General features: G+C 67.6%; 58 protein-coding genes (2 of these 58 only partly in view). 37 read left to right on the plus strand and 21 right to left on the minus strand.

Annotated elements, in window-relative coordinates:
• Nucleotides 1-1,586, minus strand: partial view of an alpha/beta hydrolase gene (locus ACZYYX_RS15300; protein WP_463815362.1) — the 5' portion only. 298 nt of this gene lie to the left of the window's left edge; only the first 1,586 of its 1,884 coding nucleotides appear in the window; it begins with the start codon at nucleotides 1,584-1,586; its stop codon lies beyond the left edge, outside the window.
• 120 nt (nucleotides 1,587-1,706) lie between these two features.
• On the opposite strand from ACZYYX_RS15300, the gene ACZYYX_RS15305 reads away from it, so the two are divergent.
• Genes ACZYYX_RS15305 through ACZYYX_RS15330 form a run of 6 tightly spaced genes read left to right on the plus strand, consistent with a single transcriptional unit; the run spans nucleotide 1,707 to nucleotide 8,083 of the window.
• Nucleotides 1,707-2,516: a CDP-alcohol phosphatidyltransferase family protein gene (locus tag ACZYYX_RS15305; RefSeq protein WP_463815363.1), complete on the plus strand. Its 810-nt coding sequence runs from the start codon at nucleotides 1,707-1,709 to the stop codon at nucleotides 2,514-2,516.
• Nucleotides 2,513-3,130, plus strand: a complete 618-nt coding sequence (locus ACZYYX_RS15310) for a lysophospholipid acyltransferase family protein (protein ID WP_463815364.1) — start codon at nucleotides 2,513-2,515, stop codon at nucleotides 3,128-3,130. Before ACZYYX_RS15305 ends, ACZYYX_RS15310 begins: the two co-directional genes overlap by 4 nt.
• Nucleotides 3,131-3,134: 4 nt before the next feature.
• Nucleotides 3,135-4,043: a phosphatidate cytidylyltransferase gene (locus ACZYYX_RS15315; protein WP_463815365.1), complete on the plus strand. Its 909-nt coding sequence runs from the start codon at nucleotides 3,135-3,137 to the stop codon at nucleotides 4,041-4,043.
• 10 nt (nucleotides 4,044-4,053) lie between these two features.
• Nucleotides 4,054-5,709 (plus strand): ATP-binding cassette domain-containing protein, encoded by a 1,656-nt coding sequence (locus ACZYYX_RS15320; protein ID WP_463815367.1) that lies wholly within the window; start codon nucleotides 4,054-4,056, stop codon nucleotides 5,707-5,709.
• A gap of 38 nt (nucleotides 5,710-5,747) precedes the next feature.
• A complete protein-coding gene (locus ACZYYX_RS15325; protein ID WP_463815368.1) occupies nucleotides 5,748-6,782 on the plus strand; it encodes an aldo/keto reductase in 1,035 nt (344 codons plus the stop codon).
• A 44-nt stretch (nucleotides 6,783-6,826) separates the two neighbouring features.
• Nucleotides 6,827-8,083, plus strand: a complete 1,257-nt coding sequence (locus tag ACZYYX_RS15330; protein ID WP_463815369.1) for an HNH endonuclease signature motif containing protein — start codon at nucleotides 6,827-6,829, stop codon at nucleotides 8,081-8,083.
• Between the two features lie 10 nt (nucleotides 8,084-8,093).
• On the opposite strand, the gene ACZYYX_RS15335 is transcribed toward ACZYYX_RS15330, so the two are convergent.
• Together ACZYYX_RS15335 and ACZYYX_RS15340 are read right to left on the minus strand one after the other, a co-directional pair.
• Nucleotides 8,094-8,981: a phytanoyl-CoA dioxygenase family protein gene (locus tag ACZYYX_RS15335; RefSeq protein WP_463815370.1), complete on the minus strand. Its 888-nt coding sequence runs from the start codon at nucleotides 8,979-8,981 to the stop codon at nucleotides 8,094-8,096.
• A gap of 67 nt (nucleotides 8,982-9,048) precedes the next feature.
• Complete coding sequence (locus ACZYYX_RS15340) at nucleotides 9,049-9,618, minus strand: TetR/AcrR family transcriptional regulator (protein WP_463815372.1); 570 nt, start codon at nucleotides 9,616-9,618, stop codon at nucleotides 9,049-9,051.
• Between the two features lie 186 nt (nucleotides 9,619-9,804).
• On the opposite strand from ACZYYX_RS15340, the gene ACZYYX_RS15345 reads away from it, so the two are divergent.
• The 3 genes from ACZYYX_RS15345 (at nucleotide 9,805) to ACZYYX_RS15355 (ending at nucleotide 13,423) form a co-directional block, all read left to right on the plus strand.
• Nucleotides 9,805-10,239, plus strand: a complete 435-nt coding sequence (locus ACZYYX_RS15345; RefSeq protein ID WP_463815373.1) for an MmpS family transport accessory protein — start codon at nucleotides 9,805-9,807, stop codon at nucleotides 10,237-10,239.
• The gene (locus ACZYYX_RS15350; protein WP_463815374.1) at nucleotides 10,236-13,058 is read left to right on the plus strand and encodes an MMPL/RND family transporter; all 2,823 of its coding nucleotides are present in this window, start codon (nucleotides 10,236-10,238) and stop codon (nucleotides 13,056-13,058) included. Before ACZYYX_RS15345 ends, ACZYYX_RS15350 begins: the two co-directional genes overlap by 4 nt.
• A 161-nt stretch (nucleotides 13,059-13,219) precedes the next feature.
• The gene (locus ACZYYX_RS15355) at nucleotides 13,220-13,423 is read left to right on the plus strand and encodes a hypothetical protein (RefSeq protein WP_463815815.1); all 204 of its coding nucleotides are present in this window, start codon (nucleotides 13,220-13,222) and stop codon (nucleotides 13,421-13,423) included.
• Nucleotides 13,424-13,427: 4 nt separating this feature from the next.
• Here the strand turns inward: ACZYYX_RS15355 and ACZYYX_RS15360 are convergent, their stop codons facing one another.
• Entirely contained in the window at nucleotides 13,428-13,610 is a 183-nt protein-coding gene (locus ACZYYX_RS15360) for a hypothetical protein (RefSeq protein WP_463815375.1), read from the minus strand.
• 56 nt (nucleotides 13,611-13,666) lie between these two features.
• Nucleotides 13,667-14,227, minus strand: coding sequence for a hypothetical protein (locus ACZYYX_RS15365; protein ID WP_463815376.1), 561 nt, complete (start codon nucleotides 14,225-14,227; stop codon nucleotides 13,667-13,669).
• A gap of 121 nt (nucleotides 14,228-14,348) precedes the next feature.
• Here ACZYYX_RS15365 and ACZYYX_RS15370 point away from each other — a divergent pair, with 121 nt between their 5' ends.
• Nucleotides 14,349-15,296 carry an NAD(P)/FAD-dependent oxidoreductase gene (locus tag ACZYYX_RS15370; RefSeq protein ID WP_463815377.1) on the plus strand — a complete coding sequence of 316 codons (948 nt, stop codon included), beginning with the start codon at nucleotides 14,349-14,351 and terminating at the stop codon, nucleotides 15,294-15,296.
• Nucleotides 15,293-16,273, plus strand: a complete 981-nt coding sequence (locus ACZYYX_RS15375; RefSeq protein ID WP_463815378.1) for an MOSC domain-containing protein — start codon at nucleotides 15,293-15,295, stop codon at nucleotides 16,271-16,273. The genes ACZYYX_RS15370 and ACZYYX_RS15375 overlap by 4 nt, the downstream gene beginning before the upstream one ends.
• A gap of 4 nt (nucleotides 16,274-16,277) precedes the next feature.
• On the opposite strand, the gene ACZYYX_RS15380 is transcribed toward ACZYYX_RS15375, so the two are convergent.
• A complete protein-coding gene (locus tag ACZYYX_RS15380; protein ID WP_463815379.1) occupies nucleotides 16,278-17,210 on the minus strand; it encodes a LysR family transcriptional regulator in 933 nt (310 codons plus the stop codon).
• A gap of 103 nt (nucleotides 17,211-17,313) precedes the next feature.
• On the opposite strand from ACZYYX_RS15380, the gene ACZYYX_RS15385 reads away from it, so the two are divergent.
• The 8 genes from ACZYYX_RS15385 to ACZYYX_RS15420 all read left to right on the plus strand — a co-directional run bounded on the left by ACZYYX_RS15385 (nucleotide 17,314) and on the right by ACZYYX_RS15420 (nucleotide 24,105).
• Nucleotides 17,314-18,192, plus strand: coding sequence for an alpha/beta fold hydrolase (locus tag ACZYYX_RS15385; protein WP_463815380.1), 879 nt, complete (start codon nucleotides 17,314-17,316; stop codon nucleotides 18,190-18,192).
• Nucleotides 18,189-18,848 (plus strand): cysteine hydrolase family protein, encoded by a 660-nt coding sequence (locus tag ACZYYX_RS15390; RefSeq protein WP_463815381.1) that lies wholly within the window; start codon nucleotides 18,189-18,191, stop codon nucleotides 18,846-18,848. Before ACZYYX_RS15385 ends, ACZYYX_RS15390 begins: the two co-directional genes overlap by 4 nt.
• 2 nt (nucleotides 18,849-18,850) lie before the next feature.
• Nucleotides 18,851-19,312, plus strand: a complete 462-nt coding sequence (locus tag ACZYYX_RS15395; protein ID WP_463815382.1) for a nuclear transport factor 2 family protein — start codon at nucleotides 18,851-18,853, stop codon at nucleotides 19,310-19,312.
• A complete protein-coding gene (locus ACZYYX_RS15400) occupies nucleotides 19,309-19,935 on the plus strand; it encodes a pyridoxamine 5'-phosphate oxidase family protein (protein WP_463815383.1) in 627 nt (208 codons plus the stop codon). The genes ACZYYX_RS15395 and ACZYYX_RS15400 overlap by 4 nt, the downstream gene beginning before the upstream one ends.
• A gap of 82 nt (nucleotides 19,936-20,017) precedes the next feature.
• Nucleotides 20,018-21,514, plus strand: a complete 1,497-nt coding sequence (locus ACZYYX_RS15405; RefSeq protein WP_463815384.1) for an amino acid ABC transporter substrate-binding protein/permease — start codon at nucleotides 20,018-20,020, stop codon at nucleotides 21,512-21,514.
• Between the two features lie 12 nt (nucleotides 21,515-21,526).
• On the plus strand, nucleotides 21,527-22,297 hold the full coding sequence (locus ACZYYX_RS15410) for an amino acid ABC transporter ATP-binding protein (RefSeq protein ID WP_463815385.1): 771 nt from the start codon (nucleotides 21,527-21,529) through the stop codon (nucleotides 22,295-22,297).
• Nucleotides 22,298-22,348: 51 nt separating this feature from the next.
• Nucleotides 22,349-22,771 (plus strand): nitroreductase family deazaflavin-dependent oxidoreductase, encoded by a 423-nt coding sequence (locus ACZYYX_RS15415; protein WP_463815386.1) that lies wholly within the window; start codon nucleotides 22,349-22,351, stop codon nucleotides 22,769-22,771.
• Between the two features lie 35 nt (nucleotides 22,772-22,806).
• Nucleotides 22,807-24,105, plus strand: coding sequence for a ClC family H(+)/Cl(-) exchange transporter (locus ACZYYX_RS15420; protein ID WP_463815387.1), 1,299 nt, complete (start codon nucleotides 22,807-22,809; stop codon nucleotides 24,103-24,105).
• 9 nt (nucleotides 24,106-24,114) lie between these two features.
• On the opposite strand, the gene ACZYYX_RS15425 is transcribed toward ACZYYX_RS15420, so the two are convergent.
• The gene (locus ACZYYX_RS15425; RefSeq protein ID WP_463815388.1) at nucleotides 24,115-24,258 is read right to left on the minus strand and encodes a hypothetical protein; all 144 of its coding nucleotides are present in this window, start codon (nucleotides 24,256-24,258) and stop codon (nucleotides 24,115-24,117) included.
• A gap of 55 nt (nucleotides 24,259-24,313) precedes the next feature.
• Between ACZYYX_RS15425 and ACZYYX_RS15430 the strand changes: the two genes are divergently transcribed.
• Together ACZYYX_RS15430 and ACZYYX_RS15435 are read left to right on the plus strand one after the other, a co-directional pair.
• Nucleotides 24,314-25,141, plus strand: a complete 828-nt coding sequence (locus tag ACZYYX_RS15430; RefSeq protein WP_463815389.1) for a GNAT family N-acetyltransferase — start codon at nucleotides 24,314-24,316, stop codon at nucleotides 25,139-25,141.
• A 307-nt stretch (nucleotides 25,142-25,448) separates the two neighbouring features.
• Entirely contained in the window at nucleotides 25,449-26,177 is a 729-nt protein-coding gene (locus ACZYYX_RS15435) for a TMEM165/GDT1 family protein (RefSeq protein ID WP_463815391.1), read from the plus strand.
• 323 nt (nucleotides 26,178-26,500) lie between these two features.
• Here the strand turns inward: ACZYYX_RS15435 and ACZYYX_RS15440 are convergent, their stop codons facing one another.
• From ACZYYX_RS15440 to ACZYYX_RS15450, 3 genes are all read right to left on the minus strand, one after another.
• The gene (locus ACZYYX_RS15440) at nucleotides 26,501-26,812 is read right to left on the minus strand and encodes a hypothetical protein (protein WP_463815392.1); all 312 of its coding nucleotides are present in this window, start codon (nucleotides 26,810-26,812) and stop codon (nucleotides 26,501-26,503) included.
• Nucleotides 26,813-26,920: 108 nt separating this feature from the next.
• Entirely contained in the window at nucleotides 26,921-28,009 is a 1,089-nt protein-coding gene (locus tag ACZYYX_RS15445) for a cobalamin B12-binding domain-containing protein (protein ID WP_463815393.1), read from the minus strand.
• A complete protein-coding gene (locus ACZYYX_RS15450) occupies nucleotides 27,997-29,148 on the minus strand; it encodes a PP2C family protein-serine/threonine phosphatase (protein WP_463815394.1) in 1,152 nt (383 codons plus the stop codon). The genes ACZYYX_RS15445 and ACZYYX_RS15450 overlap by 13 nt, the downstream gene beginning before the upstream one ends.
• A gap of 310 nt (nucleotides 29,149-29,458) precedes the next feature.
• On the opposite strand from ACZYYX_RS15450, the gene ACZYYX_RS15455 reads away from it, so the two are divergent.
• The 4 genes from ACZYYX_RS15455 (at nucleotide 29,459) to ACZYYX_RS15470 (ending at nucleotide 32,050) form a co-directional block, all read left to right on the plus strand.
• Entirely contained in the window at nucleotides 29,459-29,797 is a 339-nt protein-coding gene (locus ACZYYX_RS15455; RefSeq protein ID WP_463815395.1) for an STAS domain-containing protein, read from the plus strand.
• Between the two features lie 109 nt (nucleotides 29,798-29,906).
• Nucleotides 29,907-30,143, plus strand: coding sequence for a microaggregate-binding protein 1 (gene mbp1, locus ACZYYX_RS15460; RefSeq protein WP_463815397.1), 237 nt, complete (start codon nucleotides 29,907-29,909; stop codon nucleotides 30,141-30,143).
• A gap of 144 nt (nucleotides 30,144-30,287) precedes the next feature.
• Nucleotides 30,288-30,578, plus strand: coding sequence for an STAS domain-containing protein (locus ACZYYX_RS15465; protein ID WP_463815398.1), 291 nt, complete (start codon nucleotides 30,288-30,290; stop codon nucleotides 30,576-30,578).
• A 395-nt stretch (nucleotides 30,579-30,973) separates the two neighbouring features.
• Entirely contained in the window at nucleotides 30,974-32,050 is a 1,077-nt protein-coding gene (locus tag ACZYYX_RS15470) for a YncE family protein (RefSeq protein WP_463815399.1), read from the plus strand.
• Nucleotides 32,051-32,057: 7 nt separating this feature from the next.
• Here the strand turns inward: ACZYYX_RS15470 and ACZYYX_RS15475 are convergent, their stop codons facing one another.
• A complete protein-coding gene (locus ACZYYX_RS15475) occupies nucleotides 32,058-32,750 on the minus strand; it encodes a response regulator (protein ID WP_463815400.1) in 693 nt (230 codons plus the stop codon).
• Complete coding sequence (locus ACZYYX_RS15480) at nucleotides 32,747-34,306, minus strand: sensor histidine kinase (RefSeq protein ID WP_463815402.1); 1,560 nt, start codon at nucleotides 34,304-34,306, stop codon at nucleotides 32,747-32,749. Before ACZYYX_RS15480 ends, ACZYYX_RS15475 begins: the two co-directional genes overlap by 4 nt.
• Before the next feature lie 108 nt (nucleotides 34,307-34,414).
• Here ACZYYX_RS15480 and ACZYYX_RS15485 point away from each other — a divergent pair, with 108 nt between their 5' ends.
• A complete protein-coding gene (locus ACZYYX_RS15485; protein WP_463815403.1) occupies nucleotides 34,415-35,797 on the plus strand; it encodes a cation:dicarboxylate symporter family transporter in 1,383 nt (460 codons plus the stop codon).
• 124 nt (nucleotides 35,798-35,921) lie between these two features.
• Here the strand turns inward: ACZYYX_RS15485 and ACZYYX_RS15490 are convergent, their stop codons facing one another.
• The gene (locus ACZYYX_RS15490; RefSeq protein WP_463815404.1) at nucleotides 35,922-37,142 is read right to left on the minus strand and encodes a lipid-transfer protein; all 1,221 of its coding nucleotides are present in this window, start codon (nucleotides 37,140-37,142) and stop codon (nucleotides 35,922-35,924) included.
• 88 nt (nucleotides 37,143-37,230) lie between these two features.
• On the opposite strand from ACZYYX_RS15490, the gene ACZYYX_RS15495 reads away from it, so the two are divergent.
• From ACZYYX_RS15495 to ACZYYX_RS15505, 3 genes are read left to right on the plus strand one after another with little or no spacing between them, the layout of a single operon-like run.
• Nucleotides 37,231-38,277 (plus strand): NAD(P)H-dependent amine dehydrogenase family protein, encoded by a 1,047-nt coding sequence (locus ACZYYX_RS15495; RefSeq protein ID WP_463815405.1) that lies wholly within the window; start codon nucleotides 37,231-37,233, stop codon nucleotides 38,275-38,277.
• Nucleotides 38,278-38,288: 11 nt separating this feature from the next.
• Nucleotides 38,289-39,140: a class II glutamine amidotransferase gene (locus ACZYYX_RS15500; RefSeq protein WP_463815406.1), complete on the plus strand. Its 852-nt coding sequence runs from the start codon at nucleotides 38,289-38,291 to the stop codon at nucleotides 39,138-39,140.
• Between the two features lie 15 nt (nucleotides 39,141-39,155).
• Nucleotides 39,156-40,025: a patatin-like phospholipase family protein gene (locus tag ACZYYX_RS15505; RefSeq protein ID WP_463815816.1), complete on the plus strand. Its 870-nt coding sequence runs from the start codon at nucleotides 39,156-39,158 to the stop codon at nucleotides 40,023-40,025.
• Here ACZYYX_RS15505 and ACZYYX_RS15510 read toward each other — a convergent pair.
• Nucleotides 40,014-40,994 carry a patatin-like phospholipase family protein gene (locus ACZYYX_RS15510; protein ID WP_463815407.1) on the minus strand — a complete coding sequence of 327 codons (981 nt, stop codon included), beginning with the start codon at nucleotides 40,992-40,994 and terminating at the stop codon, nucleotides 40,014-40,016. The genes ACZYYX_RS15505 and ACZYYX_RS15510 overlap by 12 nt on opposite strands.
• 18 nt (nucleotides 40,995-41,012) lie before the next feature.
• Here ACZYYX_RS15510 and ACZYYX_RS15515 point away from each other — a divergent pair, with 18 nt between their 5' ends.
• Nucleotides 41,013-41,411, plus strand: coding sequence for a VOC family protein (locus ACZYYX_RS15515; protein ID WP_463815408.1), 399 nt, complete (start codon nucleotides 41,013-41,015; stop codon nucleotides 41,409-41,411).
• Here ACZYYX_RS15515 and ACZYYX_RS15520 read toward each other — a convergent pair.
• Nucleotides 41,408-41,854: a lipoprotein LpqV gene (locus ACZYYX_RS15520; protein ID WP_463815409.1), complete on the minus strand. Its 447-nt coding sequence runs from the start codon at nucleotides 41,852-41,854 to the stop codon at nucleotides 41,408-41,410. The genes ACZYYX_RS15515 and ACZYYX_RS15520 overlap by 4 nt on opposite strands.
• Nucleotides 41,855-42,031: 177 nt before the next feature.
• On the opposite strand from ACZYYX_RS15520, the gene ACZYYX_RS15525 reads away from it, so the two are divergent.
• Together ACZYYX_RS15525 and ACZYYX_RS15530 are read left to right on the plus strand one after the other, a co-directional pair.
• Nucleotides 42,032-42,550, plus strand: a complete 519-nt coding sequence (locus tag ACZYYX_RS15525) for a cysteine dioxygenase (RefSeq protein ID WP_463815410.1) — start codon at nucleotides 42,032-42,034, stop codon at nucleotides 42,548-42,550.
• Nucleotide 42,551: 1 nt separating this feature from the next.
• Entirely contained in the window at nucleotides 42,552-42,923 is a 372-nt protein-coding gene (locus ACZYYX_RS15530) for a rhodanese-like domain-containing protein (RefSeq protein ID WP_463815411.1), read from the plus strand.
• Between the two features lie 5 nt (nucleotides 42,924-42,928).
• Here ACZYYX_RS15530 and ACZYYX_RS15535 read toward each other — a convergent pair whose 3' ends face one another.
• The 3 genes from ACZYYX_RS15535 to ACZYYX_RS15545 are packed head-to-tail and all read right to left on the minus strand — an operon-like array spanning nucleotide 42,929 to nucleotide 46,480.
• Nucleotides 42,929-44,620, minus strand: coding sequence for an alpha/beta hydrolase (locus ACZYYX_RS15535; protein WP_463815412.1), 1,692 nt, complete (start codon nucleotides 44,618-44,620; stop codon nucleotides 42,929-42,931).
• A 22-nt stretch (nucleotides 44,621-44,642) separates the two neighbouring features.
• A complete protein-coding gene (locus tag ACZYYX_RS15540) occupies nucleotides 44,643-45,419 on the minus strand; it encodes an enoyl-CoA hydratase (RefSeq protein WP_463815413.1) in 777 nt (258 codons plus the stop codon).
• 26 nt (nucleotides 45,420-45,445) lie between these two features.
• Complete coding sequence (locus ACZYYX_RS15545) at nucleotides 45,446-46,480, minus strand: enoyl-CoA hydratase/isomerase family protein (RefSeq protein WP_463815414.1); 1,035 nt, start codon at nucleotides 46,478-46,480, stop codon at nucleotides 45,446-45,448.
• Between the two features lie 160 nt (nucleotides 46,481-46,640).
• Here ACZYYX_RS15545 and ACZYYX_RS15550 point away from each other — a divergent pair, with 160 nt between their 5' ends.
• Entirely contained in the window at nucleotides 46,641-47,495 is an 855-nt protein-coding gene (locus ACZYYX_RS15550) for a Bax inhibitor-1/YccA family protein (protein ID WP_463815415.1), read from the plus strand.
• A gap of 142 nt (nucleotides 47,496-47,637) precedes the next feature.
• On the opposite strand, the gene ACZYYX_RS15555 is transcribed toward ACZYYX_RS15550, so the two are convergent.
• The gene (locus tag ACZYYX_RS15555; protein ID WP_463815416.1) at nucleotides 47,638-48,855 is read right to left on the minus strand and encodes an acetyl-CoA C-acetyltransferase; all 1,218 of its coding nucleotides are present in this window, start codon (nucleotides 48,853-48,855) and stop codon (nucleotides 47,638-47,640) included.
• A 39-nt stretch (nucleotides 48,856-48,894) separates the two neighbouring features.
• A complete protein-coding gene (locus ACZYYX_RS15560; RefSeq protein ID WP_463815418.1) occupies nucleotides 48,895-49,869 on the minus strand; it encodes an SGNH/GDSL hydrolase family protein in 975 nt (324 codons plus the stop codon).
• Between the two features lie 193 nt (nucleotides 49,870-50,062).
• On the opposite strand from ACZYYX_RS15560, the gene ACZYYX_RS15565 reads away from it, so the two are divergent.
• The 4 genes from ACZYYX_RS15565 (at nucleotide 50,063) to ACZYYX_RS15580 (ending at nucleotide 54,886) form a co-directional block, all read left to right on the plus strand.
• Nucleotides 50,063-51,130 carry an alpha/beta hydrolase gene (locus ACZYYX_RS15565; RefSeq protein ID WP_463815419.1) on the plus strand — a complete coding sequence of 356 codons (1,068 nt, stop codon included), beginning with the start codon at nucleotides 50,063-50,065 and terminating at the stop codon, nucleotides 51,128-51,130.
• Between the two features lie 29 nt (nucleotides 51,131-51,159).
• Nucleotides 51,160-52,554: a cystathionine beta-synthase gene (locus ACZYYX_RS15570; RefSeq protein WP_463815420.1), complete on the plus strand. Its 1,395-nt coding sequence runs from the start codon at nucleotides 51,160-51,162 to the stop codon at nucleotides 52,552-52,554.
• A gap of 368 nt (nucleotides 52,555-52,922) precedes the next feature.
• On the plus strand, nucleotides 52,923-53,615 hold the full coding sequence (locus ACZYYX_RS15575; RefSeq protein WP_463815421.1) for an RDD family protein: 693 nt from the start codon (nucleotides 52,923-52,925) through the stop codon (nucleotides 53,613-53,615).
• 98 nt (nucleotides 53,616-53,713) lie between these two features.
• Nucleotides 53,714-54,886 (plus strand): cystathionine gamma-synthase, encoded by a 1,173-nt coding sequence (locus ACZYYX_RS15580; protein ID WP_463815422.1) that lies wholly within the window; start codon nucleotides 53,714-53,716, stop codon nucleotides 54,884-54,886.
• Here the strand turns inward: ACZYYX_RS15580 and ACZYYX_RS15585 are convergent.
• A protein-coding gene (locus ACZYYX_RS15585) for a GOLPH3/VPS74 family protein (RefSeq protein WP_463815423.1) crosses the window boundary here: on the minus strand, nucleotides 54,883-55,028 show its end. Its footprint extends 526 nt past the window's final position; the window shows 146 of its 672 coding nt (coding positions 527-672); its start codon lies beyond the right edge, outside the window; it ends in the stop codon at nucleotides 54,883-54,885. The genes ACZYYX_RS15580 and ACZYYX_RS15585 overlap by 4 nt on opposite strands.

Genomic DNA, 55,028 nt, shown 5'->3' on the forward strand with positions numbered 1-55,028 from the left:
CTCACTGACCCGAAGTCCTGCCCCGCAGGATCGGTGCCCAGGCCGGCGGACACACCCATCATGTTGCCCAGTTTGTCGTTGAGCGCGTTCGGCAGTCCCGGCCCGGCTTCGCCGAGCATGCCGACCGGATCGGTCGAGGCGTCCCCGACGTAGACCTGGCCACCGTTGAGGTGGAAGTCGGCGGCGCTGCGGGCGGCGTCGGTGCCCGGGCAGCCGAGCAAGACCGCATCGTTGGCTTGCATCCCGCTGCGCGCGAACGCATCCGCCACCGTCGTCGAGCCGTACGAATGCCCGATGACCGTCGTGTGCTGCGGCACCGACGGGTCGTGGGTGACCCCGAAGCTGTTGACGTCCCAGGCCAGCGCGTCGCCGCCGGTGCGTGCCAGGCCGGGAGTAGCGATGTTGGGATCGGTGAAGCTCTCGGGGGTGTCGTAACCCATCCACGACATCACCGCGGTGGGGCTGTTCGGGTCGGCGGCCCGCGCCTGGTCGTAGAGGTTGCGGGCGTCGTTGTGGCCGTCGGAAAGCCACCCGTCGCGCACACTCGAGCCGGTGCCGGGAACGATGACCGCGGTGTTGGCGGATTTGTCCGGATTGCCGATCGAGACCGCCGCCCGCCCCTTGCCGTCGAAAGCCGTTGGCTCGTATGCCCACAACATCGTCGGGCGGAGGTTGCGGTCCATCCGCTCCTGCGGGCTGATATCGCTGTAGCGGCGATTGTTGCGTTCGTCGCCGTCGATGCCCATCTGGTGCAGCAGACCGTCCTGCGTCTTCTTGGCGTTGTCGTAACGCACGACGTCATCACGTGAGAGTCCGAACCTGCTCGGGTCTGATTTCACGTCGTCGACGGACACGCCGTTCTGTTGGGCGGTGTGCTCGACCCGGTCCAGATCGTCGTCCATCACCGCGACGTTGACCTGATCGCGCACCTCGGCCGGCAGCCCGTTGAGGTTGCCCAGGATCGGCGGATGCTTGGCGATCAGCTCCTGGCGTTGCTGCTCGGTCAGACTGTCCCACCATTGCTTGACGTCCGCGGGAGCGGTGTCCATCGACGGGATCTGTACGTCCTGCCCGCCGACGTTCACGGTCGGGTTGTCCAGATTGGGGCCGTCGGCCTGATCGATCGCGGCCGCCGTGTTCTCGTCGAGATCGGTGAACAGCTGCAAGATCTTCTTGAGCACGGTGCTGCAGTTGGCGGCGATGCTGTCGAGGAACCGGCCCACCAGCCACTGGTGGGGGGTCACCGTGCCGTCATCGGCGACCGAGAAACCCATGTTCTCCAGCGACGAGACCAGGTTCAGCAACGTGTCGCGCAGCGCGCCCATCTGCAGGCCCGCGTTCTGCAGCGCCGACTGCAGATGTTGCAGGCGCATCGCGGTCCGCTCCTGGATCGCGATGTCCTTGAGCCCGCGGGCGATGGCGGCCGCGGCGGCCGCCCCGGTCCAGTGATCCTGCAGATGCGAGAGCGTCTCCCGTTCGCCGGCGATGACGGTCTGGACCTCGGCGTACTGGCTACCCAGCTCGGTGGCCGCATCGACCAGCGTGCCGGGCTGCGTCGCCCTGACCACCGAGATCGATACCGGCATGACCCTCCGCTCGTTGCTGAGACGATGGTGTCACATGGCGGGGAGGGGGTCGGCGCGTGTGCTGACGTACCGAGCGCGGAGTTGGGATCGGTAGCTCGTCGGCCTCGATGTACTCGGCGCATGAGCATCACCTCCATCCGCCGCACCCTGCTCCCCAGGGCGGTCCGCGGCACCCGCTTCACGGGGCTCTACGCGCTGAAGCCGTGGTTCACGGCACGGTTGACCCCGGTCATCGACACCGCGGTCGCTCGACGCATCTCCCCGGACGTGTTCACCGCCGCTGGAGTCGTCGCGGCCGGCGCGGCGGGAACCGCGATCGCCTTCGGCTCCTGGCCGCTGGCTGCGCTCTTCATGGTGCTGCGACTGGCCGGCGCCAATCTCGACGGAGTCGTCGCCCGCGCCCGCGGCGTCAGCAGGCCGTGGGGTTTCGTCGTCAACGAACTCGGTGACCGCACCGCCGACCTGCTCGCGTTCGCCGGCCTCGCAGTATGGGCCGCGCGCCTGCACGGGCCGGAATTCGACTGGTTGTCCTGGCCGGTCCTGCAGGTGCTGCTGGCCGCCCTGGCCGCGACCCTGCCGACCTTCGCCTCGCTGGCCGTGGCGGCCGCCGGACTCACGCGCCGCAACGGCGGCCCGCTCGGCAAGACCGAGCGCTGCCTGTTCCTGGTGCTCGCGACCGCTCTCCCCGTCATCATGCCGATCCTGTTGACGCAACTCGTGAACGGCTCGGTGCTCACCACGATCCTGCGGCTGCGGGCCGCGCACCGAGAGCTCAAAGCCCAGCGTGCCCAGGAACTCGTCGACGCCCAGTTCGACGCCATCACAGCACCCTTCACCGTCGCGCATCGCAGGTTCACCGCGGTGACCCAGCGCATCGCCGTCCCCACCCGCGACGCCGTGACCCGGCCGATGGCGGAGGTCGGCGCATGACCGCTGCAAGCATGCTGCGGCACCGGCTTTGGCGCACGGTGTGCGCTGCTTCGGGCGGGCTCACCGTCACGGGGCAGTGGAGCGTCGAGGGTGGTTGTGTCGTCGTCGCCAACCACGCCTCGCACGCCGACACCGCGGTCCTGGTGGCCGCGCTTCCCGCCCATGCCCGCCCCGTCTTCGGTGCCGCCGCCGACTACTGGTTCGCGGTCCCGTCGCGTCGCGTCGTCGCGACCTCCCTGATCGGCGTATTGCCGGTGCGCCGCACCGGCGACGCCACCTACGACGCGCTACTCGCCGCCGCCGGCCCGGCCCTGCGCGCGGGACGTACCGTCGTCCTCTACCCCGAGGGCACCCGGTCGACCGACGGCACCATCGGCGCATTCCGCTCCGGTGCAGTGCGGTTGGCACGCGATTGCGGCGTGCCGATCGTCCCCGTCGCCATCGCGGGAACCGCGGACGTGCTGCCCAAGGACGGGCACTTCTCCCGCGCGCCGATGCACGTGCGCCTCGGTGCGCCCGTCGACCCCTTCTTCGTCACAGCGGCGCACCTACGCGAGTACGTGCTCGAGTTGCGGGGCGACGTCGTCACCGACCGCTACGCACTGACGGCCTGACGTCATGACGCTCGTTGACCACTACCTGTGGTTCCTGCATCTCGATCGCAGGATGGCGCTCGACATCGATCTCGGCCCCCTGCAGGTGCACCTGTACTCGCGCGCCGTGTTCCTGATGTGGGTGACGGTGGCTGTCCTCGCTGTGGCCGGTGTCGCGGTGATCGTCTCGCGCAGAACGGAATTGGTGCAGAAGTGGCGGACCTGGGTGCTCATCGCCCCCGCGGTCGGGCTGCCCGTCTGGTTCGGGCCCGGCACCACGGCGCTGCTGGCAGCGGCACTGGCTGCTGTCGCCGTCCTCGAGTACGCCCGGCTGGTGAAGTTGGGCCGGGCCGACGCCGCGGTGTTGCTCGCATTGGCCGTGGCGTACCCGCTGGCAGCGTGGCTGCGCCCGTCTCTGCTGTACGTCGCGCCCGTCCTGATGCTGTTGTGCGCGGTGCCGTCGGTCCTGGCCGGCGACGTCGACAACGGTTCGCGCCGAACGGCCTTCGCGGCGTTCGGATCGGTGTGGGTCTGCTGGTCGCTCGCTCATCTGGTGATGGTGTGGCCGGACACCTACCTGCTGTGCCTGGCCGTCGCGGCGACCGACGTCGCCGCCTGGTGCGGCGGAAAGGGATTGCGCCGCATGCGGTGGGCTCGCCTGCCGTTGTCTCCGCTGAGCCCGAACAAGACGGTCGGCGGGATGGTGGGCGCGATCATCGGTGCCTGTCTGATCCTCACGCTGCTCGGCACTGTGACGGTCGGGTTGCTCATGGCGGTCGCGCTCGGCGGGCTCTTCGGCGACCTGCTCGAGTCCATGCTCAAGCGCCAGGCCGGGGTCAAAGACGCCGGTGGCTGGCTGCCCGGATTCGGTGGCCTGCTCGACCGCATCGATTCCCTGCTCGTCGTCCTGCCCCTCGCCTTTGTCCTCGGATGAGAGAACTGCCATGACCGATTGTGTGATGATGCGCCGGGTGACCACCCGCGGCCTCGACGTCCGGGACGTCACCGTTGTCGTAGACGAAACCGTTCTGCTCGAACAGGTTTCGTTGCAGGCTCCGCCCGGAACGCTGACTGCGGTGATCGGCCCGTCCGGTGCGGGGAAGTCGACGCTGGCTGCGGTCATCGCCGGCGCGATGCGACCTACCACCGGCACGGCAGCATTCCACGCCCGCGACGTGCGCGGCCTGCGCAGCGAAATCGGGATGGTGCCGCAGGACGATGTCGTCCACGGCCGCCTCACCGTCGAAGAGGCACTTCGGTTTGCCGCGGAACTGCGCATGCCCGCCGGGGCGGGGGACAGGGCCTGGGCGATCGCAGCGGTGCTCGACGAGCTCGAACTCGTGCCGCACGCGGATACCCGCGTCGAGTCGTTGTCGGGCGGACAGCGCAAGCGTGTGTCGATTGCCATCGAATTGCTCACCGATCCCGGCCTTCTCGTGCTCGACGAACCGACCACCGGTCTCGATCCCGCCCTCGATCGCGCGGTCATGGCGATGCTTCGCCGCCTCGCCGACGCCGGACGTGTCATCGTGGTGGTGACGCACTCACTGGCGTTCCTGGACGTCTGCGACCAGGTGGTGATGCTCGCACCCGGCGGCAAGACAGTGTTCGTCGGACCACCTGGTGAGGTCAATTCCGTTCTGGGCGGGTCGGATTGGGCGGACATCTTCGCTGCCGTCTGCACTGACCCCGACGGCCTGCATCAGCGATTTCTGCAGCGTCACCGTCGACCGGAAGCCGAGACGGTCTGCTTCGACGCGGTGCCGCCGACCTTCAGCGGGCGCCCTGGGCTGTGGCGTCAGACGGCGACGCTCCTGCGCCGCCAGATGGTGTTGCTTCTGGCCAACCGCGGATACCTCGCCTTCCTCGCGGTGCTTCCGTTTCTCGTCGGCCTGCTGCCGCTGACGGTGGCCGGTGACGCCGGATTGGCTGGGGTGCCGGCGCCTGGCGCGCCCCCATTCGAGGCCAAGCACGTGGTCGCGTTGACGAGCTTCGCGGCGATCCTGATGGGCGCGACACTGACCGTGCGCGATCTGGTTGGCGAACGGCGCGTGTATCAGCGCGAACTGTCGGCGGGGCTGTCCGCCTCGGCGTACCTGGCGGCGAAGGCGGTGGTGTTCGGCGCGATCGCCGTACTGCAGTCGGCGGTCCTCGTGGCGATCGTTCTGTCGCCAGGCATGGGCAAGCCGGGTCCGGCGAGTGCGGTCGTTCTGGGCAGCGCCCCAGTGGAGTTCTTCGTCGGCATCGCAGGGACGGCGTGCGTGGCCGTGCTGATGGGACTGGCCATCTCGGCGATCGCACGTACGGGTGATCAGGTGATCGTGCTGCTGGCGATCACGCTGATGGCGCAGCTGGTGCTCGCCGGCGGGTTCATCCCGGTGACAGGCCGGCCGTTGATGGAGGCGCTTGCCTGGTTCGCCCCGGGGCGGTGGGGTTTCGCGGCCACCGCGTCGACGGCGGACCTGACGCGCTTGGTCGCCGGGATCGCCGACGACGCGCATTGGCACCATACGTCGAGCACGTGGTTGACGAACATGGCTGTGCTGCTGGCGCTTGCGGCGACCTTCGCCGGTGTCACGCGGTGGCGACTGCGGCGCTGATGTGAAATAAAGCCCTCGTATCGTGACTTGTGCTCTCCATGGAGCACTTCACCTTCGGCCGCAACAACGGTCTCCGCACCTCGGCGCTTGCGCTCGGTGCGGGGAACTTCGGTACCCGCTGGGGTTATGGCGCGGAAGAACCGGCCGCGCGGGCGATCGTGGATCGCTTCGCCGAGGCCGGCGGCACCTTCATCGACACCGCAGCCACCTACCAGGTCGGCGAGTCGGAAGAGATCTTGGGTCGCATCCTGGCGGGCCGGCGTGATGACTTCACCATCGCCACGAAATTCGCCGTCGGCGGAACTGCTGAGGGCAGCGGTGTCTTGCAGACCGGTAACAACCGCCGAGCGATGGTGCGGTCCGTGGAGAACAGCCTGCGCAGACTCGATACCGAATACATCGATCTGCTCTGGGTTCACTGGCCTGACTTCGTGACACCCATCGAGGAGATCGTGCGTGCCTATGAGGATCTGATCGCGTCCGGGAAGGTGCTCTACGCGGGGCTGTCGAATTTCCCGGCGTGGCTGACGGCCCGAGGCGCCACGCTGGCCGAGGTGCGGGGGTGGGCGCCTATCGCAGCCGTACAGATCGAGTACAGCCTCGTCGAGCGCAGCGCAGACCGCGACAACCTCCCCATGGTCGAGGCACTCGGATTGGGTGCCGCGCTGTGGTCTCCTCTGGGTGGAGGGCTGCTCACCGGCAAGTACCGCAGCGGTGAATCCGGGCGGTTACAGGCCTGGAATCGAGTGGTGCACACCGACGAGGACCCGCGCAAGGCCGCGGTGGTCGACGCGGTGCTCGCTGCGGCCGACGAGTTGGGGGTGCCGGCGGCACGGGTCGCGGTCGCGTGGCTCGTCGAACGGGCGCGGCGGTCGAGTACCGGAATCGTGCCGATCATCGGTCCGCGCACCGTCGAGCAGCTCGACGATTACCTGGCAGCGCTTGATCTCGATCTCGGAACCCGCTACGACAGCCTCGACGACGTCAGTCGCATCAGCCTGGGTCAGCCGCACGAGCAGGACCTCGAGCAGCTGCCGACAGTGCTGGGCGGCAACGAGTTTCGGGTGCGCTGAGTCCGAGGAGCCGAGTTGTCGGTGCCTTGTGGTTCTGTGGGGTCATGTTCCCGAGCAGTTCGTTGGCCATCGATGAGCGGTTGTCGGTGCTCTTCGACGAGCTTGCCGAGCTGACCGGTCAGCGTAACGCGATCGACGGGCGAATCGTGGAGATCTTCGCCGAGGTCGACCGTGATCAGTTGTGGGCGGCGGCCGGCGCGAAATCGACCGCTGGTCTGGCGGCGTGGAAAGCCGCAGTGTCTCCATCGCGGGCGCAGACGATCGCCGCGATTGCGGCCCGCTACGACGAATTCCCGCAGTGTGTCGAGGGTCTGGCACAGGGTCGGTTCTCCGTGGATCAGGTCGGGGTGATCGCCGAACACGGTCTTCCCGGCTCCGACGCCCATTTCGCGACCATGGCCCGATGCGCGACGGTGTCTCAGTTGCGCACCGCGTTGAAGATGCAACCCAAACCCCAGCCTGAACCAGCGCCCGAACCCGATGATGACGGCGAGGAGGCCGCGATAGTCGATCCGGGGCCGCAGCCCACGATCAGCTCGACCTCCGATGAGCAGTACACCTATTGGCAGATCGCGCTGCCCCATGTCGAGGCCGCCGCGTTCGAGGCGGCGCTGGCCTCGCATCGCGATGCACTGATCACCGAGTGGACGGCCGCCGACCCCGACGGGCGGGCGGCGATGCCGACCACCGCGGCGGCGTTTCTGCGGCTGGTCGACGCGAGCTGGGACGCCGAGGCGGCGGCGCGTCCGCACGGGCAGCGCACCACCGTGGTGGTGCACGTCGACGTAGCCAGCCGAGTCGCGAGCCTGCACCTGGGCCCGGTGCTCACCGACGCCGAGCGCCGGTATCTGACCTGCGATGCCACCTGCGAGGTGTGGTTTCACCGCGACGGGCAGGTGATCGGGGCCGGGCGTTCGAGCCGGACGGTGAACCGGCGCCTACGCCGGGCGCTCGAGCATCGCGACCGTGTCTGCGTGGTGCCCGGCTGCGGGGCCACCCGGGCGCTACACGCTCACCACCTCGTGCACTGGGAGGACGGCGGACCCACCGAACTGTGGAATCTCGCGCTGGTCTGCCCGTATCACCATCGGGCCCATCACCGCGGCCTGATCACGATCACCGGACCCGCCGACCACCTCGTCGTCACCGACGCCGCCGGCCACACCCTCACCTCAGCCTCCCTGGCCCGGCCACCCACCCAACCCCCACCGGACGTCGCACCCTGTTCCGGGCCCACCGGCGAACGCGCCAACTGGTGGTGGTACCAGCCCTACGAACCACACCCCACGGACGCGGACTAGAGGACGACGATTACTCGCTGTGCGTGAGCGAGTCGGTGAAGGCCGCGTTCGCCGCGCCGTTGAGTCGGCTGCCGTCGAAGCCGTACTCGACAGCGTCACCGCGGATTGCACGCAGCGGATCCTCGAAGTCCCGGAAGTATCCCATCGCCCAGGCGCCCTCCTGGTAGCCGATGAGCTTCAGCAGATCGTCGTCGAGGGTCCGCGCCACGTCGATGGGCACCGAGAGGAATTGGTTCTCCTCCTGGCGCACCCAGCCGACGCAGTAGTTGACGTTGATCGCGCGCCGAACCCGATCGGAACGGTTCGCGGCCCCGCTGTGCACGATCTTGCCGGTGTAGATCAGCACCGAACCGCGTGTCATCTCGGCCTGCAGGCATTCGTCGTCGCGGTAGTCGGTGGGTTTCTTGTCGCCGACCTGACTGCCGGGAACGATTCGGGTGGCGCCCATTTCGGCGGTGTAGTCCGACAGCGCCCACAGCGTGTTGCACTGCACGTGGTAGTCGTCGGGGAAGGGATAGAAGTCGAACGCGTTCTGGTCGCGGTGCAGTGCTTGCGCCGACTCGCCGGGTTCGATCGAGATCACCTGCGTCAGCATCAGCTGAAAGGCCGACGCGTGGCCGAGGAAGTCGGCGCAGACGCCCATCATCGTGGGGTTCTGGATCAGCGTGCGGCACGCGGGAGACCGCGCGACCAGCGCGCCGGTGCGACGCGTCCGCCGTCCGATCATCGCGTTGTAGCCGAGCGGGGTGGCATCGAGGTAGGGCGCGAGTTCGCGGCCGATGTCGTCCATCAACTCGGTGGGCACAAGGTTGTCGACGATCACGTAGCCGTCGCGACGAAGCAGATCCGACATCTCCTCGGGCGGGGTGGTGGCGGGGACGTGGTTCAGTTCCGGCATGCCCTCGAGTATCGCGATCGCGTGTGTTGAGCTGGTAAAACGGCGTCACGCCGCCGTTACGCCTGGATCAGGGCACGGGTGCCGGCGCGAGAAGGCGGGTCGACAGCTCGACGAGGTTTCGCTGCAGTTCGCCGTCGTCGATGTCGGACATGTCGGGATCTGCGGCGACCCTGCAGACGCCGGAGAGGAACACCCGCAGGGCGATGCGGTCGGCGGCGCATGGTTGCGGTCCCTCGAGCAGCTCCTGCAGGCGGCCGGTGACGACGCTGAATTCTGGTTCGTCACGCACCATTTGGTCGATACCCGGGTCGCCGTAGAACAGGACCGACAACTCACGGTGTCGGACCACCATCTCGATGAGGCCACTGACCAAGACCTCGCGGCGGCGCTGCATATCGGGAAGCACTTCAGCGATCCGGATGACCCGGGCCATGTCGTCGATCGACGGCCGCAGGACTTCCAGAGCGATGTCTTCCTTCGAGCGGAACTGGTAGTAGACGGCCGCTTTGCTCACGCCGATACGGTCCGCGATCATCTGCAGCGACGTTCCGTGGACGCCGTGCTCGGCGAACAGCGCCAGAGCGGCGTCGAGTACCCGCTGTCGGGCCAGGCCGCGTGGTGCCGTCGGTCGTGCCATCCGTTCACCCTCTCCGTCCCGCCGCGAGACGCGCCTCACAATAAACGCCCAGCTTACCCGCGCTCCCTCTTCGTCCTATACCGATCACTCAATTAGAGCTAGCCGATCGGCTTGCTGAAATTATTCAGTACATCTATGTTTGCCTGGCCGACACACATGGTGTCGCGCGGCGCATAAGGGGCGTGCATGGTCGGGATCTTGAAGCGGGCCTGGATACCACTCGTCATCGTGGCGGTGATCGCGATAGCAGCGACCGTGGTGTACCGCATGCACGGGTTCTTCGGATCGAACAACGAGACGACCCGGCCCGGGGCCGGTCTGGCCCAGGATGCCGAACCGTTCAACCCGAAGGCTGTCACCTACGAGATCACCGGCGACTCAGGTGCTGTCGCGACCATCAACTACCTCGACCTTGACGCCAATCCGCACCGCGTCGACGATGCTCCGCTGCCGTGGTCGATCACGTTGAAGACCACGAAGCCGTCGGCCGCCGCCACGATCATCGCCCAGGGCGACGGTGCCTCGATCAGCTGCAAGATCCTGGTGGACAACGAAGTCCGAGACCAACAGACCTACGACGGCGTGAAAGCCCAGACATCCTGCCTGGTGAAGTCACTGTGAGCGCGCCGCGCACCGGCCACGCCCGGATTCCCCGCTTCCTGCGACTCTTCTGCGTTCCCGTCCTGCTGGGCTGGCTGGCGTTGACCGCCCTTCTCAACGTCGTCGTTCCCCAGCTCGAAGCAGTGGGGGCGGCCAACTCCACATCGCTGACACCCAATGACGCGCCGTCGCTGCAGGCCACGCAGTTGGTGGGAAAACTGTTCGGGGAGTACACATCCAACAGCTCGGCGATGATCGTGCTCGAGAGCGACAAGCCACTGGGGGCCGAAGCGCACACGTACTACGACGGGCTGATCGCTGCGCTGCGCAAGGACACGGTGCACATCCAGCACATCCAGGACCTGTGGGGTGACCCCCTCACGTCGTCGGGCTCGCAGTCGGCGGACAACCTGTCGTCCTACGTCCAGCTCTATCTCGCCGGGAACCAGGGTGAGACGCTCGCCAACGAGTCCGTCGAGGCGGTGCGCGACATCGTCGCCGCCAACCCGCCACCGCAAGGTCTGCGTGTCTACGTCACCGGCGCCGGACCGCTGCTCTCCGACCAGCAACACGCCGGCGACAAGAGCCTGCAACTCGTGACAGCACTGACGTTCCTCGTGATCATCACGATGCTGCTCCTCGTCTACCGCTCGATCGTCACCGTCCTCATCGTGCTGGTGACCGTCGTGCTCGAACTCGCGGTGGCGCGGGGCGTGGTGGCGTTCCTGGGCTATCACCACATCATCGAACTGTCGACGTTCGCGGTGAACCTGTTGACGCTGTTGGCCATTGCCGCGGCGACCGACTACGCCATCTTCCTGGTCGGGCGCTATCACGAGGCGCGCGGCGCCGGCGATGACCGGGAAAGCGCCTTCTACGTCATGTATCACGGCACCGCGCATGTGATCCTGGGGTCCGGTCTGACGATTGCCGGAGCAACGCTGTGCCTGCACTTCACCCGGCTGCCCTATTTCCAGACCCTCGGCATTCCGCTGGCGATCGGCATGTTCGTCGTCACGGTGGCTGCGCTGACGCTCGCGCCGGCGATCATCACGGTCGCCTCCCGGTTCGGGCTCCTCGATCCCAAGCGCAGCCAGCGGACCCGGGGATGGCGACGCGTCGGAACCGCCGTCGTCCGATGGCCCGGACCGATCCTGGTGGCCTCGCTCGCAGTGACGTTGGTCGGCCTACTCGCCCTGCCGTCCTACACCACGAGCTACGACGACAAGAAGTACCTGCCGTCAGACGTCGAGGCCAACGTGGGCTATCAGGTTGCGGCCAAACACTTTCCACAGGCGCGGCTCAATCCCGAGGTGCTGATGCTCGTCGCCGACCACGATCTGCGCAATCCGACCGACATGCTCATCGTCGACCGCGTCGCCAAGGAGGTCTTCCACCTGCCGGGAATCGCGCGGGTGCAGACGATCACACGACCACTCGGCACGCCGATCGAAGGTTCCTCGATTCCGTACATCGTCGGTCAGCAGGGCGTGAATCAGAAACTCACGCAGTCCTACGCCGAAGCGCGCACCGCCGACCTGCTCCGGCAGGCGAGCGACATCAACAATCAGATCGACGTCCTGCGCCGGCAACTGGAGCTGCAGAAGCAGAGCGCCAACGCGCAGCAGGAGCAGACGGACGTCCTGAAGCAGACGGTCGCGGTCACCAACGAACTGCGCGACAAGATCGCCAACTTCGACGACTTCTTCCGGCCCATCCGGAACTACTTCTACTGGGAACCGCACTGCTACGACATCCCCGCGTGCTACGCCCTGCGCTCGCTGTTCGACGCGCTCGACGGTATCGATCAACTCTCCGGGCTCCTCGCCGAGACCACGATCAGCCTCGACAAGATCAACGCCCTGCAACCCAAGCTGCTCGCGCTGATCCCGCCGCAGATCGCCAGCCAGGAACGCAACCGCGATCAGATCATGACGAACTATGCGACGCAGAAGGATCAACAGGATCTGCAGGATCGGCAGCAGTCCGACCCCGCCGCGCTGGGCCGAGCGTTCAACCAGTCGAAGATCGACGACTCGTTCTACCTACCTCCCGAGGTGTTCGACAACCCCGACTTCAAGCGCGGTCTGAAACAGTTCGTCTCACCCGATGGCAAGGCAGTGCGGTTCATCATCTCCCACCAGGGGGATCCGGCAACGCCAGAAGGCATTTCGCACATCGACCAGATCAAGAACTCGGCGTTCGAGGCCATCAAGGGCACCCCGCTGGAGACCTCCAAGATCTACCTGGGCGGCACCGCGGCGACCTACAAGGACATGCGGGACGGCTCGAACTACGACCTCGTCATCGCGGCGATCTCGGCGATCTGTCTGATCTTCATCATCATGCTGATCATCACCCGGTCGGCGATCGCGGCGCTGGTCATCGTCGGAACGGTGGTGCTGTCCCTCGCCGCGTCGTTCGGTTTGGCAGTTCTGTTGTGGCAGCACATCATCGGGCTCGAACTGCACTGGCTGGTGCTGGCGATGTCGGTGATCATCCTGCTGGCCGTGGGGTCGGACTACAACCTCTTGCTCGTCTCACGGTTCAAGGAGGAACGCGACGCGGGACTCAACACCGGGATCATCCGTGCCATCGCGGGTAGCGGCAGCGTGGTGACCTCGGCCGGCCTGGTGTTCGCGTTCACGATGATGTCGTTCGCGATCAGCGACCTCAAAGTGATGGCTCAGGTGGGGACCACGATCGGGCTCGGACTCCTCGTCGACACTCTGATCATCCGGTCGTTCATGACGCCGTCGATCGCGGCGTTGATGGGCCGGTGGTTCTGGTGGCCGCAGAACGTCCGCCCCCGGCCGGCCCGTCAGGTGACAGCGCACTGAACCGGCAAGCGGGCCGGCAGTTGCCGAGCCCGCTCGCCGGCGCGTCGGGTGGTCCAAAAAGCGAAGATGTCATGCATTCTGGGCTCACGGTGGCATCGCGACAGTTAGCGTTCGACGTCGTGAGCAAAGTGTCTGCTGCGTTGGTTGTCTGCGTCGGGTTGATGACGTGCGTCCCGACGCCTGCCGCGCAGGCGGCGGAGTGCGATCCCAACTACTCGGGTGCCTGTGTGCCGATCGCCAGTGACGTCGACTGCGCAAGCGGTAGTGGGAACGGACCGGCCTACGTGCAGGGGCCCGTCACCGTCGTCGGCAACGACATCTACGACCTGGACCGTGACGGAAACGGAACCGGTTGCGAATCGTAGGCGTTCACGACGGCGTGATCTCACCATCCGGGGTGACGTGAACCGTGCCGTCTTCGTGGGCGCCGGGAAGATCCGGCATCTCGTGACGACCACCGGCTGATCGGCGACGCGCAGACCACACCACCCCGCCGACCACAGAGGCCGCCACGGCCGCGAGCGGCCACACCAGCCGGGATCTGTCACCCATGCGCCCAGGTATGCCCACGCCGCGGGACGCAGAAACCGACCCGCGCCGGCGCGTGGTCAGCAGGGGTAGAAGAACCCGCCGCCCGCCAACCGCCACGACACCTTGCGCCAGTTCTCGAACCACGACACGTAGTCGCGGTCGCGGATCACGTAGTAGGCCTCGTGGTTGTCCCATCCGCAGTCGGTGGTGAAGTCCTGATAGGGAAAGCCCCACGAAAACATCGGGCCGCCGTCACGATTGAGGAAATAGAGTCCGTGCGGCACCCCCAGCGTCTCTCCGGCAAGGGAGCCCCGGCCGGTCCGCCAGCCGCGTGAGGTCACCCGATAGCCGAACGCGATGAACAACCAGTGCGTCCCATCGTGCGGGTCGGTCATCTTCGTCACTGTGGTCGACATCCCGGTCAGCGACGCGAGCACCGTGTTGTCGGTGGCCAGGATGTCGCGGTCGCGCATCTTGATCGTCTTGGTGGTGGCGCTGCGCTCCGGATGGTGATCGAGACCGAACATGTCGCTGATGTCGTGCCCGAGCGAGAAGTCGTCGTGGACCATCTCGTCGCTCAACGTGTCGGTGATGTCGACATCTGTGCTCCGCGCGAAACGGGTGGCGATGTGAGTCATGTCTGCTCCTGATCCCCGGCCCCGTGTGGGCCGTCGGCTCCAGGCAACGCCGGTCCCGGCCCGCACACATGCGTAGTGAGGTACTCGGGTGTCGAGCGCGTGGCCGGGCTACCGTGGCCTGATGACCGAGATGCCCCGCTCGCGCGTCGCCGTGCTCGGAGCGGGACTCTCCGGGGCGGCCTGCGCGCAGGCGCTACGCGAACGCGGCATCACCGTCGAGATCGTCGAGCGGGGCCGCGGCCCCGGCGGCCGGATGGCTTCACCCACGGTGCACGGGCGCCGCGTCGACCTGGGGGCGGCGTACTTCACCGTCAAGGAGCCGGCGTTTCACGCCATTGTCGACGACTGGGAGCGTCGCGGACTGGCCCGACCCTGGACCGACACCTTCGACGTGCTCGCGCCCGGTGCCCGCAACAGCACCTCCGGCCCGATGCGCTTCGCCGCCGCCGGGGGACTGCGCTCACTCGTCGGCGACCTGCTGCCCGACGATGTCCGTTACGAGACCCTGATCGAGACCCTCGACGACCTACCCCACGACGCCGTGGTGCTGGCAATGCCCGATCCGCAGGCCGCGCGACTCATCGCCGCGCCGCCCGGCGACTGGGTGGCCTACGACCCCGTCATCGCCGTCGCCGCCGGCTGGCCGCAGCGCAGCTGGTCGACCGACGCTGCCTTCGTCAACGACGACCCGGATCTGTCGTTTCTCGCCGACGACGGATCGCGCCGCGGCGACGGCGCCGCCGTGCTCGTCGCGCACAGCACCGCAGACCGGGCGCGCCGGCACCTCGAGGACCCCGAGCGGGCCGTCGCGCCGATGGTGGCGGCCATGCGCCGACTTCTGGACATCGCGGGCGACCCCGACTGGACCCACGTCCACCGGTGGACGTTCGCCAAGCCCGCCGACACCCACGCCGACGCCGAGTTCCACCTCGACACCACCGCACGGCCCCTCGGGTTGTGTGGTGATTCCTGGTGCCCGTCCGGCGCGCCACGTGTCGAAGCGGCGTGGCTGTCCGGGCAGCGCCTCGGTATCGCACTTGCGGATCATCTCGCGGAGGGAAATGCATGAAAGTCACTGAGCTCTGGCGCTTTCCGGTCAAGTCGATGGGTGGCACCCGCGTCGACGAGCTGCGGTTCGACGAGCGGGGTGTGCACGCCGACCGACTGTGGGCGGTACGCGACATCGAAAAGGGGGTCACGGCATCCGCCCGCAGAATCCCCGCTCTGCTGCAGTGTTCGGCGCGCTACGTCGCCGAACCCGGCCCCGATGCCGGACCGGGCAAGGTTCCCGCCGTCGTGATCTCCCTGCCCGACGGACGGGAGATCACCAGCGACGACCCGACCGTGCACGCAGCCCTCAGCGAGCTGGTCGGCCGGGAGGTGCGGCTCACCGCGCTCCCGTCGGCGAGCGACACCAGTGCCCACCGCATGTCGCTTCAGGCCTCTCTGGGCAACTTCGCCGCCGATCAGGTCCGACAGGACTTCGGCCTGGGCGACACCGACGAGCTGCCCGATACCTCGGTGTTCACCACGCGCCAAATGATCACTTTGGCAAGGTATTCCACCCCACCGGGGACATTCGTCGACCTCAGCCCGGTGCACCTGCTCAGCGCGACGAGCCTGCGCAGTCTCTCGGTCGATGGCACCCCGTACGACGTGCGGCGCTTCCGGCCCAACGTCCTCGTCGACGTCGAGAGCCCCGACCCGTTCCCCGAATCCGCTTGGGTCGGTGGCGAAGTGCACCTCGGCACAGTCGTACTGTCGGTGACCAACCCGACGATCCGGTGCGTGGTCGGGACACGTCCGCAGCCGGGCCTGGAGAAAGACCTGTCGGTGACCCGGCAGCTGGCCGAAAAGACGAACCGCTTCCTCGGCATCTACGCCGACGTCGCCACCGCCGGCACCGTCCGCGTCGACGACGAGGCAACCGTGTATCTGCCGCCGCCGCCGAACGCGGTCGAACGAACGGCCGTCGCGGTCGGCAAGTCGGCCAGCCGGGGCCTGCAGAAACTCGTCGAAGCCACGGTGCTGCGCTTCGCCAAGTGACGCTTCATCGACCCGGGTGCCGGAGGTGGTCGGGCTGGCTCACCCAGCCGGGCGGGACGTCGACGGACAAGGCGAGATGGACGAACCTGCCCACCGCGGCGGTCGTCGCGCGAATCGGGCACCACTGCAGCGTGTAGGGGATGAACCGCGGCGGCTGCAGCGGCACGAGCGTGACTCCGGGCGCGGTGCCGGCGACGGCGGCAGTGGTCAGCGTCCAGTCCACCTCGCGCTGTTCGGACCATCGGTGCGCCGACAGGTCGATCTCCGTCAATTCGGCTGTGGGCGGCGCGATTCCGGCGTCGTCGAGGATCTGCTGCAGGGCCAGCGACCACGCGGGGAACAGCGCCTCGCTGTGCGCGCCCAAGGTCTCGCCGGCCAGATCGGCGAGGTCGAGAGCCGCACGGTCGGCGAGGCGGTGGCCCTCACGCAGGCCCACCACCACCGGCTCCGCGCAGAACACCTCGCTCAAGATGCCCGGCGGATTGGTGACAGGCCCGCAGGTGATGGCGACATCGAGCGCGCCCTCCCCGATGGCCTGTTGCAAGTCAGGAAGCCACATCCGGCGCACCGACAACTCGACCTCGGGTGCGGCTCGCTGGAGAGCCTGCGCGAGATGCGGCGCGAGCAGCGGGGCGGCGGGCGGCGTGATGCCCAGCCGGACGGTGCCGGTGTCGCCGTCGACGAGCCGGCGCACCGCAGCTGCGGCTCCCTCGACGTCGTCGAGAATGCTGACCGCGCGGCCGAACAGCTCGACGCCGGCCTGCGTTAGGGCCACTCGGCGGGTGGTTCTGGTCAACAGCGGTGTGCCGACCTCCCGTTCGAGGCGGCGGATCAGCTCGCTCAGTGTGGGCTGCGAGATGTGGAGCTTCTCGGCGGCATGTCCGAAGTGCAGCTCTCGCGCCACCGCGACGAACGCCTCCAGCTGGCGCAATTCCACCCGACGATCCTAAGGCCCACCACGCGATTGATCAGCCAACCCGATGAATGCGATCCGAAACCAGCCCTTGTTCGCCGCACCGTGCACCGCGCAGGCTGAACACGTGTCCGATACCACCACGCGCCACCGCACCGCGACCATCGACGGGCTCGACGTCTTCTACCGGGAGGCCGGCGATCCCAGCCGCCCCACAGTGCTTCTGCTGCACGGCTTTCCGTCCAGCTCGCACATGTTCCGCAACCTGATCGCCGCGTTGGCCGACGACTACCATCTGATTGCACCCGACCACATCGGCTTCGGGCAGTCGGCGATGCCGTCGGTGAACCAGTTCACCTACAGCTTCGATCGGCTCACCGAGATCACCGAGGGACTGATCGAGCATCTGGGCCTCGAGCGGTTCGCGATCTACATCCACGACTACGGCGCGCCGATCGGACTGCGCATCGCCCACGCGCGGCCGGAACGCATCACCGCGATCATCAGCCAGAGCGGCAACGCCTACCTCGAGGGCTTCACCCCGTTCTGGGACCGCCTCTTCGCGCACGCGAAAGATCGTGCAGCGAACGAGGATTCGGTGCGGGAGTACTTCACCCCGGAGACCACGCGGTGGCAGTACACCCACGGCGTGCCCGCCGACCGGCTCGACCGGATCGCCCCGGAGACCTGGCAGCTCGACCAAGCCGGGCTGGACCGCAAGGGCAACGACGCGATCCAGTTGCAGCTGTTCTGGGACTACCAGTTCAACCTCGACGGCTACCCCGGGTTCCAGGAGTACTTCCGTACCCATCAACCGCCGCTGCTGGTGACCTGGGGGCGCAACGACCAGATCTTCGGCGCGGCGGGAGCCGAGGCGTTCCAGCGCGACCTGCCCGACGGCGAGTACCACCTGCTCGACACGGGCCACTTCGCACTGGAGACCCACGGCGACGAGATCGCCGGCTACGTCCGGGACTTCCTCGGCCGGAAAGTCGCGCAGCAGTGAACTACACGACGGCCGACACCGCGGTGGTCGTGATCGACCCGCAGAACGACGTGCTCAGCGCGACCGGGAAGAACTGGGAGGTGTTGCGCGACAGCGTCACCGAGAACCGGACCGTCGAGCATCTGGTCGAGCTGCTCACCGCCGCGCACGACGGCGGGTACGGCGTGTTCGTCTCGCCGCACTACTTCTATCCCACCGACCACCGGTGGTTGTTCAACGGTCCGCTGGAGACCGACGAGTTGCGGACCGACACCTTCGCCCGCCGCGGCCCGCTGACCCTCGACGGATTCGCCGGCTCCGGCGCGGACTGGCTGCCCGAGCTCGCGCCGCTGATCGACCACCCGGACACCGTCGTGGCCAGCCCACACAAGGTCTGGGGGCCACAGACCAACGACCTGGTTCTGCAGCTACGCAAACGCCGGATCAGCACGGTCGTGCTGTGCGGGATGCTGGCCAACATCTGCGTCGAATCACATCTGCGCGACCTGCTCGAACAGGGCTTCGAGGTCGTCGTCGTCACCGATGCCACCGCAGGTCCCCGCCATCCGGTGTTCGGCGACGGCTACCAGGCCGCCCTGGTCAACTACGCGTTCCTCGCTCACGGAGTCGTGACGACGAGCGACGTGATCACCGCGATGACACAGGAAGGCGCCTGATCATGACCGAATCCCGCCCACCGTTTCCCCCGTTCGACCTGACGACGGCGCTGCAGAAAGTGCAGGCCGCCGAAGACGCGTGGAACACCTGCGACCCGCACCGTGTCAGCCTCGCCTACACCGAGGACAGCGTGTGGCGTAACCGCGACCAGTTCGTCACCGGGCGGGCACAGATCGTCGAATTCCTCACCGCCAAATGGGCGCGGGAGCTCGACTACGCGCTGCGCAAAAGCCTGTGGAGTTTCCGCAACAACCGCATCGGCGTGCGGTTCCAGTACGAATGCCGTGACGCCTCAGGTCAGTGGTGGCGCAGCTACGGCAACGAACTGTGGGAGTTCGACGACCAAGGCTTGATGCGCCGGCGCGAGGCGAGCATCAACGACGTCGCGATCGACGAATCGCAACGGCGCTACTTCGGACCGCGCCCCGAGGCCGAGCACGGCCACGACATCCCCCTCCGATGAGCAGGCACTACGGATCGATCGCTTTCACCCCGACGGTGCGGTCGGTGCAGGAAGAGCACGGCAGCGCCACGTTCTACGGACGCAAGGCCGACACCGGTGCGGCGACACCGGGGCCGGACCGGCTCACCGACGACGAACGCGACTACCTGGCCGAGCGAGACCACTTCTATCTCGCGTCGGTCGGGGAGACCGGGTGGCCCTACGTGCAATTCCGCGGCGGACCTCCGGGATTCGTCCGGGTTCTCGACGACCACTCCATCGGGTGGGCCGATTTCCGCGGCAACCTCCAATACATCAGCACCGGCAACATGGGCGGCGAGCAGCGCGTCGCACTCATCTTCCTCGATCACGCCCACCGGCGACGCCTCAAGATCTTCGGACACGCCCGCATCGTGACCGCGGAACAGAACCCCGAGCTGGTCGCGTCGATGACCGATCCCACCTATGACGCGGTCGTCGAACGCGCCGTACTCGTCGACGTCGCCGCCTACGACTGGAACTGCCCGCAGCACATCACACCCCGCTACACGGCCGCCGAACTCGAGGGCGCACTGGAGCCGATGCGGCGCAAGCTCGCCGCCCTGGAGGCCGAAAACGCCGAGCTGCGGGCGCGCCGATCTTGACCATGTCGCGTCGATAACCGGCTCTCGTGCCCTCTGGAGGGCTAGCGTGTTCGCGTGATCATCACCGACAGGGAGGTTCAGCATGCGAGCCGGTAGGTGGGGACGCGCAGTCCCGCACAGAGCGGGATCGTGGGCGCGCGGGCGCGGCAGATTCATCTCGCTGCTCGGGGTGCTCCTCGTGCTCGGCGTCGGTTCCGCGCTGACGGTTCCGCAAGCCCTGCCAGAGGCCAAGGCGCAGGGGCAGACCTACACGGTCGCCACCGACACCACGTTCGCTCCGTTCGAGTTCCAGGACAAAGAGGGCAAATTCGTCGGTATCGACATGGACCTGATCCGGGCGATCGCCAAAGATCAAGGCTTCACCGTCGACATCAAACCGCTCGGCTTCGACGCCGCACTGCAGGCCGTCCAGGCCAACCAGGTCGACGGCGTCATCGCAGGCATGTCGATCACCGACGAGCGCCGCAAGGTGTTCGATTTCTCCGACCCCTACTTCGAATCCGGCATCCAGATGGCGGTGCTGAAGTCCAACAACGACATCAAGTCCTACGAGGATCTCAAGGGCAAGCGGGTGGCCGTGAAGAACGGCACCCAGGGTTCGGATTTCGCGAACTCGATCAAGGACAAGTACGGCTTCGAGGTGGTGTCGTTCGCCGATTCGTCGTCGATGTTCGACGAGGTGCGAACCGGTAACTCCGACGCGGTGTTCGAGGACTACCCGGTGCTGCTGTACGGCATCGCGCAGGGCAACGGCTTCAAGACTGTGACACCGAAAGAGGATCCGACGGGCTACGGCTTCGCGGTCAACAAGGGCCAGAACGCAGAACTTCTCACCAAGTTCAACGAGGGCCTGAAGAACCTCAAGGCATCTGGCGAGTACGACAAGATCATCAGCGCCTACCTCGGTGAAGAGGCCACCACCGACGACAATTCGTTCCTCGGGCTGATTAAGAGCACCTTCCCGCTGCTGCTCGAAGGCCTCAAGATGACGATCATCCTGACGGTCGTCTCGATCTTCTTCGCACTCATCCTTGGCGTCATCTTCGGGTTGTTCCGGGTGTCGCGAGCCATCTGGTTGCGTGCCATCGGCACCACGTTCGTCGATGTCTTCCGCGGCACACCGCTTCTGGTGCAGGCGTTCTTCATCTACTTCGGTATCCCGTCGGCGCTGGGCTTCCAGATGTCGGCGCTCACCGCGGGCATCATCACGCTGTCCCTGAACGCAGGCGCGTACATGACCGAAATCGTTCGCGGCGGTATCAATTCCGTGGACAAGGGACAGATGGAGGCGGCGCGCAGCCTCGGTATCGGCTACCTGCCGACCATGCGCAAGGTGATCCTGCCGCAGGCCATCCGCACGATGATCCCGTCCTACATCAACCAATTCGTCATCACGCTGAAGGACACCTCGATCCTGTCGGTCATCGGCATCGCCGAACTGACCCAGACGGGGCGCATCATCATCGCCGGCAACTACCAGTCGTTCAACATGTGGTTGATCATCGGCATCATCTACTTCATCGTGATCATGGCGCTCACCAAACTCTCGGATCGTCTGGAACGCCGACTTGTCAGATAGGGGCATTGTGAAATGAACCAGCTCGCACCGGAAAGCGCGACCGAGTCCACGGGCGCGGTGAAGATCCGCATCGACAATCTGAAGAAGTCGTTCGGAGATCTCGTGGTGCTCGACGGCATCACCACGACGGTCAAAGAGGGCGAAGTCGTCTGCGTCATCGGGCCGTCGGGATCGGGCAAGTCGACGTTCCTACGTTGCCTGAACAAGCTCGAGGACATTACCGACGGGACGGTCGTCATCGACGAGTTCGACCTGACCGACAAGAAGATCGACCTCGACAAGGTGCGCCAGCGCATCGGCATGGTGTTCCAGCACTTCAATCTGTTTCCGCACATGACCGTGATCGACAACGTCACGTTGGCGCCGCTGCTGACCAAGAAGATGGACAAAGCCGCCGCCGAGAAGCGGGCCATGGAACTGCTCGGTCAGGTCGGTCTGGCCGAGAAGGCACACGTCAAGCCCGCGACGTTGTCGGGCGGGCAGAAGCAGCGCGTGGCCATTGCGCGCGCGCTGGCGATGAGCCCGTCGATCATGCTGTTCGATGAGGCGACCAGCGCGCTCGACCCGGAGATGGTGGGCGACGTGCTCGAGGTGTTGCGGACGCTCGCCGCCGAGGGGATGACGATGGTGGTGGTCACCCACGAGATGGGCTTCGCCCGGGAGGTCGCCTCCCGGGTGATCTTCATGGCCGACGGCAACATCGTCGAGGACGACACCCCGGCACAGGTGTTCGATCATCCCAAACACCCACGGCTGCAGGATTTCCTGTCCAAGGTGCTGTGAAAACTCGTCGGTCACCGGAATATCGTCGGGTCGGTGGTGTTGACTGGTGGCATGACTGAGCAACCGCAGCTGAGCCCCACCGACTGGGTTCGCGACCAGACCAAGCAGATTCTCGAGCAGGGCACCACCGAGGGCGTCCACATCATGGACCGGCCCGTCGTGCTGTTCACGACGCTCGGCGCGAAATCCGGCCAGAAGCGTTATGTGCCGCTGATGCGCGTCGAAGAGAACGGCAAGTACGCGATGGTCGCCTCCAAGGGTGGCGACCCCCAGCACCCGTCGTGGTACCACAACGTCAAGGCCAACCCGGCGGTGACAGTGCAGGACGGCACCGAGATCCGTGAGATGACCGCCCGCGAGATCTCCGGTGACGAGCGCGAGCACTGGTGGTCGCTGGCGGTCGAGGCCTACCCGCCCTATGCCGAGTACCAGACCAAGACGGACCGGCAGATCCCGGTCTTCGTCGTTGAATAGGAGCGTTGAATAGCAGTGTCGTCGAGTAGCCGCTGGTGACCACGCGGGGATCACTGGTCCTCGCGGTGACCGCGACGCTTGCCGGCATCGTCATCGGCCTGGTGGGAGGCGCCTTCCGCTGGTGCCTGCAGCAGGCCGAACGGCTCCGTCTCGACCTGATCGACTGGGCGCACCACCTGCCCGGTCCCGGCTGGCTGATCCCGGTGGCCGCGTCGGCCCTGGGAGCCTGGCTGGCCGCGCTGATCGTGCGGCGGCAGCCGCTGGCCGCCGGTAGCGGCATCCAGCACGTCGAAGCGGTGTACCACGGGCACGCACGACCGCCGCTGATCGAGCTGCTGTTCGCGAAGTTCGTCGGCGGGGTGCTGGCCCTCGGTTCGGGCCTCGTGCTCGGCAGGGAGGGGCCGACCGTCCACATGGGTGCGGCCGTGGGCGCCCAGGCAGCCAGGCACGCGCGCCTCAGTGACGCCGACGTACGCATGATGCAGACCGCGGTCGGCGGCGCAGGACTGGCCGTGGCGTTCAATGCCCCGATCGCTGGCGTGCTCTTCGCGGTCGAAGAGGTCAGCAAGTCGTTCCGCATGCAGCTGGTGCTGGCCACCACGCTGGCCTCGGCGACCGCGGTCGGGTGCACCCGCCTGATCCTCGGCAACCACCCGGACTTCGCGGTCGAGCCGCTCGCCGCCCCAGCGCTGGGCTGGCTGCCCCTGTTCCTTCTCTTCGGCGTGCTCACCGGGCTGCTCGGGGCCGCCTACAACGTGACGGTGCTGTGGTTCCTCGACCACGTCGCAGCCCAGGCCCGCATCCCGGCCGTCGTCAAAGCGCCCGTCATCGGCGCGTTGATCGGGCTGGCCGCCGTCCTGGTGCCGCTGTCGGTGGGCGACGGGCAGTCCATCACCCAGCTCATTCTCAGTGGCCACACGTGGATGCTGGCCGCGATCGTCGGCTACCTTGCCGTGCGGTTCATCGCCGGGCCGCTGAGCTATTCTGCTGCGCTGCCCGGGGGGCTCTTCGCCCCGCTGCTCGCCATCGGAGCGTTGTGGGGCGTGGGCTTCGTCGCGATCGTCGATGCCGTGTGGCCACACGACCTGACGGCGCTGACCATTCCGATGGCGATCGTTGGGATGGCCTCATTCTTCTCTGCGACCGTGCGCGCGCCGGTCACCGGCATGGTGATCGTGATCGAGATGACGGCCACCACCTCGGTCACCGTGCCGATGCTGGCGGCGAGCGCGGCCGCGGTGATCGCGGCTCAGCTCACCGGGTGCGCACCGATCTACGACAGCCTGCGGGACCGGATGGTGCCCGAGCGCGGGCCGGCGGACACTGACGACTAGAGCGGGAGCTCAGTTCTCGTCGGGGATCTGATCGCGGGTCTGCCACCCCGCGGGTGCGTCCGGGTCGTCGTCCTGATGATCGAGCTTGTCCTGCAGGTCGCGCTGCTCGTCGGTGGCTTGGGTCGCGTCCTCGGGTGTGTTGTTGTCGGTCACGGCGCTCAGGATTCTCCGTTGACCGTGCCGCCAAACACCGGTTTGATCTGACGCCATGCTGTTCTGCGGTACCGCGCTGGCGCAGCGCATCGAAAGCGCCGAGACCGACCTGATCGGGGCCGCGACCCGCGCCGCCGGCCGCCGCGGTGCGCCGGGGGTCACCATGCCCGTCGCCGGTGGCCTCGCGTGCTACGCAGACACAGACTCACCGATGAACAAGGTGGTCGGGCTGGGCTTCGACGGGCTGCCCGACGCCGACTCGCTCGACGAGATCGAAAGGACCTTCGCCGAACGCCGGGCGGCCGTCGCCGTGGAGCTGTGCACCCTCGCCGAGCCCGGCATCGCGGCGCAGCTGAGTGACAGGGGCTATCGCCTCGTCGGCTTCGAGAACGTGCTCGGGTGCGCGCTGCCGGCCGCAGCGAACCCTGCCCCGGGACCCGAGGTGTGGCGGGCCGAGGCCGGGGAGCGCCAGGCCTGGCTCGACGTGATCGTCGAAGGTTTTGCCCACCCCGACGGCGAGGGGGTGCCCAGCCACGAGGAGTTCCCCCGCGGCGTCATCGCCGATGCGATGAACGACATGGAGGAGGCCGGCGCGGTGCGTTACCTGGCCGGCGTGGACGGCGCCGTGGTCGGCGGCGCGGGCATGCGGACCGCGGATGGCATCGCCCAACTGACCGGTGCGGCGACCGCTCCCGAGTTCCGGCGTCGGGGTGTTCAAGCCGCCCTGCTGGCGTACCGGTTACGGGCTGCTGTCGAGGCGGGATGCGACCTTGCAGTGGTGACCACGGCGCCCGGTTCGCTGTCGCAGAAGAATGTGCAGCGCAAGGGATTTCACCTCCTGTACAGCCGCGCGGTGCTGGTACGCGTCGCTACGGGGTGCTAGAGGCGTCACTTTAGGATACGGGTACCCGAACAATTACGGTCGATCGTTCAAACTTACTGTGCGCCAGTCTCTTTCAGGCCGGATGAGTTGCGCTCGATCGAGCCCGAGGGTAGCCTTACTCGAAGCGAAGGGGAGTAGCCCCTAATCAGATGGTCGACACACTGGCTCTGCGCCTGCGCATCAGCCCGGTCATCTGAACCGGACTTCGGGTTCGGTGGGCGAGACCTTCGGCCGTGCATCGTTTTTCGGTTGCCGGCCGGAGGCATGACCCGATCCGGCCGACAGCCACGAGTAGAGGAGTTTGTCGGTGATCGCCGCCCTGCTGCTGAGTTTCGCCGTGATCTTCGTGGCCGAACTCGGCGACAAAAGCCAGCTGATGGCGATGATGTTCGCCCTGCGCTACCGGTGGTGGGTGGTGTTGTCGGCGATTCTCGCGGCTACAACGGCTGTGCACGTGCTGTCGGTCGCGATCGGGCACTACCTCGGCGCCGCCCTCCCCACGCACCTCCTCGGCCTCATCGCGGGCGCGATGTTCGTGTTCTTCGGCCTGTGGACGCTGCGTGGTGACTCGCTCACCGACCAGGAGGCCTCCCGGGCGCAGCGCGCCACCGCGCCGGCGTTCTTCGTGGTCACTTCGGCGTTCATGCTGGCCGAGCTCGGTGACAAGACGATGCTCGCCACCATCACGCTGGCCGCCGACAACAACTGGCTGGGTGTGTGGATCGGCTCCACCATCGGCATGGTCGCCGCTGACGCGCTGGCCATCCTGGTGGGCGCGGTGGCCGGAAAGCACCTGCCGGAACGGGTCATCCAGGTGGTCGCCGCGGCGTTGTTCGGGGTGTTCGGCATCTTCATGGTGGTCGACAACCTGCGTCCGGGTCTGCCCGCGATGGTCGGTATCGGAATCGCGGTCGCGGTCGTCGCTGTAGTGGGACTCGTACTACGAGCCCTGCCCGAGCGCCTACGGCCCGCGGTGCTGCGGCCCGCGCCGCGGTTGCCCGCCGAAGCTCCGCCCGTGGAAGCCGCTCGGGACTAGATCGGTGCCACCGACCGGATCGCGATCTGCTCCGTTTCGCACATCCGGCACGTCAGGGGTCGAACGTTCAATCGCACGTTGGCAATTCGCAGAGCGCGTCGGCACATCGGGTAGGGGCATCCGCACGACAGGGTGACCCACCATTGCGCGGGGTGCGCCAGCGGGCCGCAGAAACGTCGGCATGTGCACAGGATGTCGGGCTCGAAATCCAGGTCCGCCAACGACGGTTCCAGCAAGGTGGTCACGGCCCCCAAGGCTAAAGTGAGGGTCGAGGGTTTTGCGGGAGGCGCGCGCGGACCCGGACGTCGAACTCGGCACGCCGATCACGAGCAGTTCAGCGTGACCGTCACTTTCGGCTTCGGGAATCTCGTGAAGACGGTGATGTCGTCGTCGTCGATCGGGATGATCTGCGCCGGACGCGAGAAGGTGTTCACGTTGGTCACCTCGCACTCGTCGAGCGGGGCGCTGCCGACGCGGTTGATCCGGACATCAGCGCCAGAAGCCTTGAGCTGGTTGATGGTCGCCACGGCGTTGCCGCCGGAGCCGCCGCTCGAGTTGGGGGCGGCCTGGGCCGTGGCGGCCGTTGCCAGCATCGCGCCCGCGGCGATCAGGGTGGCGGTGATGGTTCTGGTCATGTTGAAAACTCCCTGTGGTGTCTCTGTGAGCATGTCAACCGAAGACACGGTGCCCGCGGCCGAATGGTTCACCGTCACCGAAAAAATGCGCGCACCGAATCCGGCGGGTCAGTGGCCGTCGGCGTAGTGGGTGTCGAGGATGGCGCGTGAGAGCGGGTAGGCGCGCAACGCTGCCGAGGTCGCCACGCCCAGCTCGTCGACGACGGCGGCGTCGAGTCCTCGCGTGGTGACCACGTCGGCGATCCAGGCCACCGTCTCGGGGATCGGTCTGCTGTCGCCGGTCAACAGGACCGCCGCAACCGCATGCAGCAGCTGGTTGAGCGCATCGATGGCCATGGCCGTGTCCGCGGCGGCGAGGCGGCCGCCCGCGGTCACCGACCAGGACGCGGCGAGCCCCTCGACGATCCTGCGGTGGTCGTGTTCGAGATCAGCTTGCTCGGCTGCTGCCTGCGGTGGCAACGGCGAGACGGGCGGAACCACCGGGGGCAGGCTCGCGATCGCGGCCAGTGCCCCGTGTGCGTCGGCCGCCCACGCCGTCGCGCCGAGAGCCTTCGCGCGCACGTCGTCGATTCCGAACGCGGGCCCGCCCACCACGATCGGCACTCCCGCGGCGGTGCTGGCCTCGATGAACCGCCGCGTCGCCGGCAGCGATCCCAAGACCGAGCAGCTGACCGCCACCGCTTCAGGGCCGTGGTCCTGCAGATACTGGTTCAGCCGTACAGCAGATGTGGCCGCACCCATCAGGATGCTGTCCCACCCGGCGCTGCGCAGTGTGCAGTCGATGATCATGGCGGGCAACGCATGCCACTCCCGCTCGGCGCAGGCGACCAGGACCCGGCCGCGCGTCGGCGCCACCGCCCGCACGTGCCGGCCCACCGCTTTGGTCGCGGCCACCGCCATCGCGGTCGCGGCGTGCTCCTCGGCGATGGTCCACTCGCCGCGCTGCCACCGCTCCCCGTTGTCGCGCTGCACGGCGGCGACCACGTCGGTCAGCACCGTCACGGGGTTCAGCCCGTCAGCCAGCATGCGCTGGATCAACGACTGCACCCCCGCGGCGTCACGCGTGGCGACCGCATCCCGATACGGCTGCACCCGCTCGGCGGCGCTCGACGACGACGGAGGAGGAGTCGAGCCATCGGGCCCGCTTGACGACGACGGAGGAGGAGTCGAGCCATCGGGCCCCCTCAGCCCGGACACGTCACCGCCAGTACCGCGATGTCGTCATGCGGTCGGCCGTCGACGTACTCGACGACCTGCTGTTCGACCACCTCGCACACCACGTCGGGGGAGGCGCCCGCGTATGCGGGCAGAAGCCCGATCAACCGCTCCACGCCGAACAGGCCCTGCGCGCCGTGCGCCTCGTCGACGCCGTCGGTGAACATCAGCATCGTGTCGCCGCGCTCCAGGCGCAGCGAAATGGTCCGGTACTCGACGTCGGGGATCATCCCGCAGGCCGTGCCGAACACCTCGAGCTGCTCCACGTGCCCGTCGTTGCGCACGACCAACGGTGCCTGGTGGCCCGCGGTGGCCAACTCGACATCGACGTGCGAGCCCGACTCGGCTATGTGTATCCCGGCGCAGAGCACCGTCACGAACTGCTCGGGTCGTGTCTCGTACAGCACGCTGTTCAACGCCCGCAGGAGCATGGCCGGCCTGCGGTCGAAGTAGGCGGCGGTGCGAATGCTCTGCCGGGTACGTCCGGTCAGCGCGGCCGCTTCGACGCCCTTGCCGCTGACATCGCCGAGCGTGATGAGCCAGTCCCGGTCCGCGCCGAGCACGTCGTAGAAGTCGCCGCCGATGTCGATGTGTTCGGCCGCCGGTCGATACCGTGCGGCCAGGTGGAGGTGGTCGACCTCGGGCAGCGACGGCGGCCGCAGGGCACTGCTGAGCACGGTTGCGATCTGCGTGCGCTCCTCGTAGAGGCGGGCCGAGTCGAGCGCGATCGCGGCTCGGGCCGCGAGGTGGCCGGCGAACGCGGTGTCCTCGGCGTCGAACGTTCCGCGACGGCCGAGCAGCAGCGACCCCAGCGTGGCACCGCGCGCGTTGAGCCCGACGGCCAGAAGGTGCGTCAACCCCAACGCGGCGACCTCGGCGCGCAGGGCGGGATGCGGCAGCAGCTCGGCGAGCGACGGGTCGCCGACATCGGAGCTGACGTCGCTGTTTCCCGTGCGCAGCACCCGGTCCAGACGGCTGCCGGCGATCGCGGTCTGCGAGATCGTCGCGGTGAATCCCACCGACTCACCGCCCTGGAGAAGGAGCCCGCCGGTGCGCGCGTCCGGCATCGCCAGCAGAGCCCAGTCGGCGAGTTCGGGTTTGAGCAGCGTCAGGAGCCGCATCGCCGTGCGTCTGGGGTGCAACGAGCCGGCGAGGCCCAGCTCGACCTCTTCAGCCAGTTGAGTGCGCGTGCGAACGGAGCACCTCCGATTTCAGCCCTGTGCCCATGGACATGCCAACCTCAGACATGGTCCAACGTAGTCGTCGCCGGTGTCGATACGCGCAGGTCGGCGAATCCGGTCGGCCCGACTGTTCCGGCTCTCCGTTAACCTGTAGCCGGTTGTCGGCACCGGCACCGAGTCGAACGGGTTCAGACTGCAGCCTCATGACATCGTCGCCCCCTGCAGGGCGTAGAGAGAAGAGGCATCGCGCGTGCAGCAATTCAGCGAACACCAGGTCAACGGCGTTGTCGTGATCGCCGCTGCCGGTGCTGTCGACATGCTGTCCGCGCCCCAACTCCAGGACGTGATGAGTGCGGCAGCGGATCGCCGTCCCGCCGGGCTGATCCTCGACATGACCGAGGTCGACTTCCTCGGGACGGCGGGCATGGAAGTGCTCGTGACCACGCGCAAACAGCTCGATGGCACCACCCGATTCGCGGTCGTTGCCGATGGTCCCGCCACCAGCCGCCCCCTGACGATCATGGGCTTGGCCGATTACATCGAACTGTTCTCGTCATTGGATGACGCGCTGAGCGACTTCGCTGGTTGAATGTTTGGTGTTCTGAGGGCCAGGGAACAGACGCATCGCTGAGCGGCCAGGCCGCTCCCTGGACTGGAGATGATCCATCCGGGCACAACACTGAAGAGGGAGCGCTCCCGTGGGTGACAACAATTCTGGTCCCGAAGAAGCCGTCAAGGGTGTCGTCGAAGACGTCAAGGGCAAGGCCAAAGAGGTCGCTGGAGTCGTGACCGGCCGCGATGATCTGCAGCGCGAGGGTGAGGCTCAGCAGGACAAGGCCGAGGCCCAGCGGGAAGCGGCGCAGAAAGAGGCCGAAGCCGAGAAGGCGCGCGCCGAAGCCAAGGCCAACGAGGCCCGTCAGAAGGCCGAGCAGTAATAGCCATGACGCAGTGATGTCCGTGTCATGACCGTCACGTCCATTCGGAGCAGGTCATCAGACTGTCGAAGCTTCTCCGTGGCTTCGACAGAGTTGACTGTTGCGACCAGGACGCGCGGTCGTGGCCGGGCGAAGGAGGCGACCGTGGCGATCGCCGGTGAGGTGGACGCCGCCAACGCCAAACATTTCGCGCATACGATCCGCGAGGCCGCCGGCGCCTCACGCGCGGTGGTCGTCGACCTCACCGCTGTGGCGTTCATGGCGTTCGACGGTGCGTCGGCACTGTATGCGCTCAGCGCACACTTCTCCCGCGAGGACGTGGAGTGGTGCGTCGTCGGAAGCCCCGCGGTGACCCGGGTGTTGGCGCTCTGCGACCCCGAAGGACTGATTCCGCGGACCGATATCGCTATTCTGCGCGGAGTCGAACCGGCCTGAGTGAACCGGCGGGCCAGGCATGACAGGTGTCGCTGCCGGAGTTCGAGACCATCTCCCTGCCGTGTCGCGGTGTGATCTGGCGCTCATTTCGCGTGCTGGAATCTAAGAATCCTGAGTGCGCCGACTTCGTCACATTCGGTAACAACGATTGCGGATCGGCCGTCCCGCGCTGTTCACCGAGTGTTTGCTCGTTGCCATGGCAAGGTAACGAATCGATAACCAAGAGAAGTCTAAGTATGTCTTGAGAGTTTCGCGTCGACCACGGGCGCAAGTGACCTTTGGCACCTCTGACCTTGATATTTCGTCGTTACACTCGGTCCAGACCGCGCCCATGAGGGTTGCTGACAGACGTAATCGGACCCGGGCGACGTCGCCCCGGGGGAGGTGAGACTTCGATGGCCAAATTTGCGATGCCCATGGTGAAAGCGATGCGCAAGCATGCTTCTGCGCCCGACGAGACCGCTGGGACCGACGTGGCAGTTGTGGACCACGCCGACGGCATGCGTCGTCTGACCGTGGGACGCGGACCGATCGGCGACCTCGCGGCCGGACCCCGCGCCGTTGCCGTCGCGAATCCGACCCGCGACACCCTCACGCTGCTCGATCCCCACACCTTGGACGAGCGTGCCGTCGTGCGCCTCGGTGGCGAGCCGACCGGTGTCGTGGTCAGCGATGACCGCGCCTACGTCGCCGTGACCTCCGCTCAACAGGACATGGTGATGGTCGTCGATGTGGAGACCGCCGCCGTGACGGCGACCTTCCCGGTCGCGTCCGGCGTCACCGCGCTCGCGGTCGGACCCGACGGCAAGCGGCTCTACGCGGGACGTGCAACCGGTGATCGCGTCGAAGTGACGGTCATCGACGTCACCGCCGAGCGCGCCGGCACCATCGACATCGGGCAGGGCCCGGCGGCCAACATCGATGCGCTGGCGCTCGATCCCCGCGGACGGCGCCTCTTGGTTGCCGTCACCGACGATCGGGGGAGCCAGCTGGTCATCGTGAACGCCGAGACGACGCGCGTGCAGCAGGTCGTGCCGGTCGGGTCGCCGCTGCGCGACCTGGCCTGCGCGGGCGACACCGTGTACGCGCTGACCTCCGACCGCGAAGTCGGTGGCGCCGTTCACGTCATCGATTTGGCTACCGCCCGCGTCGCCAGCACGGTCGTCGTGGGCGGAGCCCCCACCCAGCTGTCACTCAGCCGCGACGAGGCGCGTGTCTATGTCGTCGACTACGACCGGGTGCACGTCATGTGCACGGTGCGGCTCGAGGTCGTCGACGCCATGACCGCACCGGCCCGGCCGTCATGCGTGGCGCACAGCGCTGATGGTGGCGAGCTGTTCCTCGCGGATTACGCCGGGGATATGACCGTGCACGCGGTCGAGTCGACGCTCGGCATGCTCTACTCCCAGTTCCTCGCGACGGAGCCGTTCGCACTGACCGCGCCGCGCACCCGCCAGCCGGTCACCGTCTGAAATCCGCTCAGCGCCACTGATACCGGGTCTTCGGTCTGCCCGCCTTGCCGTAGTCGGTCTCGCGGCGGACCGTGCCCTCGTCGGCCAGCCGCTCCAGGTAGCGCCACGCCGTCACCCGCGACACCCCGATCTGCTTGGCGACCGTGTCCGCGGTGACGCCGGCGTCGCCGGAATCGCGGACCGCGCGGGCGATCTCGTCGTTCGTGCCCGGAGCGATACCTTTCGGTGCGGCCGCGCGGTCGGGCCCGATCCGCAGCTCGGACAGCGCACGGTCGACCTCGGCCTGGCTGGCGGCGTCGGTACCGGCCGGCAGGGCCTCGCGATAGCGCGCGTACCGCTCGAGGCGATCGCGGAACGCGGCGAACGTGAACGGTTTCAGCAGGTATGCCAAGGCCCCGTGGCCGACCGCGGCCCGCACCATCTCCAGGTCGCGTTCCGAGGTGATCGTGATGATGTCGGGAGCAGGGCGCAGCCCTGACAGCGCCGATGCCAGGGCGATACCGTTCGCGTCGGGCAGACCAATGTCGAGCAACACCAGATCGATCGCCGCGCCGTCGGCCGCCGCCTCCGAGGCCGCGCGCATCGCATCCCGGGCGGTGTGTGCCACCGCCGCCACCGTAAAGCCTTGCAGGCGGCCGAGATACGCCTGATGTGCCTCGGCGATCAGCGGCTCGTCCTCGACGATCAGAACTTTGATCACGCGCTGACCTCCACAGTGACCACCGAGCCGTAGGTGATGTCGGCGCGCAGCGAGCCACCGTGCCGCTTGACCACCTGAGCCACCAGCGCCAGCCCGAGGCCGTGCTGTTCGGCGTCGCTGCCTGTCTTGGTCGAGTACCCGCGCCGCATCGCCTTGTCGAAAGTCTTGGCGTCCATGCCTTCTCCGCTGTCGGCCACCCGGATCAGTAACCGTTCGTCGCTGTGGTTGACCGTGACCTCCACCCACGGATCCGATTTGTCGCAGGCATCCATCGCGTTGTCGATCAGGTTGCCCAACACCGTGACCATCTCCGAGCCGGTGAGCGGATGCCCGTCGCCGGCGGGCAGGTGGGTGTCCTCGGTGACGGTCAGCTCGATCCCGCGTTCGTCGGCCTGGGCGGTCTTGCCGAGCAACAGAGCGACCAACGCGGGTTCGGCGACCGCGCCCGACAGACGATCGACCAGATGCTGGGACAGCTCCAGCTCGGCGGTGGCGAACCGGACCGCCTCGTCGGCACGCCCCATCTCCACCATCGTCACGATGGTGTGCAGGGTGTTGGCTGCCTCGTGAGCCTTCGCGCGCAGTGAATCGGTGAGCACCTTCAGCGAGTTCAATTCGCCGAGCGCGCCCTGTAATTCGGTGCGATCGCGGATCGTCACCACCTCCGACGTCCGTCCGGCCGACGCCACCGGTGAGCGATTGACCACGAGCACGCGGTCGTCGGTGACGTGGACCTCGTCACGGGCCCCGGGCGCGAAGGACTGCAGGAATTCCGGCAGGTCCGCTCTGTCCACGGCGCCGGCGGGCAACGACAACAGCCGTCGCGCCTCGTCGTTGACCACCGCGACTCCGTTGCGGTCGAGCACGATGAGGCCCTCGGACACGGAGTGCAGGATCGCGTCGTGGTGGTCGTACATCACCCGCAGCTCGTCGGGCCGCAGACCATGGGTTTGGCGCAGCAATCGCCGCCGGATACCCCAGACTCCCACCAGAGCGACGGCGAGGGCGCCGGCGCCCACCGCGGCGATCACCGGCCACTGCGATCGCCACCGCTGCGCCAGGCTCTTCTGCAGGATGCCGGCGGCGACCAGGCCGACGATCCGGCCCGATCCGTCGCGCACCGGTGCAACGGCGCGGATCGACGGTCCCAGCGTCCCGGTGTAGGTCTCGGTGAACGTCTCACCGCGCAGCGCCGGCTCGATGGTGCCCAGATACTTGCCGCCGATCTGAGTGGGGTCGGTGTGGGTGAACCGGGTGCGGTCGGGGGCCATGATCGTGATGAACGCGATGTCGGTGTGGGTGCGCACCAGCTCGGTCATCGGCTGCAGGACCTCGGTGGCACGGCCCGACTCGATGGCCTGCGCTGTCGACGGAGCGTCGGCGAGAGAGGTGGCGATCCCCACGACCTGGTCGCGCGCCGACGCGTCACCGTCTTGGCGTGCATCGATTAGCGCGAGAACGCTGCCCGCAGCCACGATCAGCGCGATCACCAGCACCTGCAGCGCGATCGCCTGGCCGGCCAGCGAGCGCGGCCAGGCCACCCGGAACCGTCGCATCGTCGCGCACACCCTTCGCTGAACGAAATGAACTAAAACGTGACCTGGCTCACGCCGTGGCAGACCATCCTTTCAGACCACATCGTCACCCAAGCTCGGAGGAACCCCATGACCACCACCGTCGACCGGCCCCCCACACCGGAAGCGCCCAAAAAGCGCGACCGTACCCACTGGCTCTACATCGCCGTCATCGTCGCGGTGATCGCCGGCGTCGGCGTCGGCATCCTCGCCCCGGAAGTGGGCAAGAGCCTCGGGGTGCTCGGCACGATGTTCGTCGCGCTGATCAAGATGATGATCGCGCCCGTCATCTTCTGCACGATCGTGCTGGGCATCGGCTCGGTCCGCAAAGCCGCCACCGTCGGCAAGGTCGGCGGGCTCGCGTTCGTGTACTTCCTGGCGATGTCGACCTTCGCGCTGGCGATTGGTCTCGTCGTCGGCAACCTGTTGCACCCGGGCACCGGCCTGAACATCAGCTCGACCACGGCCGCCAAGGGCGCCGAACTCGCCGACAAGGCACATGAGGCCGGCGGGCTGATGGACTTCGTCCAGGGCATCATCCCCACGTCGATGTTCTCCGCGCTGACCGAGGGCAGCGTGCTGCAGGCGCTGTTCATCGCATTGCTGGTCGGCTTCGCCGTGCAGGCCCTCGGCTCCACCGGTGAGCCCATCCTGCGCGGTGTCGAGCACCTGCAGAAGCTGGTGTTCAAGGTCCTGAGCATGATCCTGTGGCTGGCCCCGATCGGCGCCTTCGGCGCGGTCGCCAACGTCGTCGGCCAGACCGGCTGGTCCGCGGTGGGGCAGCTGCTCACCCTGATGCTCGGCTTCTACATCACCTGTGCGATCTTCGTGTTCGGCATCCTCGGCTCGCTGCTGCGGCTGGTCTCCGGGATCTCGATCTTCAAGCTGGTCCGCTACCTGGCTCGCGAGTACCTGCTGATCGTGTCGACCTCGTCGTCCGAGTCGGCGCTGCCCCGCCTCATCGCCAAGATGGAGCACCTCGGTGTGGACCGCTCGACCGTGGGCGTGGTGGTTCCCACCGGCTACTCGTTCAACCTCGACGGCACCGCGATCTACCTGACCATGGCGTCGCTGTTCATCGCCGGTGCGCTGGGTGACCCGCTGTCCATTCCCGAGCAGATCGGCCTGCTGGTGTTCATGATCGTCGCCTCCAAGGGCGCGGCCGGTGTGACGGGTGCGGGGCTGGCGACGCTGGCCGGCGGCCTGCAGGCACACCGCCCCGACCTGCTCGACGGCGTCGGCCTGATCGTCGGCATCGACCGGTTCATGTCCGAGGCCCGTGCGCTGACCAACTTCTCGGGCAACGCGGTGGCCACGCTGCTGGTCGGTTCCTGGACCCACACGATCGACAGGACCAAGGTCGACAACGTGCTCGCCGGGCGAGATCCGTTCGATGAGCTGACAATGGTCGACGACGGACACGGCTCACGCGTTCAGGAGCCGCAACAGGAGAAGGTCCCTGCCGCGGTGTAGGACGCGAGGAGGAAAGACCCGGCCGGTGCTTCCCGGCCGGGTCTTTTCATTGCGCGAGCAGACGCGAACTCGAGCATGTCGTGCGGCGTGTCACACGAGTTCGCGACTGTTCGCCGGAAAAATCTCAGCGGTCGGCGCGCTGATAGGCCGTCACGACCGCCGCGCCGCCCAGCCCGATGTTGTGCTGCAGCGCCGCCGTCACGCCGTCGACCTGCCGCTTGTCGGCGTCACCGCGCAACTGCCAGGTCAGCTCGCTGCACTGGGCCAGGCCCGTCGCGCCGAGGGGATGGCCTTTCGAGATCAGCCCGCCCGACGGATTGACCACCCAGCGTCCGCCGTAGGTGGTGTCCCCGTCGTCGATCAGCGCCGGCGCCTCGCCGGGCCCACACAGGCCGAGGGCTTCGTACAGCAGCAGCTCGTTGGCCGAGAAGCAATCGTGCAGCTCGATCACCTGGAAGTCCTGCGGGCCGAGCCCGGACTGGTCGTACACCTTCCGCGCAGCCTGCACGTTCATGTCGTACCCGATGATGTTGGCCGCGCTGCCGTCGAACGTCGACGCGAAGTCGGTGGTCATCGACTGCCCGACGATCTCCACTGCCCGGTCCGCCAGTCCGTGGGAATCCACGTACTCCTCACTCGCCAGCACCACGGCCGCAGACCCGTCGGACGTCGGCGAGCACTGCAGCTTGGTCAGCGGATCGGAGATCATCTTCGCGGCCAGGATGTCCTCGAGGCTGTATTCGTCTTGGAACTGCGCATACGGGTTGTTCACCGAATGCTTGTGGTTCTTGTAGCCGATCTTCGCGAAGTGTTCGGCGGTGGTGCCGTACTTCTGCATGTGCTCGCGGCCCGCGGCGCCGAACATCCACGGCGCCACCGGGAACTGCATCGCGTCGACCTCGTTGAGCGCCAGAATGTGTCGCTTCAGCGGTGACTCGCGATCGTCGGCACCGCCACCGAGCGAACCCGGCTGCATCTTCTCGAAGCCCAGCGCCAGTACACAGTCGGCGAGCCCGCCGCGGATCGACTGGGCGCCCAGGTACAACGCCGTCGACCCTGTCGAGCAGTTGTTGTTGACGTTGACGATCGGGATGCCCGTCATCCCCAGCTCGTAGAGCGCCCGCTGTCCCGACGTCGAATCACCCGAGCAGTACCCGACGTAGCCCTGCTCTATTTCGGTGTACTCGACACCCGCGTCGGCGAGCGCCTTGGTCCCGGACTCACGCGCCATGTCCGGATAGTCCCAACCTTCTCTGCGGTCCTGATGGTCCGCTCCGCCAGCTCCGCGTCCGCCGGGCTTCTCGAACTTCGTCATCCCCACGCCCACGACGAACACTCGCTTCATGTGCTGATCCCTTCGCCAATCGCGACCGGCCCGCCGGGCGCTGGTGTACATCTGAGTAGAACACGTTCCATTTTCACGAGGAGTCGACATGGCGTTGCGCGTCGTGCAGTGGGCGACCGGTGGGGTCGGCGTGGCCGCCATCAAGGGCGTACTCGAACACCCTGAACTCGAACTCGCCGGGTGCTGGGTCCACTCGTCGGCCAAGGCCGGCCGCGACGTCGGGGACCTGATCGGCGCAGCCCAGCTCGGGGTCACCGCCACCGACAGCATCGACGAGATCCTCGCGATGGACGCCGACGCGGTCATCTACGCCCCGCTGATCGCCAACCCCGACGAGGTGATCGCGCTGCTGAGTGCCGGCAAGAACGTCGTCACCCCGGTCGGCTGGCTGTATCCCAGCGAGCGCAGCGGCGCGCCCCTGCGGGAGGCCGCGCTGGCCGGCAACGCGACACTGCACGGCACCGGCATCGCGCCCGGCGGTATCAGCGAGAAGTTCCCGTTGATGCTCTCGGCGATGTCGACGGGCGTGACTTTCGTGCGCGCCGAGGAGTTCTCCGATCTGCGGACGTATGAGGCCCCTGACGTCCTGCGTCACGTGATGGGTTTCGGCGAGACGCCGGACAAGGCGCTGACCGGGCCGATGCAGAAGATGCTCGACGCCGGGTTCATCCAGGCCGTGCGAATGTGCGTGGACCAGTTGGGTTTTCACGCCGATCCGCGGGTGCGTGCCACCCAGGAGATCGCTGTGGCCACCGCGACCATCGAATCGCCGATGGGTCCGATCGAGCCGGGGCAGGTGGCGGGCCGCAAGTTCCACTGGGAGGCACTGGTCGACGGTGAACCCGTGGTCCGGGTGACGGTGAACTGGTTGATGGGGGAGGACCACCTCGATCCCGCATGGACCTTCGGCCCGGCCGGGCAACGCTACGAGATGGAGGTGCGGGGCAACCCCGACTTCACCGTGTCGGTGACAGGATTCCAATCCGAAATCGGCGGAGAGGGGCCCGAATACGGCGTGGTCGGGACGGCCGCCCACTGCGTGAATTCGGTGCCCGCGGTCTGCGCCGCACCGCCGGGCATCGCCACCTACCTGGACCTCCCCCTGATCAGCGGCAAGGCGGCACCGCACCTGTAGAGGAGAACACGATGTGCCGCCTGTTCGGGATGCACGCCGGCGCGCCTGTGCCGGTGACGTTCTGGCTGCTCGACGCCCCCGACAGCCTGGCTGAGCAGAGCCGCCGCAATCCCGATGGCACCGGGTTGGGTTACTTCGACCCAGCGGGCGAGCCGGTCGTGAACAAACAACCGCTGGCCGCATGGCGGGACGCCGAATTCGCCAGGGAGGCCCGCGACGTCGTCGCCAGCACGGTGCTGGCCCACGTGCGCTACGCCTCCACCGGCGCCCCCGACGTCACCAACACCCACCCCTTCGTCCAGGACGGCCGGCTGTTCGCCCACAACGGCGTCGTCACCGACCTGGACGCGCTCGACACACGCCTGGCCGAGCTCGGCTGCGCTGATCTGGTTGTGGGACAAACAGATTCGGAGAGAGTGTTCGCACTCATCACCGGCGCCGTGCGGGCCCGCGACGGCGACGTCACCGCCGGGCTGATCGACGCGGTGCGCTGGCTCGGCGCCCACGTCGGTGTGTTCGCGATCAACATCCTGCTCTGCACCGCGACCGAGATGTGGGCGCTGCGCTATCCGGACACCCACGACCTGTTCGTGCTCGACCGCCGCACACCCGCCGAGCACGCCCGCTGCGAGATGCGCAGCAGCAGGATCAATGCGCGTGCCGGCGACGGCCCGTCGGTGGTGTTCGCAACCGAGCGGATGGACGACGACCCCGCCTGGCGCCCCCTCGGCGACGGTGAACTGGTTCATGTCGGCCCCGGGTTGGACCTCACGTCGACGACCGGCGTCCTCGAGCCGCCACGGCATCGCCTGAGCGTCGCCGATCTGAACCCCGAGGCGGCGGCCAGTCAGATCGTCCGGTAGAGAAGAGGGGTGACGTTGCCCCATAGAACGACGACGAGTCGTGGCCTTGTGCTGGCCGGTGGCGGATTGGCCGGAATCGCCTGGGAGACGGGCATTCTGTTGGGGATCACCGACGAAACGCCCGCCGTGGGACAGGCGCTGCTGGCTTCCGACGTGCTGCTGGGGACCTCGGCGGGATCGACGGTCGCCGCCCAGCTGTCCAGTGGCCTCGCCCTGGAGGAGCTGTTCGCCCGCCAGCTCTCCGAGACCTCGCACGAGATCCACCCCGGGGTCTCCGTCGACGGCATCACCGCACTGTTCCTGGACGCCGTGATGACCCCCGGCGCCACCAAGGAGCAGAAGCTGCAGAAGATTGGCGCCGTCGCCGCGGCCACCGACACCGTCGACGAGTCGGTGCGCCGCGCGGTCATCGCCCACCGATTGCCATCGCACGACTGGCCCTCGCGCGACCTGAGGATCACCGGAATCGACATCGCGACAGGCGAACTCGTGGTGTTCGACCGTAGCTCCGGCATCGAGTTGATCGACGCGGTGGCCGCCAGCTGCGCGGTGCCCGGCGCCTGGCCGCCGGTCACCGTCGCCGACCGGCGCTACATGGACGGCGGCGTCGGCAGCTCGGTGAACATGTCGGCTGTCTCCGACTGCGACACCGCCGTCGTCCTGGTGCCGTCCGCGTCCGATGCGCCGTCGCCGTGGGGCACCGGCACGGCCGACGAGATCGCTGCCTTCCCCGGTGCCACGGTGGCCGTCTTCGCCGACGCCGACGCGCTGGAAGCCTTCGGCCCCAATCCTCTCGACCCGGCCTGCCGGGCGCCCTCCGCGCAGTCCGGGCGCGCCCAGGGCCGGCGCGAAGCGGCCCGCGTCGCGCAGTTCCTAGGTCTCTGAGGCAGCGACGCTCGCCTCGAGCGTGTCGAGCGCGGCGCTGGCCAACTCCTGCCCGATGTCGATCACCTCATTGGCGCGATGGAAGTCCAGGCTCCGGCACACCGTGCGCGGCACCTCGATCAACAGGTCGGGCGGATAGGCGGCCAGCGTGTGCCGGGCCAACGCCGCCTGCGCGATGTCGATGACACGATTCATCACCTCGAAGCCGCCCAGCTTCGGCACCAGCGGCATCACCGGTTCGCTGGGAGCCTCCACGGGCTCGTCGTCACCCACGACGAACCGACCCAGCACGGCCCGCCCCGTCGGGGTGTCGAGTAGTGAGCGGGCGGCCTTCGAGTCCAGCAGCGACGACGAACTGCGCCACATCCGGTTCAGCCAGTCGCCGGTGGCCTGCCGGGGTACCCGGTCGCGACGGTGTGCCTCGGGATCGTCGCCGGAGAGGCTCACCGCGATCGTGACGTCGGCGGCGACGGCGGCGATCGGGGCCATCGGCAGCGGATCGAGGATTCCGCCGTCGGCCAGCAACCGGCCGTCGAGTACATGCGGGGTGATGACACCCGGGATCGCGATCGACGCGCGGATCGCGTCGTCGACCGGACCGCGTTGCATCCACACCGACTTTCCCGTGATCAGGTCGGTGGCCACCGAGGTGTAGGGAATCGGGAGGTCCTCGATCCTCACCTCGCCCAGGATCTCCCGGACCGCGTCGAGGATCTTCTCCGCCCGCAGCACGCCTGCCGATGTGATCGACGGATCGAGCAGACGTAACACCGCACGCTGGGTCAGCGAACCGGCCCATGTCGTGTACTGGTCGAGCCGTCCCGCGGCCTCCAGTCCGCCCACCAGGGCACCCATCGACGACCCCGCGATGCCGACGATCTCGTGGCCCCGCTCGTGGAGTTCGTTGATCACCCCGATGTGGGCGTACCCGCGGGCGCCTCCGCTGCCCAACGCCAATGCGACCCGCATCCGCCCATTCTCGCTTGCATGAGCCGGCCGCGACGGGCAACCCTGTCCCACATGATCGGAACACTGCGTTCAGTCGTCGTCGATTGCCCCGACCCCCTCCGCCTGGCGCGCTTCTGGGCCGAGGTTCTCGGTGGCGACATCACCCAGGAGGACACAGACTGGGTCGTGGTCACCGGCCCGGACGGGCGTCGGCTGGCGTTCCAGCTCTCTCCCGAGCACCAGCCGCCGCAATTCCCCGACCCGCACGCCTCACAACAGATCCACTTCGACGTGATGATCGAAGAGGACCACCTCGAGGCCGCTCAGGCGGAGGTGATCAAGCTGGGCGCGACGTGGGTGCAGGACGTCGACGAGGACCGGTTCCGGGTGTATCGCGACCCGGCCGGCCACACGTTCTGTTTCGTCTGGAACGACTAGCCGCACAGCGCGTCGGCGGCCGACTCGACCGCCACGATGATCGCGGACTGCTGACCGGGCGACAGCTGCGTCCAGCTCTTGTCGAATTCTCCCGATCCCACCGTCGGTGCGCTCTGCAGCATCTTCAGGTACGGCTCGATCTGCGCCTTCGGATCCCCGCCGCGGGTGTCCATGTACGTGCGCGCAGCACGGCAGTTCTGGAAGTAGTCGTCCTCCGTGGATTCCGCGGGTGCGCCCACCTTGGTCGTCACCCCGCCGGGTGAGACGGCCACGGCGTTCGGAGCCAGCGATTCGGTGGTCGTGGGGGCCGTGCTCGGCTGGGCGAGCGGTGACGACGACGTCTCGGTGGTGGGCGTGGACGGGGTGGGATTCGAGGAGCAACCCGCCACGGCGAGGGCGCCCGCCGCGACGAGGACAGCGATCCGGACGGCAGAGGGGACCATTCCGCCAATGTAGCCGCGAGGTGCGCAATTCCAGATTCACGGTGAGATTAACTCCGGGACCTGGCGAAGCGTCGGGTCTCGTGCCACAGTGGGAACGTGCGTAACGGAATGACTCGGGAGTGTTGTCGGGCCTGACCCCGACCCCCCATCCGTCCGTTCCCTTCCTGGAGTTCTCCCATGGTTCTCGCGCCTACCCGGCTGCGCCCAGCTGACCTCTTGCACGCCACCGACAGCTACGCCTCCGACGTCCTCGGCGGCCGCTACGACGACATCCTGCCGGTCGGCGGGCCGCCCACGACCGAACGGTGGTACACGCGGCTGCACGGCGACGACGAGCTCGACGTCTGGTTGATCAGCTGGGTACCCGACCACGCCACCGAGCTGCACGACCACGGCGGCTCGCTCGGGGCGCTCACGGTTCTGTCTGGAGCGTTGCATGAAACACGTTGGGATGGAAAGAAACTGCGCCATCGTCGGCTCGAGGCGGGCGATCAGGCCGCCTTCCCGCTGGGGTGGGTGCACGATGTGGTGTGGGCACGTGAAAGCGTCACGGTGCCCTCGCCGATCTCTACGCCGACCCTGAGCGTGCATGCCTACTCGCCGCCGCTCACCGCGATGTCCTACTACGAATTGTCCGAACGAAACACGTTGCGGCGCAAACGGACCGAATTGACCGACCAACCGGAAGGTAAGTGACATGGGAAGCCGCATCGATGTCGTGCTCGAGAACGCCCGCACGAAGATCAACCGACTGACCGCAGACGAGCTGCCTGCCGCGCTGCGGCGCGGAGCCATCCTGGTCGACATCCGACCCGCCGCGCAGCGGGCCATCGAGGGCGAAGTGCCCACCGCGCTGATCATCGAGCGCAACGTGCTCGAGTGGCGACTCGACCCCACCAGCGACGTCCGCATTCCGCAGGCCGTCGACGACGACGTCGAATGGGTGATTCTGTGCTCGGAGGGCTACACCTCGAGCCTGGCCGCCGCGGCGTTGCAGGAGATCGGCTTGCACCGCGCCACCGACGTGGTCGGCGGGTACCACGCGCTCAAGGGCGTGCTGGTCTACTAGCCGGTTCAGCTGTTCTCGTCGCTGCGCAGCAGCGGGCGCAACTTCTCCGTCTTCGCCGCAGACCACCCCGGCGGCAACAGGATCGAGGCCCACGCGTCGGCGACGTTGCGCACGTAGACGTGGCCATGCCCGTCGGGCACGTCGACTGCCACCGCCATGTCGGCCGACACCTGCAGGAACGTCACCACCGGAATCCACTGCATGTCAGGGGAGACGTCATAGCCACGTGGCTCCCGCAACCAATCCGGTTTGGCGAACAGGAGATCCGGACTCCACCAGGCGATCGGATCCGACGCATGCTGAAGGTAGACCACGCGCGGCTGCCCCCACGGATCGTGCGGCCTCTGCAGATCGCGAGGCTCGGCGACGAATCGCACGTTCTCGCCCTTGTCGTAGATCGGTAGCCATTGCGGCGAACCGGGATCGCGATTGGCGGTCAGATCGGTCCAGATCGTGTTGTTGAACGTCGGACCGCTGAACAACGCGCCGTCGGTGCGGGCGATCAGGTTGTTCAACGCCAGGAACGGCGCCTCGCCACCGAAGGAGCCGAGGCTCTCACCGAACACCACGAGCTTGGGTCGCTGCGCCTCGGGCATCGCGCGGACCAACTCGTCGACGGCCTCGAACAGCGCCTGGCCCGCCTGCCGCGCGTTCTCCTTGTCAACGAGGAACGACAACCAGCTCGGCAGGAAGGAGTACTGCATCGACACGATCGCGGTGTCGCCGTTGTACATGTACTCCAGGGCAGTGGCTTCGGCCGCGTTGATCCAGCCCGTGCCCGTCGTCGTGGCCACGGCCACCACCGCGCGGTCGAGACCGCCGGTGCGCTGCAGTTCGCGCGCGGCCAGCGCCGCGGTGGCCTTGATCCCGACCGCCGAATTCAGGCCCGCATAGGCGCGGATCGGCTCGACCGCCGGCCGGCCGTTGAACGCGCTGAGCTCGGAGACCGACGGCCCACCGCCGACGAACATGCGGCCCTGGTGGCCCAGCGACTCCCAACTGACCAGCGACCCCGGACCGCCTGAGCGCAGCGGCGTCTCGGGAGCCGGATTGTCGGGATCGGTCTCGTCGTTGACCGCGGCGAACGTGCTGTTGATCGTGCTCATCGCGAACCGTACGACGACGCCGTTGAGCAGCGCGATCGTCAACGCCAACAGCAACGTCACCACGATGACCGCCGAAACCCGAGGCGGCGCAACACGATCGAGCTGCCGAACCAGGTAGCTAACCAGTCGGCGGATCAGTTGGCCGATCTCGACGAAGGCGAACAGCGTGATCACCGAGATGACGGCCGCCAGGGGATAGTCCCAGAACGTCAGCCGCGGCACACCCATCAGATCCCGGACGTTGTCCTGCCATTCGTGGAACCAGATGATCGCCAGGATCATGCCGACCGCACCCACCACGACGAGGATCAGCCAGGCGCGGCGAGGAGCCGGCGGGCTGGAATCCTTGGACCGCATGTAGCGCACCAGCCACACCGAGAAGACGCCGAGCAGGTATCCGAAGGCCCCGGCGCCACCGCTGACCAATCCCTGGAACAGGGGACCCCGCGGCAGCAGGGACGGCGTCAGCGACAGCCACAGCAAGACGAGACCGACCGCAGTGCCGGTGAACGTGTAGTGGCGCTCCCACCACGGTTTCCGGGTTGCCTCCGCGGGCGGCTCGGCCGTCGGCGGGGCGGCGGTGGCGGTCACGAAGGCATGGTAGCGGTGGGTGTCAGCGGTGGGAGAAGTTCGGCGAACGCTTCTCGGTGAACGCGGCCATGCCCTCGCTCTGATCGTCGGTGGCGAAGGCGGAGTGGAACAGCCGGCGCTCGTAGAGCAGACCCTCGGCAAGCGTCGACTCGAAGGCGCGGTTCACGGCCTCCTTGGCCATCCGGGCCGCCGACAGCGACATGCCGGCGATCGTCGCCGCGGTGGCGGCGGCCTCCTCGAGCAGGGCGTCGGCCGGGACCACGCGCGACACCAGCCCCGCTCGCTCGGCCTCCTCGGCGTCCATGGTGCGGCCGGTCAGGATCAGGTCCATCGCCTTGGCCTTCCCGATGGCGCGGGTCAGCCGCTGCGAACCACCCATACCCGGCAGAACACCCAGCTTGATCTCGGGCTGACCGAATTTCGCGGTGTCAGCGGCGATCAGGATGTCGCACATCATCGCCAGTTCGCACCCGCCGCCGAGTGCGTAGCCGGCGACCGCGGCGATCGTCGGTGTGCGCGTGGCTGCGAACTTGCCCCACGCGGCGAAGAAGTCCGACGAAAACACCTCGGCGAAGGACAGATTCGCCATCTCCTTGATGTCCGCGCCTGCGGCGAACGCCTTCTCGTTGCCGGTGAGCACGATGGCGCCGATACCGGGATCGGCATCCAATTCGGCTGCAGCGGAGGTGACGTCGTTCATCACCGCAGTGTTGAGGGCGTTGAGCGCCTTGGGCCGGTTCAGCGTGATGGTGGCGACCCGGCCCTCGCGGGTGACGAGGATGGTCTCGTAGTCGGTCATGATCGCTCCTGGTGCGTGTCGACGGTCTAGAAGGTCAGGTCAGGGTCGGCGGGGGCGAAGTACGCGGCCACGTCGGCTTCGGTGACCGCTCCCAGCGTCGGCGGGGACCACTGGGGGTTGCGGTCCTTGTCGATGATCTGCGCACGGATGCCCTCCACCAGATCTGCTGACCGCAGCGCCGCGCACGAGGTCCGGAACTCTTGTTGCAGAACGTCTTCCAGGCTCGGCAGCGAGCGGGCGCGGCGCACGGCCTCCAAGGTCACCGACACCGCGACAGGGGAGCGGGAGCTGATCAGCTCGGCGGCCTCGGTCGCGGCGGGGATGCCTTCGCTTCCCAGTGCGTCGATGATCTCGCCGGCGGTCTGGCCCGCGTAGCAGCGGTCGATCCACTCCTGGTGTGCCGTCAGCTCGCTGGGCGGCGGCTCCTGGGCGTAGGTGCTCACCGCGTGGTCCACGCCGTCGCTCTCGATCGCCGCGACGAACTGTGCGAGATCGGCGTGGGGCACGTAGTGGTCGGCGAAACCCATGGCGATCGCATCTGCTGCGCGGAAGGGGGCGCCCGTCAGCGCGGCGTGGACGCCGAGATTGCCGGGCGCGTGGGCCAGGATGTGGGTGCCGCCGACGTCGGGCACGAAGCCGATACCGACCTCCGGCATGGCCATCTTGGTCGTCTCGGTGACCACGCGGACGCTGCCGTGCGCGCTGATGCCCACCCCGCCACCCATCGTGATGCCGTCCATCAGTGCGACATACGGCTTGGGGTAGCGGCCGATGTAGGCGTTGAGGAGGTATTCGTCGTGCCAGAACCGGCGTGCCTCGGCACCGCCGGCCTTGGCGCTGTGGAAGATCGCGACGATGTCGCCGCCCGCGCACAGGCCACGCTCGCCGGCCCCTGACACGACGACCGCGCGAACGTCGTCGTCGTGTTCCCAGGCCGTCAGGGCGGCCGCGATGTCGGTGACCATCGGGTGGGTCAGCGAGTTGATCGCCTTGGGCCGGTTGAGGGTCAGGTGCCCGACTCCGTCGCGCACCGTTACTAGGAGATCCTCGTTTCCGTCCACGCCAGCAATCTAGATCGTCGCCCCTGATCGGAGGGCGCCGGGTAAGGTTCCTGTGAGAAGGCTGGGAACAGATTCGATTCTCGGGAACTGTCCCGGCGCGTCGATCGTTCAACGGTTGTTCGGCACAGGCCGAAACACGACATCAGGAAAGGAACCGACGGTGCGCGAAAGCAGCAACCCGGTATTCCGCTCATTGCCCAAGGGGCAGCAGCAGGGCGGATACGCGCAGTTCGGTACCGCAGCCGCCGGCTACGGCGCGCAGGCGGTACAGGCCGACCCGTACACGACGCAGTACCCGGATCAGCGTCAGACGGGTGTTTCCCGTCCGCTGACCATCGATGACGTCGTCACCCGCACCGGTATCACCCTGGCCGTGGTCACGGCGGTCGGTGTCCTGTCCTACTTCCTGGTGGCGCAGAACATCGGCCTGATGATGCCGTTCACGCTCATCGGCGGCCTCGGCGGCTTCGCGCTGGTGATGATCGCGACGTTCGGACGCAAGCAGGACAACCCGGCCATCGTGCTGTCGTACGCGGCGCTCGAGGGGCTGTTCCTGGGCGCGGCATCCTTCCTGTTCGCCAACCTGGTCTCCAGCGGCGGCCCCGGCATGATCGCCCAGGCGGTCTTCGGCACAGTCGGCGTGTTCGCCGGCATGCTGGTCGTCTACAGGACGGGCGCCATCCGCGTCACCCCGAAGTTCACCCGCATGCTGGTCGCCGCCCTGTTCGGCGTGATGGCCATCGCGCTGCTCAACTTGGTGCTCGCGCTGTTCGGCGTCGGCGGCGGTGAGGGCTTCGGCCTGCGCAGCGGCGGCCCGCTGGCGATCATCTTCTCGCTGGTCTGCATCGGTCTCGCGGCGTTCATGTTCCTGATCGACTTCGACTCGGCCGACCAGATGATCCGCGCTGGTGCGCCGGAAAAGGCGGCGTGGGGCATCGCGCTGGGTCTGACCGTCACCCTGGTGTGGCTCTACCTCGAGATCCTGCGGCTGTTGAGTTACTTCAACAACGACTAGTCATCGCACCGAGAAGGGCGCTCACCGAAAGGTGGGCGCCCTTTTTGGTTGGCGTGAGGCGCCGCGAAGGTGCTGCCTCGGCAGCGAAACGCGCCGCGCCGCGACAGTGACTTCACTCTCGCGGCGCGGCACGGCCGCAAAACTACGAGAGGCGCTCCACGACCATCGCCATGCCCTGCCCTCCGCCGACGCACATCGTCTCGATGCCGAAGGTCTTGTCGTGCGTGGCGAGGTTGTTCAGCAGCGTGGCGGTGATCCGGGCGCCCGTCATGCCGAACGGATGCCCGAGCGCGATAGCGCCACCGGAGACGTTGAGCTTGTCCTCGTCCATGCCGAGCTCGCGTGCCGAGCCCAGCACCTGCACCGCGAACGCCTCGTTGATCTCGTACAGGTCGATGTCGGAGATCGACATCTTCGCGCTGGCCAGCGCCTTGCGCACGGCCTCGATCGGGCCGAGGCCCATGATCTCCGGCGACAGACCCGACACGCCGGTCGACACGATGCGCGCCAGCGGGGTCAGCCCCAGCTCCTTGGCCTTGGTGTCGCTCATGATGACGACCGCGGCCGCGCCGTCGTTCAGCGGGCAGGCATTACCCGCGGTGATCGTGCCGTTGGGCCGGAACACCGGCTTCAGCTGGCTGACGGCCTCGTAGGTGGTGCCGGCCCGCGGGCCGTCGTCGGTGGTGACGACGGTGCCGTCGGGCAGCGTGACCGGGGTGATCTCGCGCTCGAAGAAGCCGCTCTTGATGGCTTCCTCGGCGCGGTTCTGCGACCGCACGCCCCAGTGGTCCTGGTCCTCACGGCTGATCCCGGTGAACAGTGCGACGTTCTCCGCCGTCTGGCCCATCGCGATGTACACGTCGGGCAGCAGGCCGTCCTCGCGGGGATCGTGCCACTCGGAGGCGCCTGCGGCAGCCTGCTCGGTGCGGGCCATCGCGTCGGCGTACAGCTCGTTCTTCGAGTCCGGCCAGCCGTCAGAGGTGCCCTTGAGGAAGCGCGACACCGTCTCAACACCGGCGGAGATGAATGCGTCACCCTCCCCGGCCTTGATCGCGTGGAACGCCATCCGCGTGGTCTGCAACGACGACGAGCAGTACCGGTTGACCGTGGTGCCGGGCAGGAAGTCGTAGCCCAGCTGCACCGCCACGGTGCGGCCGATGTTGAATCCCGCCTCACCGCCGGGCTGGCCGCAGCCCAGCATCAGGTCGTCGATCTCGCGGGGGTCCAGCGCCGGAACCTTGTCGAGAACGGCCTTGACCATCTGGGCGGCCAGGTCGTCGGGACGCATCGAGACCAGCGAGCCTTTGTTGGCCCGGCCGATGGGGGAGCGGGCGGTGGCGACGATGACGGCTTCGGGCATGAGGACTCCTCGGTAGACAGCGAGAACGTGTCTGTGAACCTAGCTCGCAGCCACGACGATCGGCGCGGGCACCCCGGTGGAGCGGCGCCACAGCCGCCCGAGGTTGCCGATCCGCGACAGCAGCGAGCCCTCGCCCGAGCGGGATTCCAGAGCCGCTTCAGCGGGTTCGCTGCCGACGAACTCACCCAGCGCGGCACACAGCGCGGGCAGCAGCTGCTGGGCGGCCAAGGAGTAACCCGCGGCCGACGGATGGAACATGTCCTGTGAGAACAGCTCATCGGGCGCCTTGTAGAAATGCGGGGCCAGCAGATCGGAGAACGGCACCGGCACGCCGCCCGCGGCCCGGACCTCACCGGCCTGAGCGCGCGCCAACCGCAGCCCACGGCTGCGCGCCACCCAGCGCAGCGGCTGCGGAATCGCCTTGATCACACCGAAATCGGGGCACGTACCGACGACGACGACCGCGCCGCTGCTGCGGAGCCGCGCTACGGCCCGGCCCAGCCGCCGCGCCGACGGCCCGACGCCGTTGGGGGCGGTGATGTCGTTGGCGCCGATCATGATCACCGCCGCGTCCGGCGGCGGACCGGCGACGAACATCGCATCGATCTGACCGGACAGTCCCTTCGACGTCGCGCCGACGATCGCCTTGGTGCTGAGTCGGATGCGCTTACCCGACTCCTTCGCCAGGCCGCGGGCCAGCAGCACGCCCGGCACCTCGTCGGCGGTCCGACATCCGTAGCCGGTGGCGGTGGAGTCGCCGAAGATCATCAGGTGCAGGTCGAACGGCACGCCGCGGTACCAGCGCGTCACCGGCCCACCGTCGGGGAGGTAGACGCCGTCGGCGCGGGGTGGGATGTCCCAGGATTTGGGGATGACGCGGCGGGCCTGATCGGCCTGTCCGGTCAGCAGGTTGCGGGCGCCGACGTAGACCGATCCGGTGGACGCCAGCGTTGCGACCGCCGCCAGCGCGACGGTCGACCGGCGGACGTGAGGAGCACGGCGGCTGAAGCCCACGAGAGCGAGTTTAGGTGGCCGATCGGCGGGCGAGCGGGAGGGCGACGGAATCCGCGGTCACGGTGCGGTATCAACTCCGGTATCAATCGCGTTTAAACGATTGTGATAATGGTTACAGGTGTCAAGCTAAGTAACGAGCTTGTCTGAGTATCTTGGCTGATCCCGTACTACAACGGCGTAGGAAGTGGTGGCGATGACGGCACCGAGCAAGGTCCCCAGTACTGCCCATCTGGGTGTCCGGCCAGGTCGAGGGCACAAACCGCGCCGTTTCCCGGTCAGTGACGGGGCGCCGGTCGAGGTCGTCGAGGACGGCCCGAGCATCGCAGGACGCGTCATGGGTCTGGCCGCGAGGGCGACCATCAAGCCGTTCCTCTCCGTTGGCAGCTACGCTCCCAAGCTGCCGTGGCCCTGGGGGCTGGTGGACTTCGCGGCCCGCGTCATCCGCCCGGTCCCCGGCACGGTCCGCGCGACGATCGCGCTGCCCCACTGCACGGCACAGCTGGTGCGGGCCGCAGGTGTCCTGCCCGCGGACGGCAAGCGCAGCGTCGTCCTCTACATGCACGGCGGCGCGTTCCTGACGTGCGGCGTGCACACCCACGGCCGCCTGGTGACGGCACTCTCGCGATACGCCGATGCGCCCGTCCTCGTCGTCAACTACCGGATGATCCCCAAGCACTCGGTGGGCACCGCGCTCGACGACTGCTTCGACGCCTACCGCTGGCTGCGCGAGACGGGCTACGAGCCCGACCAGATCGTCCTCGCCGGCGACTCCGCGGGCGGCTACCTCGCGCTCTCGCTCGCCGAGCGTCTGCAGTTCGACGGTTTCGAGGGATACACCGAGACGCCCGCGGCCGTCGTCACGATGTCGCCGCTGTTCGAGATCGACAACGAGGGACGTGCCGAGCACCCCAACATCCGCAGCGATGTCATGTTCCCGCCCAAGGCTTTTCACGCGCTCATCGAGCTGATCGAGCAGGCCGGAGCGAAACGGGTCGTGAACGGCAAGCCCGAGGAGATCTACGAACCGCTCGATCACATCGAGCCGGGCCTGCCCCGCACCCTGATCCACGTCTCCGGGTCGGAGGTCCTGCTCAGTGACGCGCGCAAAGCGGCGCGTCTACTCGCCGCCTCCGGGGTGCCGGTGGAGGTGCGCATCTGGCCCGGCCAGATGCATGTCTTCCAACTCGGCTCGCCTGCCGTTCCCGAGGCCAACCGGTCGATCAAGCAGATCGGCGAGTACATCCGAGAGGCCACCTGGTAGTCCCCTGACGGGCCTGAGACGATGGACGCATGCGCATCGCCCGGCACGTCAGTGAGCTCATCGGCAACACCCCTCTGGTTCAACTGAACTCGGTGGTTCCCCCCGGGTCGGGCACGGTGGCGGCCAAGGTCGAGTACCTCAACCCGGGCGGTAGCTCGAAAGACCGCATCGCGGTCAAGATGATCGACGCAGCCGAGGCCAGCGGCCAGCTCAAGCCGGGCGGCACCATCGTCGAGCCGACGTCCGGCAACACCGGGGTCGGTCTGGCGCTGGTGGCTCAGCAGCGCGGTTACAAGTGCATCTTCGTCTGCCCGGACAAGGTCAGCGAGGACAAGCAGAACGTGCTGCGGGCCTATGGCGCCGAGGTCGTGGTGTGCCCGACAGCAGTGGCACCCGACGACCCCGACAGCTACTACAGCGTGTCCAACCGACTGGTGACCGAGATCGACGGGGCGTGGAAGCCCGACCAGTACTCCAACCCGATGGGCCCCGAGAGCCACTACGAGTCGACCGGGCCGGAGATCTGGGCCGACACCGACGGCAAGATCACCCACTTCGTGGCCGGCGTGGGTACCGGCGGAACCATCACCGGTGCCGGCCGCTACCTCAAAGAGATCAGCGACGGCCGGGTCAAGGTCGTCGGCGTCGACCCGGAGGGTTCGGTGTATTCGGGCGGGACCGGGCGGCCGTATCTGGTCGAGGGTGTCGGCGAGGATTTCTGGCCGACGGCCTATGACCCCGCGGTGCCCGACGAGATCATCGCCGTGTCGGATGCCGACTCGTTCGAGATGACCAGGCGGCTGGCGCGCGAGGAAGCGCTTCTGGTCGGTGGTTCGTGCGGGATGGCCGCCTACGCGGCGATCCAGGTGGCCGAGCGGGAGGGGCCTGACGCCCTGGTCGTGGTGCTGCTGCCCGACGGCGGCCGCGGTTACCTGTCGAAGATCTTCAACGACGGCTGGATGTCCTCCTACGGGTTCCTGCGCAGCAGGCTCGACGGTTCGGTCTCGGAGTCGACGGTGGGTGACGTGCTGCGCGGCAAGTCCGGGGCGCTGCCGGACCTGGTGCACACCCATCCCGCGGAGACGGTCCGCGATGCGATCGGCATCCTGCGGGAGTACGGCGTGTCCCAGATGCCAGTGGTCGGTGCCGAGCCCCCGGTGATGGCGGGCGAGGTGGCAGGCAGTGTCTCCGAACGCGAGCTGCTCTCGGCCGTGTTCGAGGGCCGCGCCAAGCTCGCCGACGCCGTCAGCCAACACATGAGCCCGGCGTTGCCGTTGATCGGTGCTGGCGAACTGGTGAGTACGGCGGCCAAGACGCTGCGCGAGTGCGATGCGGTGATGGTGGTCGAAGAGGGCAAGCCGGTCGGTGTGCTGACCCGGCATGACCTGCTCGGTTACCTCTCCGACAGCAGCACGCGCCGCTGACCTCACAGCGGGTAAAACCGCTGCTCGCAGCCTTCTCTCAGGTATGGTGATCTCGCTTGCTGCCAGCTAAGAAACAGACTGGAAGGCGTCATGAGCGATCAACCGCCGGGGTCTCGACTGTCCCCGCCTCGAGTCGGCGATTCGCCGTTCTCGCGGTACGCGGGATCGGTTGTGGCGCGGCCTGATCCCCGATCGTGCTGGGTGCCCGCGAGATGGCCTGTGACAGCGGGGCGTCCGCTGTTGACGGGGTCGGCGACGGAATCAGTTGTCAGCCAGGGTTTTTCGCTGCATCGGTGGTCATCTGCGCGCTCTCGTCCATGTCGTAACACCATGTCGCTCCACCCAACTGAGCCGAGGAGGAAGATTCGATGACTGACAACCCGGGTGGATACCCGCCCCCTGGTGGATACCCGCCCCCTGGCGGCCAGCCGACCCCCCAGGGCGGCTACACCCCGCCGCCCCCACCCGGTGGCTATCCGCCTCCGCCGCAAGGCAATTACCCGCCCGGCGGCTTTCCTCCTCAGCAACAGGGCTACCCGCAGGTGGCGCCCGCGCTGCCCAAGGATGCATACACGTCGTGGTTGACGCGCGTTGCCGCGTGGTTCATCGACTACATCCCGGTGTTCATCATCGTCGGGCTGGGACAGGGCATCGCGATCCTCACCGGTGACAACAACTGCGAGAACATCAACGGTGGATACGCCTGTACGTCGAGCTACTCCGTCGTCGGCACGCTCGTGTCGTTCCTGGCGTCGGTGCTCACCCTCGCCTACGTGGTGTGGAACTACGGTTACCGCCAGGGCACGACGGGCTCGAGCATCGGCAAGTCGGTGATGAAGTTCAAGGTCGTCAGCGAAAAGACGTTTCAGCCCATCGGTTTCGGGCTGTCCGTGGTTCGCCAGCTGGCTCACTTCGTGGACGCGATCATCTGCTACATCGGCTACCTGTTCCCGCTGTGGGATGCCAAGCGGCAGACGCTCGCCGACAAGATCATGACCACGGTGTGTGTCCCGGCCACCCCGCAGGGGCAGCACGGGCAACAGCCGACGCACCACTACTGAAGCCCTGGGGTCCGGCGTCGGCGCAGCTGCGCCGACGCCGGTCCCGGAGCCAGGTGCCGGGTGCCGGGCGATACGGCTGGCAGCGCTACCGTTGCAGCATGAGCGAGCACCGCAGCGCATCCGAGCATTTCCGGGCACTGGGACCGGCCACCAAAGCGATCCACGCCGGCTACCGGCCCGACCCCGCCACCGGCGTGGTCAACACCCCGATCTATGCCAGCTCGACGTTCGCCCAGGACGGTGTCGGAGGGCTGCGCGGCGGCTTCGAGTACGCGCGGACAGGGAATCCGACCCGCGCCGCGCTGGAGTCCGCCCTGGCCGCGGTCGAATCCGCGACCTACGCCCGCGCGTTCAGTTCGGGCATGGCCGCCACCGATTGCGCGCTGCGCGCCATCCTGCGGCCGGGGGATCACCTCGTCATCCCCGACGATGCCTACGGCGGCACGTTCCGGCTCATCGACAAGGTGTTCGCGCAGTGGGGAATCAGCTACACCGCGGTCGCACTCGGTGATCTGGACAAGGTGCGCGCCGCCGTCACCGATCGCACGAAGCTGATCTGGGTCGAGACGCCGACCAACCCGCTGCTGTCGATCGCCGACATCGCCGGCATCGCGTCGCTGGCCGCGGAACGCGGCGTGAAAGTGTTGGTGGACAACACCTTCGCCTCACCCGCACTGCAGCAGCCGGTGCCGCTCGGCGCCGACATCGTGCTGCACTCGACCACCAAGTACATCGGCGGGCACTCCGATGTCGTCGGCGGCGCGCTGGTCACCAATGACGAGGCTCTCGACGACGCATTCGCTTTCCTCCAGAACGGGGCCGGCGCGGTGCCGGGCCCGTTCGATGCGTACCTCACGATGCGCGGGCTCAAGACGCTGCCGCTGCGGATGCAGCGCCACAGCGACAATGCCGCTGCCATCGCCGAATTCCTCGTCGGGCATCCCGCAGTGGAGACCGTTCTCTACCCGGGGCTGGCAGATCATCCCCACCACGACGTGGCCGCCAAGCAGATGAGCGGGTTCGGCGGAATGGTGTCGGCGCGCCTGAAGGGTGGGCCGCAGGCCGCGCGCGATTTCTGCGCGCGCACCGACATCTTCATCCTGGCCGAGTCGCTCGGCGGGGTGGAGTCGTTGATCGAGTACCCGGGGGCGATGACGCATGCCTCGACGGCGGGCTCGCAGCTCGAGGTGCCCGATGACCTGGTGCGCCTGTCGGTCGGCATCGAAGACATCGCAGATCTGCTCGGCGACGTCGAGCAGGCTCTCGCTTAGGTCAGCTCCGCCAAGGCCTGGCGCACTGCCGACGCGGTGACCGCCAGGTTGACCTCGGCGAGCCCAGTCGGCGACTCGTCGAGCCAACTGCCGCTGGCGATTTCACCAGCTCTGGCGTGCACCCAACGCCAGCCGCGGTCGT

It is taken from the genome of Mycobacterium sp. IDUB_1, from assembly GCF_055419625.1.

Excerpts from the sequence above, each read along its gene's own strand:
- ACZYYX_RS15305 (WP_463815363.1), top strand. The coding sequence starts at position 1,707 with ATGAGCATCACCTCCATCCGCCGCACCCTGCTCCCCAGGGCGGTCCGC.
- ACZYYX_RS15310 (WP_463815364.1), top strand. The coding sequence starts at position 2,513 with ATGACCGCTGCAAGCATGCTGCGGCACCGGCTTTGGCGCACGGTGTGC.
- ACZYYX_RS15315 (WP_463815365.1), top strand. The coding sequence starts at position 3,135 with ATGACGCTCGTTGACCACTACCTGTGGTTCCTGCATCTCGATCGCAGG.
- ACZYYX_RS15320 (WP_463815367.1), top strand. The coding sequence starts at position 4,054 with ATGACCGATTGTGTGATGATGCGCCGGGTGACCACCCGCGGCCTCGAC.
- ACZYYX_RS15325 (WP_463815368.1), top strand. The coding sequence starts at position 5,748 with ATGGAGCACTTCACCTTCGGCCGCAACAACGGTCTCCGCACCTCGGCG.
- ACZYYX_RS15330 (WP_463815369.1), top strand. The coding sequence starts at position 6,827 with ATGTTCCCGAGCAGTTCGTTGGCCATCGATGAGCGGTTGTCGGTGCTC.
- ACZYYX_RS15335 (WP_463815370.1), bottom strand. The coding sequence starts at position 8,981 with ATGCCGGAACTGAACCACGTCCCCGCCACCACCCCGCCCGAGGAGATG.
- ACZYYX_RS15340 (WP_463815372.1), bottom strand. The coding sequence starts at position 9,618 with ATGGCACGACCGACGGCACCACGCGGCCTGGCCCGACAGCGGGTACTC.
- ACZYYX_RS15345 (WP_463815373.1), top strand. The coding sequence starts at position 9,805 with ATGGTCGGGATCTTGAAGCGGGCCTGGATACCACTCGTCATCGTGGCG.
- ACZYYX_RS15355 (WP_463815815.1), top strand. The coding sequence starts at position 13,220 with ATGACGTGCGTCCCGACGCCTGCCGCGCAGGCGGCGGAGTGCGATCCC.
- ACZYYX_RS15360 (WP_463815375.1), bottom strand. The coding sequence starts at position 13,610 with ATGGGTGACAGATCCCGGCTGGTGTGGCCGCTCGCGGCCGTGGCGGCC.
- ACZYYX_RS15365 (WP_463815376.1), bottom strand. The coding sequence starts at position 14,227 with ATGACTCACATCGCCACCCGTTTCGCGCGGAGCACAGATGTCGACATC.
- ACZYYX_RS15370 (WP_463815377.1), top strand. The coding sequence starts at position 14,349 with ATGACCGAGATGCCCCGCTCGCGCGTCGCCGTGCTCGGAGCGGGACTC.
- ACZYYX_RS15375 (WP_463815378.1), top strand. The coding sequence starts at position 15,293 with ATGAAAGTCACTGAGCTCTGGCGCTTTCCGGTCAAGTCGATGGGTGGC.
- ACZYYX_RS15395 (WP_463815382.1), top strand. The coding sequence starts at position 18,851 with ATGACCGAATCCCGCCCACCGTTTCCCCCGTTCGACCTGACGACGGCG.
- ACZYYX_RS15400 (WP_463815383.1), top strand. The coding sequence starts at position 19,309 with ATGAGCAGGCACTACGGATCGATCGCTTTCACCCCGACGGTGCGGTCG.
- ACZYYX_RS15405 (WP_463815384.1), top strand. The coding sequence starts at position 20,018 with ATGCGAGCCGGTAGGTGGGGACGCGCAGTCCCGCACAGAGCGGGATCG.
- ACZYYX_RS15410 (WP_463815385.1), top strand. The coding sequence starts at position 21,527 with ATGAACCAGCTCGCACCGGAAAGCGCGACCGAGTCCACGGGCGCGGTG.
- ACZYYX_RS15415 (WP_463815386.1), top strand. The coding sequence starts at position 22,349 with ATGACTGAGCAACCGCAGCTGAGCCCCACCGACTGGGTTCGCGACCAG.
- ACZYYX_RS15430 (WP_463815389.1), top strand. The coding sequence starts at position 24,314 with ATGCTGTTCTGCGGTACCGCGCTGGCGCAGCGCATCGAAAGCGCCGAG.
- ACZYYX_RS15440 (WP_463815392.1), bottom strand. The coding sequence starts at position 26,812 with ATGACCAGAACCATCACCGCCACCCTGATCGCCGCGGGCGCGATGCTG.
- ACZYYX_RS15450 (WP_463815394.1), bottom strand. The coding sequence starts at position 29,148 with ATGCGGCTCCTGACGCTGCTCAAACCCGAACTCGCCGACTGGGCTCTG.
- ACZYYX_RS15470 (WP_463815399.1), top strand. The coding sequence starts at position 30,974 with ATGGCCAAATTTGCGATGCCCATGGTGAAAGCGATGCGCAAGCATGCT.
- ACZYYX_RS15480 (WP_463815402.1), bottom strand. The coding sequence starts at position 34,306 with ATGCGACGGTTCCGGGTGGCCTGGCCGCGCTCGCTGGCCGGCCAGGCG.
- ACZYYX_RS15485 (WP_463815403.1), top strand. The coding sequence starts at position 34,415 with ATGACCACCACCGTCGACCGGCCCCCCACACCGGAAGCGCCCAAAAAG.
- ACZYYX_RS15490 (WP_463815404.1), bottom strand. The coding sequence starts at position 37,142 with ATGAAGCGAGTGTTCGTCGTGGGCGTGGGGATGACGAAGTTCGAGAAG.
- ACZYYX_RS15495 (WP_463815405.1), top strand. The coding sequence starts at position 37,231 with ATGGCGTTGCGCGTCGTGCAGTGGGCGACCGGTGGGGTCGGCGTGGCC.
- ACZYYX_RS15500 (WP_463815406.1), top strand. The coding sequence starts at position 38,289 with ATGTGCCGCCTGTTCGGGATGCACGCCGGCGCGCCTGTGCCGGTGACG.
- ACZYYX_RS15510 (WP_463815407.1), bottom strand. The coding sequence starts at position 40,994 with ATGCGGGTCGCATTGGCGTTGGGCAGCGGAGGCGCCCGCGGGTACGCC.
- ACZYYX_RS15515 (WP_463815408.1), top strand. The coding sequence starts at position 41,013 with ATGAGCCGGCCGCGACGGGCAACCCTGTCCCACATGATCGGAACACTG.
- ACZYYX_RS15520 (WP_463815409.1), bottom strand. The coding sequence starts at position 41,854 with ATGGTCCCCTCTGCCGTCCGGATCGCTGTCCTCGTCGCGGCGGGCGCC.
- ACZYYX_RS15525 (WP_463815410.1), top strand. The coding sequence starts at position 42,032 with ATGGTTCTCGCGCCTACCCGGCTGCGCCCAGCTGACCTCTTGCACGCC.
- ACZYYX_RS15530 (WP_463815411.1), top strand. The coding sequence starts at position 42,552 with ATGGGAAGCCGCATCGATGTCGTGCTCGAGAACGCCCGCACGAAGATC.
- ACZYYX_RS15540 (WP_463815413.1), bottom strand. The coding sequence starts at position 45,419 with ATGACCGACTACGAGACCATCCTCGTCACCCGCGAGGGCCGGGTCGCC.
- ACZYYX_RS15555 (WP_463815416.1), bottom strand. The coding sequence starts at position 48,855 with ATGCCCGAAGCCGTCATCGTCGCCACCGCCCGCTCCCCCATCGGCCGG.
- ACZYYX_RS15565 (WP_463815419.1), top strand. The coding sequence starts at position 50,063 with ATGACGGCACCGAGCAAGGTCCCCAGTACTGCCCATCTGGGTGTCCGG.
- ACZYYX_RS15570 (WP_463815420.1), top strand. The coding sequence starts at position 51,160 with ATGCGCATCGCCCGGCACGTCAGTGAGCTCATCGGCAACACCCCTCTG.
- ACZYYX_RS15575 (WP_463815421.1), top strand. The coding sequence starts at position 52,923 with ATGACTGACAACCCGGGTGGATACCCGCCCCCTGGTGGATACCCGCCC.
- ACZYYX_RS15580 (WP_463815422.1), top strand. The coding sequence starts at position 53,714 with ATGAGCGAGCACCGCAGCGCATCCGAGCATTTCCGGGCACTGGGACCG.